We start from the raw sequence: 50,956 nt of genomic DNA, 5'->3' as shown, positions 1-50,956 counted from the left end.
GCACCTCAGTAGGAAGCGGCACACCCGGCTATGCCCCTTTGGAACAAGCCAATTATCACGAAGGCAAGGATTTTCCCGTCACCATGGATGTATATGCTTTGGGAGCTACGATGTTCAAAATGCTGACAGGCGTACGACCTCCGGAAGCATCAGTCATACTGAATGACGGTTTTCCTGCATACGAATTGCAGAAACATCATGTCGGAGATGCATTGACAGCTTGCGTGGGCAAAGCGATGGCGGCTCTGCGGAAGGACAGGCCACAAAGTGTGGAGGAGTTCTTAAAAGAATTACAAGGAAACGGTGCAAAAACCGATAATGAGGAAGGGACGGACTATGAAACGACTTCGGATAAGAAGAATGTAACAGAAAAAGATCAGAAGTCTCCTCATAAATCCGGAAAGAAATCTCAGAATATCTTAATTGGAGGACTCATAGGATGTTTGTGCTTTGTTGGCTTCATAGCAATTCACAACATTATCAACAATCACCCAGCTTCATCCGAAGTACAACAAGGTGACACGAATATAGTTCAATACACTTATCAAATAGACGAAGATACAATCCTATCAAACACAGGACCTGTCCAATCAGATGTATCTGACAAAAACAATCCGCCTAAAAAAGTAGGTGAACCTATAGAAGCCAATGAACAGGACATCAAATACGACAAGGTTTGGAAATTTGTAGAAGGAATGGCATTGGTAAAACGAAATGGGAAGTATGGATATATTAATAAAAAAAAGGAAGAAATTGTCCCATGCAAATATGATGACGGTTGGGCTTTTTCTAATGGAGTTGCTGATGTTAAACTTAATGGAAAGCCCGCACTTATAAACAAAAAAGGTATCGAAATTATACCTCCTGTATATGACTATATAAGATATATTTCAGGAGAATATATCATAGTATGTTTAAACAACAAATATGGCCTATTTAACATAAATGGGGAACAAGTTCTTCCCTTAAAATATGAAGATATGAGTGATATTTTCAATTATGCAAATGGTTTGTTTAATGATAGACCAGCCGAAGCCGTAACTGCAATAAAAGAAAATGGCAAATGGTACTATGTAGATAGACACGGGAGGAAAATAGGAAAACCTGCCAAAAATCCAGATGACAATCCTTGGAGCTAATGATTTTATAAATACAAATTAAAATAGGTTCTGTTTCACAACAAAAATCAACAAAATAATATAATTGACCATGAACCAACTTCAAAAAATAGACCTTGAGATAGCTTACTGGAAGCGGGAGCGGCTGAAGCTGACACACCCTTTACGGCAATTGTTTTGGGAGTGCACCTTGCGCTGCAACATGGCTTGCCGGCATTGCGGAAGCGATTGCAAGGCTGTGTCCGACTCGCCCGAAATGCCTTTTGAGGACTTTGCCCACGTACTGGACGAAGTAAAAGCGCATCAACCCTACGTGAAAACCATGGTGCATACGGTAGGCGGAGAACCGTTAGTGCGCCGGGATTTGTTGGAGTGCGGGCGGCAGATTACGGAAAAAGGATTCTATTGGAGTATGGTGAGCAACGGAATGCTGATTGACGGACCCATGATGCGTGAACTATCCCGTACGGGACTTCGCTCGCTGGCTGTTGACGTGGACGGTACGAAGGATGACCATAACTGGCTGCGCTGCAATGGGCAAAGTTACGACCGCGTGTTCAACGCCATCGGACATATCCGACAAACGCCCCATCTGGTATGGGATGTAATCACCTGCGTCAACCACCGTAATCTGCCCCATCTGCCGGAACTGAAGCGTTTGTTGATTGAAGCGGGAGTCACCCGGTGGCGGTGCTTCACCATCGTCCCCATGGGCCGTGCCAAAGGCCAGGAAGATTTACTGCTGAGCGATGAAGAGTTCCGGCAACTGATGGACTTCATCGTGGAGACCCGGCGGGAGAATAAAATCCGCTTGTCCTATGCCTGCGAAGGTTTCTTGGGAGACTACGAAGGCCGGGTGCGCGGACACATCTATACGTGCATTGCCGGACTGACAGTGGCTTCGGTACTGAGCGATGGAGGTATCTCAGGTTGTCTGAGCATCCGCAGTCCGTATCAGCAGGGCAACATCTATCGGGACAGCTTCTGGGACGTATGGCAACACCGCTTTCAGAAATACCGCAACCGGGAATGGATGCGTACGGAACTTTGCGCCGATTGTGCCTTGTTCCGCCATTGCGAAGGGAACGGCTTCCACCTGCGGGACGATGAAGGGAACCTGATGCTGTGCCATTACCACAAACTTTTCGGGAAACAAAATAGAGGAGGGAAATAAAATGGATAAAGAAACGAAGAAAGACATGTTGAAAACGGCAACGGCGGCAATGACCGGCAGCGCCATAGGAACAACGGCAGGACATGTCGCAGCAAACGCTTTAAACAAGGAAACGGCTGAGGTTCCGCAAGAAGAGGTACAACAGGAGGAAGTTACTGTCCTGCCTACTACAGAAGACATCACCGCCAATGACGTACACATCGAACCGGGAGATGAACCGATAGAGGTTGTATATGGGGGACCGCCCATCGAGAATGACATCATACTGATAGATGATACCGACCTCGACAACATCCTGATAGACGACACCTATTGCATGTATGGCGGACCGGCCATGTACGGTTATGAGGATAATATGGAAACCAGAAATATGGATATTGCGGAAGATGAAAACCTCACAGGCGTCTGATGGGGCAAGACACTGAAAAATCCGGTTGCAAAAGTATCATTGCTTACTTGCCCAAGTAATATTGGATAAATAGCAAAGTATCATTGCTTACTTGGGCAAGTAACCAATAATGCTTCGAAAAGCATGTTTTCTGCTGATGAAGTATTCCAGGCAATCATGCTTTCAGACAGCGCTTAAATACATCAGATATTTTTTTGACAAATGAATTAAACCTATTATTTTTGTTCAGAAATACCTATCAATAAAAACGATATGAACAACACGAACGATAACGCCCTGAAACCAGGCACTCTCCTGCGAGGCAAATCCTACACCTACACCATCCAGAAGGTGTTAGGACAAGGCACATTCGGCATCACCTACCTGGCCACCACCCAAATAAAGGTGACGGGTGCTTTAGGCGAAATTGACACAACTATTCAAGTCGCCATTAAGGAATTCTTCATGAAAGAAGTCAACGGGCGTAAAGAAAATACTGTGACTACAGGAAGCCAAGGAGGCATTTATGCCAACTATAAGAAGAAGTTTGCCCGTGAAGCGGAGAATCTAAGCAAATTACATCACCCAAACATTGTAAGAGTATTAGAATTCTTCGAAGCCAACAATACCGTCTACTATGCCATGGAATATGTAGATGGAGGAAGTTTGGACAAATATATCAAACCATATCAAGGTATACCCGAATCTGAAGCTCTTAAACAAGCCAAGCAGATAGGCGCAGCCCTCTCCTATATGCACACCCACAAGATGCTACACTTAGACTTAAAGCCGGGGAACATCATGCTCCGTAAGAATGGGGATATTGTACTCATTGACTTCGGCTTGTCTAAACAATACGACAAGAACGGAGAACCAGAATCAAGCACAAGTGTAGGAAACGGCACTCCCGGCTATGCCCCCATTGAACAAGCCAACTATCACGAAGGCAAGGATTTTCCTGTAACCATGGATGTATATGCCTTTGGAGCGACCTTGTTCAAGATGCTGACGGGTGTCCCTCCTCTCAAAGCCGATGAAATCTTGAATGAAGGTTTTCCAGCATACGAGTTGCAAAAGCATCAAGTCAGCAACTCATTGATAGCCTGCATAGCCAAAGCCATGTCATCCATGAAGAAAGACAGGCCGCAGAGCGTGGAAGCATTCTTACAAGAATTAACTGGCATGAAAAGTCAGAAAATTCCTCAAGAAGTTTCTCCGACAACCAAACCACAAATAGAAAGAAAAGAAAAGGAACCTTTACATCCTCATTCCACTCCTAATTTCTGGGGGAAATATAAGAAGCCTATTATAGGAGCAAGCACATGTGCGCTGATCATCTGCGTATTTCTGATTGTAAAATCAATCAACAAGCAGGATATCAAGCCAGATATAATGTTCCCTCAAGATTCGATTGCGGTTGCAGAAGTTATTGAAGAAACTCATGACTCGCCAGACTCTATAGCAACAACGGCACCAGAGACTGATACGGCTTCTTCGGATTCTATAGCCGTAGAAGTGGAAACGAAAGAAGAACGCTTTCAGAAAGCCATGAAACTTCAGGGGAAAAACAAAGAAAATGCTCTGCTCCAACTGGCAGATGAAGGCTATGCTTATGCTTATTTCCCTTTGGCGGAATATTATTTCTCAACCCAACAAAATAAGCAAGCGGATAAATGGCTGGCTAAGAGTCTGCTCACAGGGAAACGACATGAAGCAGAAAGACTCATAGAAAAAAAGATAAGTTCTGGAGATTTTGGCTTGGTAAATACAATGCGTATGATAGAAAATCAAGCAAACACCGGACATGAAGAATATTATTGCTTATTGGCTAAATGGTATTTAGGGCGAAACGAAGATACCCAAGCAGACAAATGGTTACGTAAGGCTATTGCAGCAGGTATAAACAAAAAGGAAACTCGTCAAATTGAGCAAACTTTACGGGAAAGAGGATTTTACGATTAATCAACCTATAAAATACGAATATGAAAAAGTTTTTATTTTTAGCACTGAGTTTATTGGTGTGGAGCAATGTCATGGCTCAAAGTGAATGGACACAACTGGAAATGGAGGTGAAAGCGGAAGCCGGAGATGTGGAAGCGCAAAGCAAATATGGTTTATGGTTCCTGCAACAAGGGAAAAGCGAAGAAGGAGTTTATTGGCTCAAAAAAGCGGCCGAGAAAGGTAACTCAGAAGCGCAATATAATTTGGGCGTACATTACTATAACAATAAACTTTATAATCAAGCACTCCCTTGGTGGAGAAAAGCTGCCACACAAAATAATACAGATGCCCAACGACAATTAGGCTTGCACTATTTGAATAATAATAATTATGAAGAAGCTTTTCCTTGGCTGGAAAAGGCGGCCAAAACTGGAGATGCTTCAGCCCAATGTGGATTGGGTAATTATTATTCTTTCTACAAAAAGGACAAAGAGCAAGCGGCATATTGGTATACTCAAAGTGCCGAGCAGAATAATGCGCAAGCTCAAAATTTCTTAGGCATTTTATGCATGGAATCCGGCAAGAATGAAGAAGGAGTAGAATGGTTCCAAAAAGCAGCCCAAGCGGGATATCCGAAAGCACAGTTCAACTTAGGTCTCCATTATGAAAAGAATAATAATTGGGAACAAGCTGTATTATGGTATAAAAAAGCAGCCGAAAAAGGAGATGCCAAAGCGCAATGTTCCTTAGGTACCTATTATTTAAACCACAAAAATTTTGAACTTGCCCTATTCTGGTCAGAGAAAGCTGCAGAACAAGGAAACGCAATTGCACAACGGAATTTAGGCATTTATTATGATTCCACAAGGAAAGATCTCGCCCAAGCAGAGTCTTGGTTTAAAAAAGCCGCAGAACAAGGAGACGCAGTTGCCCAAAACTTACTAGGCATTGTCTACATGAAAAAGCATCAAAATGAAGAAGGTGTCTATTGGTTTAAGAAATCGGCGGAACAAGGCTATGTGCATGGCGAGTTTAATTTAGGCCTCCACTATTACAACAACAAAAACTATACGGAAGCTGTCCCTTGGTTCAAAAAAGCCGCCGAACAAGGTAATGTCAGTGCCATGGAAAAGCTTTCTGCCTGCTATCGCTATGGCCGAGGAGTAGAAAAGGATATTAAGCAAGCGGAAGTTTGGGCAGATAAAGCCAAACAGACTTCCAACAATCCTTAAATTCTAACCGAACCAATCACGTTACGCAAGAGCATGCTAAAACATAGTATGCTCTCGCGCAGCATATTAAATGAACTAGATAAGAAAGTGAAATATTACAACCCGGAATCAATGGCATCAGGCATGACAGATGGTGATGGAGACTACTAAAAGGTATTTTCGTTGTCTATTGGAAAATATAAAGTCACTTGATCCACTATTATACTTTTAATTGACCCATCAAAAAAATATTAGAATTAAGTAGAGAAAAATGCATTTTAACCCGGGTCAGTTTCAATTATAATTTTTTATAGCAGATACTACTTCTTTTTAGCATTAATCTTTCTTACAGAATCACCCGTTAGCTCAATTTTGTGTGCAGTATGTACGATTCTGTCCAGGATTGCATCAGCTACCGTAGGATCTCCAATTGCATCATACCAGCTTTCGACTGGAAGTTGTGACGTTATTATGATTGATTTTAGTCCGTGTCTGTCTTCTATTATTTCCATAAGTATTGACCTTTCTCTGGCATCCAGTCCTATAAGAAACAGATCGTCAAGAATAAGCAGTGAACACTTTTCAATTTTTTTCATCTCAGATTCTATAGTTCCCTTGTTTTTGGCCATTTTAAGCTGTCCCATAAGCTTTGACGCATTGGAGTATAAAGTTCTGACTCCATTTTTGCATGCTTCATATCCTATTGCTGAAGCTATATAGCTTTTACCTGTTCCGGAGCTTCCTGTGATAAAAATATTCTGTCCGTCTCTTATAAAATCAAGAGAAGCAAGTCTCTCGAGCTGGTTCCGGTCAAGGTTCCGTTTTATTGTATAGTCTATTTTTTCCATATATGCCTTATATCTGAAGTTTGCAGATCTTATCAGTCGTTCAATGCTTACATTGCGTCTGTAATCATACTCGCTTTCAAGAAGCCATTTCAGGAACTCATCGTTTGTCATACCATCAGAGGATGTTGTCCTGCAGTCATTTCTGTATGTTTCAAGCATACCGTAAAAACGTAATTTGGAGAGTAACTCCATTATTCTGTCCATATTTTTTCCGACAGTTCTGTTTGTTTTATTATTACTTGTCATTTTTATCTATGTTTTTAGAGTTAAAATAATCCTTACCTCTGAGATTTCTGTGTTTAGGGGTAAGTTCAGGAGCAAGCCCTTCCATTTGTATATGATACTTTTCATCTTCCCTGTTTACCAGAAGGCTTTCAAGTTCGTTGAACCCGAACATGCAGGATTCCATTGCTATCTGGCATGCAAGAACCACTCTGTCGTGTCCGAAACGTTCCACAAGACATAATATACCATCAGCTGAACGTATAGCCTGAACAGGATATTTTTTGGCAACAGCCACCAACTTTATATACTCTTCCACTACCGTGTCTATTTCACGTGCCTTGCGGTATATATCATCCATTCTGATTCTGTATTCATGTAGTACTCCGGGAAGTTTATGGGAAGGTTTTTCTGAATAAGTGAAAGGTGTATCATCCCTGCGATGTGTCGTTATGTGTCTGAATTTATAATATATCTCCACTGTGTCCCCATCATACAGTAATTCTACAGCATCGCCTATATACTCTTTAGGAACACTGTAATAGTGATTGTTAAGCGATACATAACTGTTTTTCATGACAGTTGCCGTTTTCCGGTTTTTTGATATAAATCTTGTTGCCGGCAATATATGTAGCCTGTCTTTCTCGACCTCGAGGAAACGCTCCCTACGGCTGTAGCTGCGGTTGTACATCTTTCGGCTGTTCAATGCGTCAGTATGTTTCATTATTTCTATGTTCAAGGCTTCAATATCATTGAATTTCAATCCTGTCATCTTTGAATAGACCTCCCTGTAAAGCAGTCTTACAGCATTTTCAACCAAAGCCTTGTCTTTGGGTTTGCGCACTCTTGCCGGAAAGACAACACAGCCGTAATGGTCTGCAAATGCTGCAAAGTCATCATTTATTACAGGCTCTATTCCACCGGGCTTTGTTACGGCAGATTTGAGGTTGTCGGGAACTATGGCATTGGGTACACCTCCAAAATAATGGAAAGCATTTTCACATGCCTGGATAAGATATTCTTTCTTTTGCGATGGTACAGCCTCGTAATAAGTAATCTGACTGCATGGAAGTATCGCTGCAAAGACTTCTACGGGAACCTTATCACCCGTATTCCTGTCTGAAATATAAAGTTTGTCACCGGCAAAATCCACATACATCTGATCACCAGCTATATGATCTATGCGTCCAACCGGTATTTTTACCTCCCTTTCACGTCTGAGATACAGGCAGAATGAACAATAACTGTAACCTTGGGGACGGTTTCTCAGATACTCCTCATACAAGGACCTTCTTGTTGTTCCACGGGATTTAAGTCGTTTAATGTACTCAGGTATATGTTCTTGAAGATACTTATACTCTGCAGATCCTGTTGATTCGTTGTCAGTCTCCGTACCGAAAAGTTCATGCAGATGATGCTCGTCCATTTTCAACAGGCGTTCCAGCTCTATACCCATATCCTCGTATATTCGGATATACCGTTTTACTGTATTACGTGAAATCAGAAGAGAAGAACTGATACTACGGATACTCATTCCTGACTGGTAGCACCGCAGTATGTGCTTGATTCTTATTTTCATTCTTTAAAATTTTTATTCGGTTAATAATACCGGGTTAAAATGCTTTTTAAAGTACAAAAACAAGACTGAAATGTGGTAATTCTATAGGGTCAATTTTTATTATAATCTAAGTGGGTCAGTTTCGGTTATAAAGGTGGGTCAGGTGATTTTTATAATAGTGGGTCAAGTGACTTTATATTTTCCATCTGTTACAAAGATAAAAATATTATATGAAACTGCTTTCCATCAAAAAAACAAATAAATACATTATCTTTGCAATCTAAACGAACACTGAAAGATTGCAATATGGGTAGAATAAAAGTTTCAGCACCTGAAAATATAAATACAAACATACTTTTACCGTCGTCAAAGAGTATATGCAACAGGGCCCTTATTATAAAAGCACTGTCAAAACATGACGGGAAAATAGAGAACTTGTCCGAATGTGACGACACTTTCGTGATGGTGCGCGCACTTAGTGAAATGACCGACACTATAGACATCATGGCGGCAGGTACAGCCATGAGATTTCTAACCGCATATCTTTCGGTTACGGAAGGCGAACATATCATTACGGGAACTGAAAGGATGAGACAACGCCCTATAAAAATTCTGGTGGATGCCTTACGAAGCTTGGGAGCAGACATTAAATATACCGAAAAAGAGGGTTTCCCTCCACTGAAAATCAGAGGAAAAGAACTTAATGGGAATTCTATCTCACTGCCGGGAGACATCAGTTCGCAGTACATATCCGCTCTTATGATGATAGGTCCTACTCTTAAAAACGGACTTACTCTCAACCTGACCGGCAACATCGTTTCAAAGCCATATATCAATCTTACAATCCAGATAATGAAAGAGTTCGGAGCTGATGCCGTATGGGCAGACGAACACACTATATGCATAAGCAACGATACTTACAAACCTACTCCATATTATGTAGAAAGTGACTGGAGCGCTGCTTCTTACTGGTATGAGATGACAGCCCTGTCGGAGAACGCCCGTGTGGAACTTCCAGGACTTTTCGAAAAGAGTTTCCAAGGAGACTCAAAAGTAGCTGAACTGTTTGAGCAACTGGGTGTAACAACAGAATATGGAGACAAGAATGTAGTTCTGACAAAAAGCGGAAAGGTAACAGACAAAATGGAATACGATTTCGTAAACCAGCCAGACCTGGCACAGACATTCGTAGTGACCTGTTGCATGATGGGAATACCGTTCCGTTTCAGTGGTCTGCAAAGCCTCAAGATTAAAGAGACAGACCGTATGGCTGCACTCATAAACGAAATGAAGAAATTGGGATATGTAATATCGGAAAGCGACGGTTCGGTACTGTCATGGGACGGAGAAAGATGTGAAGGTGACGCAAACCCTACCATAGACACATACGAAGACCACAGAATGGCAATGGCATTTGCACCGGCAGCACTGAAGCTGAAGGACATCAGAATAAACAATCCGCAAGTGGTATCAAAATCTTATCCCGGATTCTGGAAAGATTTGACCAAGGCAGGTTTCAACATAATGGAGGAATAAAGACATGTGGATACTCGTTTTAGCACTCATCGGTGTTGCACTGTTCGGACTTATTGCCGGATACTTCTATAACCGCAACATCCAAAAGAAAATTGAAAAAGGAGAAATAACCGAAGAGCCGCAAGTGGTTGAAGTGGACAGCGAATGCTGCGGTCAGCATGAGACATGCGAGAAAGACAGTCTTCTGGCTGCCGTGAGCAAGAAAATAGAATACTACGACGACGAGGAGCTGGACCGTTTCAAAGGACGCACTTCGGACAGCTACACCGAGGAAGAGATAGAAGAATTCAGAGACATACTTTACTCAACCCAGGAAGTGGAGGTGGCAGGATGGTGCCGAAGCCTGCAACTGCGAGGCATTGAACTGCCAAACGAGCTAAAGGACGAGCTGTTCCTGATTGTGGGAGAAAGAAGAATACATTGATTGTTAGTTTGTCAGTTTATTAGTTTGTTTATGCAATCTAATAAGCCCAAAAACTCAAGAACTTAAAAACTTAAAAACTCAAAATGACCGATTTCATAGAACTGTTCCAATATACATTTTTCCAGAATGCACTGCTGGGAAGCCTTTTTGCAAGTATTGCCTGTGGAATAATAGGCACATACATCGTGACAAGACGCTTAGTTTTCATCAGCGGAGGTATAACCCATGCTTCATTCGGAGGAATAGGAATAGGGCTATATACAGGTATTTCGCCGCTGCTTACAGCTGCCATATTCTCTGTGTTGTCGGCATTCGGAGTGGAATGGCTAAGCAAGAGAAGCGACATGCGGGAAGACTCCGCCATTGCCGTATTCTGGACATTCGGCATGGCGGTGGGAATTATCTTCAGTTTTCTCGCTCCGGGATTTACGCCTGAACTTTCTTCATTCCTGTTCGGAAATATCCTGACCATTACCACCGGCGATATAATACTGCTTGGCATAATAAGTCTCGCACTGGCTGTATTCTTTGCCATATTCCTGAAACCTATAGTATCAATAGCATTCGACAGGGAATTTGCACGCTCGCAACGTCTGCCGGTGACACTGTTCGAATACACGCTGATGATGTTCATAGCACTGACCATAGTGGCCTGCCTGAGAATGATAGGTATAGTTCTTGTCATCTCATTGCTTACACTGCCACAGATGACGGCAAACCTTTTCACATATAACTTCAAGAAAATAATATGGCTGTCGATAATAATCGGCTACATTAGCTGTTTAGGCGGACTGATACTGTCATATCAGCTTCAGGTTCCTTCAGGAGCATCAATCATATTTACTTCTATAGTGATTTATGCGGTGGCGAAGATGATTAGAAGGAGAAGTTAATGGAGTTAAGAAGTTAATGGAGTTAAGAAGTTAATGGAGTTATGGAATAAGTATTAAAGAATTCAATAAACTAATATAATATGGAAATAAAGATTAATTCACTGGAACAGATCCATGAAGCAGCGAAACAATTCATCGCTGAAATGGGCGACAATACAGTCTTTGCTTTCTACGGCAAGATGGGTGCAGGAAAAACCACATTCATCAAGGCTGTGTGTGAAGAACTTGGAGTGACAGATGTTATAAACTCACCTACTTTTGCTATCGTAAACGAATACCGTTCTGAAACTGCAGGCGAACTGATTTATCACTTCGATTTCTACAGAATCAAGAAGCTGGAGGAGGTTTACGACATGGGATATGAGGATTATTTCTATAGCGGCGCACTCTGCTTCATAGAATGGCCTGAACTGATAGAGGATGTGCTTCCGGGTAACACCGTAAACGTATATATAGAAGAAGCAGAAGACGGAACACGTAGCGTACGTTTCGAAGCTGAATAACAATGATTGCACACTACATAATACAGTCGGTATTTGTACTGGTAGGGATTTTGTCTCTCATGGCATCAGTCTTTAACTGGGAATGGTTCTTCACTGCACAGAATTCCCAATTCATAGTGAGAACCCTCGGGAGAAACAAATCCAGAATATTCTATGCAATACTTGGTTTGGCTATGATTGCGGCAGGGATATATTTCTTTCTGTCCGTACGCGAAGCCTACAAATAGACTATCATTCTTTTACATAATCAAAAACAGCCGGTCCGGAATTTTCCATAACCGGCTGTTTTAGTTTTAGTTCTTTCTTGGTACACCATAAACAGTATATCCTGATTGGATGTACATGTTTTTATACTGTTATTTTATTGTCTGTACAGGCGACTTGCGGTCGAAGAAAGGATTCTTAGAAGAAGCACTTACGGGTATGGCATATACGCTTTTACATCCTTCCAGGTAATTCAGGCGCTGGGCAGCCAGTCCGGCAGAAAACATTACGCGAGTATCTACACGCATATCTGCCGCCGTAGCACAAGCTGAGCCGATGGCTATTCCTACATCTACTGAATTGATGGCACAAGGTACTCCTTCAGTTCTGGAATCGCAGGTAGAGAACCCGCAGTGACCGCAGTTCAGCCCTTGTGCATGTTCGTGAGTTCCGATAATGACCACACTTTCAGCCTGTAGAATGTTGTTTGCATCCCGTATGAAAAACTTCATACCGGTTTCTTCGGCTAATTGCAGCATTGTTTCTGAAAGTTGTTGTAACTCTTCGCCTGTTACCAGCGCTACTTCTATGACATCTACTCCTTTTCCCTTAGGGGCGGTACGTGCCGCAGTCATCATTTGTCTGGCTATGTTGATGACATGTTCATGGCGGCAGTTTCGTTCGTTTTCTATCATGACTGTTATATATTTTAAGGAATTACATTCGTTTACCGGCTTTCTGCAAGCAGGGAAAATCTCCGGCTGTCTGCATGATACAAATGTAGCTATTATAATTGACTTATCGTTGTATTTATGAAACAAACCAGCTATTATCAATAGTTTATTTTTCACCTTACGAGAAGGTGCTGATACATTTTAAAAAAACATGGCCGTGTTTAATCTTAAATACGGCGGCGTTTGAAATCAAACACGGCCGTGTTTTTTCAAGACCTTTTTGACTGGCATCAGAAGCAGCCGGATTGTCACTATTCCTTTATCACAAATTAAAAAATGATTATTACAATAACAGCCGGTCAGGATCTCTCCGAACCGGCTGTTCTGTTATCATAATGATTTCATATCTATTACTGATTATCTTTCTGACGGATTTCCACACGACGTATCTTACCGCTGATAGTCTTTGGAAGTTCATCTACAAACTCTATCACTCGAGGATATTTGTATGGAGCGGTAACACGCTTCACGTGGTCCTGAAGTTCCTTAATCAAAGCATCGCCAGCTTTATCCTTATAATCCTTGGCAAGGATAATTGTAGCCTTGACCACCTGTCCGCGGATTTCGTCAGGAACTCCTGTAATGGCACATTCCACAACGGCCGGGTGTGTCATCAATGCACTTTCCACTTCGAACGGGCCTATACGGTAGCCTGAACTCTTGATTACATCGTCCGCACGACCAACAAACCAGTAATATCCGTCTTCATCACGCCATGCTACGTCTCCTGTGTAATAAACGCCGTCATGCCAAGCCTCGTGTGTAAGCTCAGGGGCACGATAATACTCCTTGAACAATCCTAATGGCTTGCCATGATTTGTACGTACCACAATCTGTCCCTGCTCGCCATCTTCGGCACTGCGTCCGTCAGGCTTGATAAGGTCTATCTCATACTGTGGATTAGGCACACCCATACTTCCCGGTTTCGGTTCCATCCATGGGAATGTGGCAAGTGTCAGTGTTGTTTCTGTCTGTCCGAAACCTTCCATCAGACGTATTCCTGTAATCTTGAGGAATGTTTCATATACAGAGTAGTTCAAAGCCTCGCCTGCAGTAGTACAGTATTCCAATGATGAGAGATCGTACTTGGACAGGTCTTCACGTATGAGGAAACGGTATATTGTAGGAGGCGCACAAAGTGATGTGATATGATAGTCGTGTATCTTCTGAAGAATATCTGCAGGAGTAAACTTCTCGTGGTCATATACGAAGACTGTCGCTCCGGCAATCATCTGTCCGTAGAGTTTTCCCCAAACGGCCTTACCCCATCCTGTATCGGCAATAGTGAGATGAAGACTGTCCTTATGAAGATTATGCCAGAAACTTCCTGTAACGATGTGTCCCAACGGATAAGTGAAGTCATGTGCCACCATCTTAGGTTCGCCTGTGGTACCGGATGTGAAATACATCAATGATATATCGTCGTTGGTATTTACATGCTCAGGACGGACAAAAGGAGCCGCATTATCTATTCCCTTATGGAAATCAAGGAAGCCTTCAGGTATGTCAGGACCTATGCTAACGAGTTTCTCTACTGTAGGAGACTCAGGCATTGCATCTATCACATGTTTTGTAATCACTTCTTCGCCCGCCATTACAATCATCTTGATAGATGCAGCATTGCAGCGATAAACAATATCTTTTTTGGTAAGAAGGTGTGTAGCAGGAATTACAACAGCACCTAATTTGTGAAGAGCAATAATGGAATACCAGAACTCATAACGGCGTTTCAGGATAAGCATAACCTTGTCGCCATGACCGATACCGAGACTCTGAAAGTAAGATGCAGTCTGGTCAGTATATTTCTTGAGGTCGGCATACGAAAAATGAATGCACGCACCTTTATCGTTTGTCCATAATATCGCTTCTTTTTCCGGGTCTTCGGCAGCCCACGCATCTACTACATCGTAGCCGAAATTGAAATTTTCAGGAACTTCTATCTTGAAGTTCTTTATAAAATCCTCCTGTGAGGTAAAATGTGTCTGTTTTACAAATCTCTCTAACATATATCGTATCTGATTATTGCATTACTATAGCTAAGAATCTAACGTTGTTTCCGTCTAGTGCCTTCATTCCGTGAGGAAGAGAGGAATCGAAATACAGGCTGTCGCCCGGATTGAGGATAAGCTCCTTGCCATTGATATCAAGCAACAGACGTCCTTCAATCACCATATTGAATTCCTGTCCGGCATGAGTGTTATAATATATAGGTGTGGTTTCAGGCTTAGGTTCTACCGTTACGATAAACGGATCTGCAATTCTGTTCTTGAAACCTGAGGCCAATGATTCGTACTTGTAAGCCTTTGTTCTTTCCACTGAAATACCTGTTCCACGGCGTGTAAGGAAATATGAGCGCATATGAGGTTCTTCGCCGAACATAAGTTCATCAAGAGATACACCGAACTCTGTTGAAATCTTCTGAAGTGTACTTACCGAAAGGTCTTTCTCGCCACTTTCCATAGCGGCATACTGTTCAGGAGTTACTCCAATCTTTTCCGCTACCTGCTCCACTGTCAGGTCAAGAGCATCGCGCAATCCATGTAAGCGCATTGCTATTTGTTTTATCTGTTCATCCATAGTCTTTAAGTTATTTTCCACAAAAATAATAAAAAGTATGTCATTATGAAAGTTATTCTAAATATAAATAGTCATAATGTACGAGATAAGGCTTACCATGAATACCCATAACGGCTTTTGCGTCTGCTGATGACATACTTACACGGCCAACACCTATCTTCTCATCGTCAGGATTTACGATAGTTACAATATCATCCTTTTCAAAATCGCCAACTATATCTGTCACTCCTACAGGAAGAAGGCTTACCGCCTTGTCACCACGCAGCTTGTCAGCAGCCTTATGATTGACTATAATCTTACCTTTTGAGAATCCATCGCTGTGGGCAATCCATTTCTTGATACTTGACACACCGTTCTCCGAAGGAACAAACTTCGTGCATACGGTTTCTTCAGGATTGGAAATCAGATCAACGAGTATATTGTCCTTCTTTCCATTGGCAATAAATACTGTAATCCCCTCGTCTGCCACCTTGCGGGCAATGCTGCTTTTAGTCAGCATACCTCCCCTGCCGAATCCTGACTTCTCAGTACTGATATAGTCCGACAGGTCCTTGCCCTGTTCCACTTCTCTGATAACAGTCACTCCCGGCTGGGAAGGGGCACCATTATATATACCGTCGATATTGCTCAGAATAACCAATGCCTGAACATCCATCATGGCTGCAATCAGACCTGAGAGTTCGTCATTGTCGGTAAACATAAGTTCCGTAACAGAGATTGTGTCATTCTCATTCACAATGGGAATAACATCATTGTCCAGCATCACCTGCATACAGTTGCGCTGATTGAGATAATGTCGTCTTGTGGAGAAACTTTCCTTAGTTGTAAGCACCTGACCTACCGTAATTCCATGTTCGCGAAACAGTTCGTAATATCTGTTTATCAGCTTGGCCTGACCTACAGCCGAAAACAACTGGCGGCTGTCAACACTGTCAAGCTTGCGCAAAGGCTTTACCTCACTGCGTCCGGAAGCCACCGCTCCCGATGATACAAGTACTATTTCGACTCCTGCCCTGTGAAGTTCTGCCACCTGGTCAACCAACGCAGACATTCGCGTAACATCGAGCGTACCATCCTTGCGTGTAAGTACATTGCTGCCAATTTTTACCGCTATTCTTTTATATTTACATTCCATACATTTTTTGATTTCATATCTATTAATGACGCAAATATAAGAAATTACGGACATCAAATTACAAAATCATGCAGTCTTTTTATTTCAGATTACTTATTGACATGTATTTTCACAAGAATATTACCAACAGAAAGGCAGTCCAACATCGGACTGCCTCACCATATCATAAATCAATATACGTCTTTAATACTGCCACATATTCTTCGAAAGCCTTTCTTCCGGCTTCGGTCATACGGCACGAAGTTCTTGTCTTCTTTCCGATAAACTCTTTCGTTACCTCAATATATCCTGCACTGCTCAGTTTATCGAGCTGTACACTGATATTACCTGCCGTAGCATTGGTTTTCTCTTTCAGATAATTAAAATCAGCCTCATCTACAGACAGTAAAAGAGTCATTATCGCAAGCCTCAACTGAGAATGTATCAGAGGATTTAATTCTTTAAGCATTGTTGTCTGGAATTTCTGTTAATAATATGTCCCGGTATAATCATCATAAATAGAAAGGCTATTCCGAAATACAGGTGCCAATATACTGTAGAATCGCCATCAGAAACAAGTACTACAAGCATATACAAACCGATAAAAAATGCCAACAAGGGTGTATAAACAAGTACTTTCATATTGGTTATGACACCTGTAATTGATGTTCCAATTCCTGCATAGAGCAGACTCAACGGAAGCATCAGAGTAAAACTGCATACTCCTGTATGAAAACCGAAAAGAACTATAGCAATAATAGTCAACAAGAACATTGAGCCTATAACGGACCATGTATTTGCTATCGCCTTATCCATATATGTCACCACCTGTGGCTTCTCTTTTCTGTCCTTGATCTTCATCACTATACCAGGAACAAACATCAGAAACCATAAAGCTGCCCATAACGGATTGGCAGTGAAATAAACCATAGCGAATGCAACAATGGAAATAATAAAAGCCGAATAACCATAATACAGGAAAACATTACCGCTTCCAACTTCCATATTCTGCTTTGCCTGTTTTAACATCTGGGAAATCAGTTCCAAACTGTCTTTCTCCGAAAATAGATTTTCTTTCATACACAATAATTTTTTAATGTTCTACACTTCTATATGGACGTTTTTGTACAAAAAGCTCATTTCCCGTTTATCAGTTTATTCATATATAAATTAGTTTATAAAATAAACCATATACTTATTAAAAAAAGAAGACTTACCTTCTTTACAATGCAAATATAAAACAGTTTATTTTATAAACCAAATAAAAAAGCAATTATTTTTACATCTAATACCATTTTAAACAATTGAAATATCATATCGTGTATTATTAAGACAAAGCTCGCACAAAGCATCAGTCAATCAATAACCATCCTACATTTTTTCTGATATCAGTTTTTATTGATAACTTTGCCTGACTAAATTACAATTGGACTTTTATGATTAAAGCTATATTTTTCGACATCGACGGAACACTGGTTTCGTTCAAGACACACAGAGTACCGGAATCAACCAAACAGGCACTTAAAGAGTTAAGAGAAAAAGGTATAAAGGTATTTATCGCTACGGGACGCCCGAAATTGCTTATAAACAATCTTGAGGATCTTGAATTCGACGGATATATAACCCTGAACGGCGCTCACTGCTTTACAGCCGACCACAAGGATATTTACAAAGGACTGATACCTGCCGAAGATATAGAAAGAGTTGTGGAATACACTAAAAGCCACGACTATCCGTTCGTCTTTGTGCACGACAACCAATGGTTTATCACAAAAGTGGATAAAGCGGTTGAAGACATAGCCAAACTAATAGAGATTTCCATTCCTCCTGTTAAACCGGGAGAAGAAGCATTAGGAAAAGATATTCTCCAGATTATGGGATACTTCCCTACTGAAGCCGATGAAGAAATTTTCGGCAAGATACTTACTCATTGTGAAACAATGAGATGGCACCCGCTATTTGCCGACATCATAAATAAAGGTACAAGCAAGAGCCGCGGCATAGATGAAGTAATAAAGCATTACGGCATAAAGCTCGAAGAGACAATGGCTTTCGGCGATGGCGGAAACGATATCAACATGCTTGAACATGCCGGAATAGGGGTTGCCATGGACAATGCATCGGACAAAGTCAAGGCTGCAGCCGACTATATCACATCATCTGTGGATGATAACGGCATCATCAATGCTTTGAGACATTTCAATATATTATAGTTCTCAACGCAGCATTACCACACGACGCAAGATAAGCTGTTTATACTGCTTTTTCATATCATCAGGTAAAAAGGAATTGTCTATCAGCTCGAACCATTTAGGCAATGCACGGCTGAAACGACGGGAAAGATTCTCGATAACTTTCTCGTCAACTCCAGATGCTGTTATTGCCTTGTAAAAGTCAGCCTTACGTAAACGGCTCTTCTTCCCGTTGAGTGTAAGAGCAAGTTCTTCGGTATCTTCAGGCATAACAAGACTCGTAGAAAGCATATCGTAGGCAGGTGTAAGCGTATATCCGCCAATCTGGTTATAGAGGGAAAAGTTCTTAAGATGCATATCGGCATTACCTGTTATCCAACAGAACACAACTACCTCCCAGAAATTTATCACATCAAGTTGCGGAGCGGATGAATATCGCCTTACCAATTTGGCGATTTGCTCGTATGATCCTTTGTATTTATATTCCGTGAGCCGTTCGGATAACTGACACATATCCTCCATTGCGACCTTGCGTCCGTCTGGCAGGCGGTCTATACGACGGGTTATATAACATAGTTCTCCATCACTGAACCGTATCAGACTATGTGGAACCACATTTATCTTCACGGCCTCGGCAAGGTGCATGGTAATATCCTCCAGTTCCGGCAAAGCACGGTATGAATGAGTCTGTGGTTTCAGGATGAAACGTCCCCACAGGCCAACTATAGTGAAACGGTCCGGTTCGTTACGGCCCCCACGGTTAATGTCAAGCGAAAGTTTGGCCTGCACACCTGTCAGTGTAGTCTGACTACGCACCACCTGACGTGCCAAATCACCTAACTGGGCACGTACGTATGGCAGTTCAGGAGCTGTACGCGTTCCGAAAAACTTTTTGGCACATGCGGGATGGAAATCTTTCATTCCTTCACCCAATTCCTTATAACAATATAAACATCGGCTCATAATTTATCCTCCTCAGTTTCGTCGTCCGGTATTACACTGACTGCCCCAATACAGTCCTTACAGCAAGCCAAAAGTAGAGACATACGGTCCCTCTGATTAATTTTCCAGCTACGCTCCGCTATATCGAGCAACCATCCCTCAGGTATTAGTCCGTCAAAAAAAGGAAACAATACCATGTCATGATATGGTTTCTCTCCAATAGGAAGTGTCAGACTGACCGCAGTAGCATCCGGCAGCTTCAGATATTCCGCATCGTACGTAAAGGTGAATCCGTTTTCGTCTTCCACCAATCTGCCTGCCAACCGGTCATGCAGAAACACTTTTGCACGTTTCATTACTTATCCTCCTTTGACTTTACATTCAATTCAACCGGTCCAACCTGACGACCAAAAAGACTAAGGACCTGATTAACCTTATCCATACGCAGAGTCTGCTTGCCCTGCTCCAAATCGCGGACAAAGCGTAATCCAACACCAGACTTGTCTGCCAGGTCCACCTGTGTCAATCCGAACTGGCGACGCATCTCCTTTACGAAATCAGCTATTACCGTGTATTCCATATTTATACCCTTTCGGGTACAAATATAACAAAGCTTCCGATATATTATACCTTTTAGGGTATAATTATTATTACAATAATATTTTTTATACCCAAACGGGTATAGAAAAGAAATATTACACTATCATTGTAAGCTTTGCCAGATATTCATAATGCTCGCCATTATATACAAGTTCAGCCTTGAAGCCGAATTGAGATGCATAAAAATTCAATGTTTCATAATCAATGTACAACCACTTGAAAGGTTCACCCTTTATCTGTTTGTACTGCATACTGAATTCTATCTCTCCATAATAATCTGCCGCAATATCAATCAGCATACTGCCATCCTCATCTTCGAACAGATATTTCAAATCACTTGAATCCATCAGAATGCTTCCACCAGGGTTGAGCAGTTCTTTCATACGGGTAAAGAAACTCTCCATATTCTTAACAGAGCCTATAATACCGGAACCATTCATAAGCATCAATATAGTGTCATATCCTCCAATGAATGAGGGGTCGAACAAATTTGCAAGACGAGTTTTCAGACCGCTTTCTTCCATTACCTTGACAGACAATGGAGATATATCTATAGCCTCAACATCCTTGCCCATATCCTGAAGGACAAGCGAATGACAACCACTTCCAGCACCTACATCAAGAATTCTTCCTTGAGCCATCTCAAGAGCTTTTTTCTCAAGTTCGGGCATCTCGTCATATTCGCGAAACAGTGTCTCTACAGGTATTTCGTCCTCATCAAACTGAGGTGAAAAAACTCTTAATCTTCCGGCACGACCTTTAGTGAAGTAATCGTATATGGCAGTTCCCATAGGGTCCTTACCAGAATCCAATAATCCGTAATTCATATACATTATTATATTATAATACGATTACAAAGGTACGAAAAAGTAATACATATTCCATAACGATGATTATTTATACAATGTTTTCACATTTTTTACGAATAAAACTATAAATAACTTTGTTTTTATGCATGAATTACAATAATAAGACGTATATTTGCGCCCGATATAGAATAATTATACAATGAAAAGTAAGAATAACAGGCTTGATGCCATAAAGATGATTATCTCCGTAAAAGAAATCGGAAGCCAGGACGAATTGCTTCGCGAGCTTAATAAAGAGGGTTACAGCCTGACACAAGCCACGCTGTCACGAGATCTTAAGCAGTTGAAAGTTGCCAAGGCCGCGAGCATGAACGGTAATTACGTTTATGTTCTACCAAACAACACAATGTATAAGCGAATGACAAATCCTCCTGGAGCAACAGAGATGATGCGACACAACGGATTTATGGGAATAGAATTCTCAGGAAACATTGCAGTAATTAAAACTCGTCCGGGATATGCCAGCAGTTTGGCATACGACATAGACAACCATGGCTTCGAAGAAATTTTAGGAACAATAGCCGGAGATGATACAATAATGATGGTAATCAAAGAAGGTTTCTCACATCATACTATAATTAATACGCTGAGCCAGATTATTCCAAACATCAACGAATATAAATAAAAAACATAATATATAACCAACAAGCTTACTAAGAATGGCTGAGAGATAAGTCATTCACCTTTAAATAGACCACAAAGATGGAAACAGAAAAACAGATAGACGTAATGGTGGCAGATGCAAGCCACGAAGTGTATGTGGACAGCATATTGGACACTATTAGAGAAGCTGCAAAGGTAAGAGGTACCGGAATAGCTGAAAGAACACACGAATACGTTGCCACAAAGATGAAAGAAGGCAAGGCTATCATTGCATTATGCGGTGACGACCTGGCAGGATTCACTTACATCGAATCATGGGGTAACAAGCAGTACGTGGCAACATCAGGACTTATCGTTCATCCAAAATACAGAGGATTGGGTCTGGCAAAACGTATCAAGCACGCATCTTTCACTCTTGCGCGTCTCCGCTGGCCAAAAGCCAAAATTTTCAGTCTTACTTCGGGAGCTGCAGTAATGAAAATGAATACTGAATTGGGATATGTGCCTGTAACATTCAACGAGCTGACTGACGACGAAGCTTTCTGGAAAGGTTGCGAAGGTTGTATCAACCACGAAATTCTTATGGCTAAAAACAGAAAATTCTGTATCTGTACAGCCATGTTATATGATCCTGCTTTACACCAGGACGATAAAATAAATAATTTCTAATTGTAAGTTTTTGAGTTTGTCAGTTCTTAAGTTGGTATATGATAACAGAACTTAAAAACTAAAAACTAAAAACTAAAAAACTAAAAACTTAAAAACTAAAAACTCATACATATATGGAAAAGAAAAAAGTAGTAGTCGCATTCAGCGGCGGACTTGATACATCGTTCACAGTGATGTATTTGGCAAAAGAAAAAGGATATGAAGTATATGCGGCATGTGCCAACACAGGTGGTTTCAGCCCTGAACAGCTGAAACAGAACGAAGAAAATGCCTATAAACTTGGAGCTGTAAAATATGTTACTCTTGATGTGACTCAGGAATACTACGAAAAGAGCTTGAAATATATGGTATTCGGTAATGTTCTCCGTAACGGTACATACCCTATCTCAGTTAGCTCAGAACGTATTTTCCAGGCTTTGGCTATTGCCCGTTACGCAAACGAAATCGGCGCGCATGCCATTGCACACGGTTCTACAGGTGCCGGTAACGACCAGGTTCGTTTCGACATGACATTCCTTGTAATGGCTCCGGGTGTGGAAATCATCACTCTTACACGTGATATGGCCTTGAGTCGCGAATACGAAATAAACTATCTGAAAGAACATGGTTTCGAGGCTGATTTCACAAAACTGAAATACTCTTACAACGTAGGTATTTGGGGAACATCAATCTGTGGTGGTGAAATCTTAGACTCAGCTCAGGGATTGCCTGAAAGCGCTTACCTGAAACAGGTTAAGAAATCAGGTTCAGAGGAATTGAGACTTGAATTCAAGAAAGGTGAAATCTGCGCTGTAAACGGCGAGCAGTTCGACGATAAGATCAAAGCTATCCAGAAGATAGAAGAAATCGGTGCAGCATACGGTATCGGTCGCGATATGCACGTAGGTGATACAATCATCGGTATCAAGGGACGTGTAGGATTCGAGGCTGCAGCTCCTATGCTTATCATCGGCGCACACAAGTTCCTTGAAAAATATACTTTGAGCAAATGGCAGCAGTACTGGAAAGACCAGGTTGCCAACTGGTATGGTATGTTCCTTCACGAAAGCCAGTATCTGGAACCTGTTATGCGCGACATCGAAGCTATGCTTACAGAAAGCCAGCGTAACGTAAACGGTACAGTTATTCTGGAATTGCGTCCTTACTGCTTCTCAACTGTAGGCGTTGATTCTAAGGATGACCTCGTAAAGAACAAATTCGGTGAATACGGCGAAATGCAGAAAGGCTGGACTGCCGATGATGCAAAAGGATTCATCAAAGTTCTTTCTACTCCGCTCAGAGCTTACTATGCTAACCATAAAGACGAGGCGGACGTATGATAAAAGCAGGTATTATTGGTGGAGCGGGATATACGGCAGGCGAACTTATCCGCCTGCTTATCAATCATCCTGACGTAGAGATTGTATTTATAAACAGTTCAAGTAATGCCGGGAACAAGATTACAGACGTTCACGAAGGACTTTACGGCGAGACTGAACTTACATTTACAGACGAACTTCCTCTTGACACTATAGACGTCTTGTTCTTCTGTACTGCACATGGAGACACAAAGAAATTCATGGAAAGCCATAATGTTCCTGAAGACCTGAAGATTATCGACTTGTCAATGGACTACCGTATCAAGAGCGACGACCATGATTTCATATACGGACTGCCGGAACTGAACAGACGCACCATCTGCCATAGCAAGCATGTAGCCAATCCGGGATGCTTTGCCACTTGTATCCAGTTGGGACTTCTGCCTTTGGCAAAGAACCTGCTGCTCAATGGCGACGTAATGGTTAATGCCATAACAGGAAGTACCGGAGCCGGAGTAAAGCCTGGTGCCACAAGCCACTTCAGCTGGCGTAACAATAACATGAGCATCTACAAACCGTTCCAGCATCAGCATGTTCCAGAAATCAAGCAGTCACTGTGCCAGCTTCAGAACAGTTTCGATTCTGATATAGATTTTATTCCTTACCGTGGCGACTTCGCACGAGGTATCTTCGCTACAATTGTGGTAAAGACCAAAGTAGAGCTTGCAGAATTGGTGAAAATGTATGAAGATTATTATGCAGAAGATTCTTTCGTACATATCATCGACAAGAATATCGACCTGAAACAGGTGGTTAATACTAACAAATGTCTTATCCATCTTGAAAAGCACGGCGACAAACTGCTCATCGTATCCTGCATAGACAATCTGCTGAAAGGTGCAAGCGGACAGGCTGTTCACAACATGAACCTCATGTTCAATCTTGAGGAAACTGTAGGATTGAAACTGAAACCAAGCGCGTTTTAATGTTAGTTTTTAGTTATTGGCTATTAGTTCAAACGACCAACAGCTAAAACTAACAACTAAAAACTAAAGTCTAACAACTAAAAACTTAAAAAATGACCCTATTCGATGTATATCCGCTTTTCGATGTCAACATAGTAAAAGGTAAAGGTTGCCACGTATGGGACGAGAAAGGCAATGAATATCTTGACCTGTATGGAGGACATGCTGTAATCTCCATAGGACATGCCCATCCGCATTATGTAGAAGCCGTAAGCAGTCAGGTAGCAAAATTGGGCTTCTATTCAAACTCGGTAATCAATACACTGCAGAAAGACTTTGCCGAAAAGCTTGGAGCTATGTGTGGTTACGATGATTATCAGCTGTTCCTGATCAACTCAGGTGCCGAAGCCAACGAGAATGCATTGAAACTGGCTTCATTCTATAACGGACGCACCAGAGTTATTTCTTTTGCAAAAGCTTTCCACGGACGTACTTCACTGGCAGTGGAGGTGACAAACAATCCTAAAATCATAGCTCCGATAAACGACAACGGACATGTAACATATCTTCCTCTTAATGATACTGAGGCTGTAAAGGCAGAACTTTCAAAGGGTGATGTATGCGCAGTTATCATCGAAGGTATACAGGGTGTGGGCGGTATCCAGGTGCCAAACACAGAGTTCATGAAAGAACTTCGCCGTGCATGCGATGAGACAAACACTGTACTCATTCTTGACGAAATACAGTCAGGCTACGGAAGAAGCGGTAAGTTCTTCGCTCACCAGTATATGGATATCAAGCCGGATATGATTACAGTTGCAAAAGGTATTGCAAACGGCTTCCCTATGGCCGCAGTTCTAATCAGCCCTAAATTCACACCGGTTTACGGACAGCTTGGTACTACTTTCGGAGGTAACCATCTGGGATGTGCTGCTGCAATAGCTGTTCTCGATGTGATGAAGGAAGAAAACCTGATAGACAATGCGGCAAAGGTAGGCGCGCACCTTATGGAAGAACTAAAATCATTCCAGGGCGTTAAGGAAGTGCGCGGACTTGGTCTGATGATAGGTCTGGAATTCGAACAGCCTATCAAGGAAATCCGCAGCAAACTTCTTTTCGAACAGAAAGTATTTACTGGTGTGAGCGGAACAAATGTCATCCGTCTGTTGCCTCCTCTTTGCCTGAGTATGGCAGAAGCTGATGATTTCCTGGAAAGACTTCACAATGTAGTAAAATAAGGCAGAAAAGTATGAAAATAGCAATTATCGGTGCTGGAAACATGGGCGGCGCAATAGCACGCGGCCTGGCACACGGACAGTATATTGATGCAGGCAGCATCACAGTTTCAAACCCGAGCAACGCCAAGTTAGAGAAACTGAAGGAAGACTATCCTGAAATAAACGTTACTAACAGCAACAAGGAAGCTTCCGAAAATGCAGATATCGTAATTGTCGCAGTCAAGCCGTGGAAAATGGAAGAGGTGCTGAAACCGCTACGCTTACGCCAGCCGCAGATATTGGTATCTGTAGCCGCAGGACTTACATTCGAAGACCTTGCACATTTTGTGGATCCTGAAATGCCTATTTTCCGCGTCATTCCAAACACAGCCATAGCAATAAACGAAAGCCTGACATTGGTTGCCAAACGTAATGCTTCGGATGAACAGACTGAAACAATGATGAAACTGTTCAACGAAATGGGAGTGGCAATTCTAATAGAAGAAAAGCTTTTCCCTGCCGGCACAGCACTAACATCATGCGGAATAGCATACGTCCTGAAATATGTACAGGCAGCAATGCAAGCGGGAATTGAACTTGGGTTCAAATCTCAGGAAGCAAAAATGATGGTTGCACAAACAATGCTTGGAGCAGCAGAGATTCTCCTGAAAGACGAACAATCGCATCCGACTATCGAAATAGAAAAGGTTACTACTCCAGGAGGAATTACAATCAAAGGACTTAACCGTCTTGAGCATGAAGGCTTTACATCGGCTGTGATAAAAGCCATAAAAGATAGTTGCATATAGTGATAAATTGATATATATCAATACGTTGTATCGACATATTGCAGTAACTTTGCACCAGAAAAAATAAACTAAAGTGGACAAAGTTATTCAACAGACTAATATCAAAAAGGGACTAACCAAACTGGTAGTCCCTATTTTTATAGAAACGCTCCTTATAATGATGTTAGGAGCAATAGACACCATAATGCTGAGCCAGTATTCTGACGAGAGTGTGGCGGCAGTAGGAGTTGTAAACCAGATAATAATGTTTGCATTCCTCATCTTCGAGGTTCTAAACATCGGCACATCAGTGTTGTGTTCGCAATATCTCGGTGCAAAGATGCAGCAAAAAATGGTACAGGTGGTAGGCGTATCACTACTTCTAAATCTTGTAGTCGGGCTTATAGTCAGCGCTATTCTTCATTTCGGTGCAACTACACTACTCGGATGGATGGGGCTACGCCCCGAACTTCTACAATACGGTATTGGCTATATGGAGATTGCAGGCGCTTTCGCCTTCTTCCAGGCTTTGTCGCTCACAGTTTCGGCATCACTCCGAAGTGCCAACAAGGCTATATATCCAATGCTTGTCACCGTATTGGTCAACATCCTTAATATCATAGGAAACTATATCCTTATTTTCGGTAAATTCGGTTTCCCCGCAATGGGTGCAGAGGGTGCTGCCATATCTACATCTATAGCTCGAGGAGTAAGCATGGTAGTACTTTTCGTAATACTCTTCAGGAAACATATTTCAAGATTTCCTCTCGTACTATTCCGTCCGTTCCCGTGGATAGAACTGAAGAACCTGCTGAAAATAGGTATTCCTTCTGCAGGCGAGAACATGTCGTACAGTTTCTCGCAGGTTGTAATAACTTATCTCATAAACATTCTCGGTAACAATGCTCTTGCCACACGTACATACACCGTAAACATAGTAATGTTCGTATATCTGTTTGCCATCGCCATGGCACAGGGAGGAGCCATCAGTATCGGACACTTGGTTGGCCAAAACAAGATACGCGCGGCCTATCTGCTCGGAAAGTTCGTGATGCGACGCTCTATTCTCGTTTCACTTATTCTATCGTGTATCTGGGCTGTATTCGGCCATACCATATTCAGTATGCTTACGGACAACGAAGAGATTATAAAACTTGGAGTTACGATTCTGATAATCGACGTACTTGTTGAGATAGGACGTACAGTAAACATATATGCGACTAACGCCCTCCGTTCCGCAGGCGACGTAAACTTTCCGTTCTATCTCGGTGTGATTGTGCAATGGACTGTTTCAGTAGGAATCAGTTACATCCTCGGAATACATTGTGGATGGGGACTGATAGGTATGTGGATTTCTTTCCTGCTCGACGAAAACATACGTGCCATAGTGTTTGTGAAACGATGGAACAGCATGAAATGGGCAAAGAAAAGCTTTACAAGAAATCGGTCTTGAACTTACGGAGTTGCGCCCTGAGCTGATGCGAGTTACCTTCAGTCATGCTGTCAAGCAGTTTCCAAAATTCCGGACCGTGGTTCATCTCCTTAGTATGGGCAAGCTCGTGCAAAATCACGTAATCCATAAGATTTACCGGCAACAACATCAGATAGCATGACAGGCTGATAGTTCCCCTTGACGTACAGCTACCCCAACGTGACTTTGCCCCTGTAATTCTTACCTTACGGTATGTCAGTCCGAATTTCTCCGCCCAGAACTTCAGCAATGGTGGAAGAAACTCTCCGGCGCTTTTCTTCATGGCACGCACAATGGCTGCATTAAGCAACTTCTGTGTCTGTTGAAGACTAAAATCCACATCCTTAGGACAGAGTATTTTCATCACGCCTTCTTCCTCACGACGTACGGAAAAGCATTTCATTCCTCCCACCCCAACGGTGAGTTTAAAGCACGGAGCATCAATCGAAAATCCGTCTGTTATAATCTTCGGCGATGCCTTTGTGAAAGAAGCAAGCAGTTTCGGTCTGTAGTCGGCTATCACCTGCATTATGCGGTCTGTCTTAGTGAACGGAGGAACTGTAACATAAAGACCATCCTTCTTTACACGCATAGAAATATTTCTTGCATTTATGCGCGTACCTATAACAATCTTTCCGAAATCATCATCGGGTATTATCCTTCTTGTTGCCACTTATTAAATTAATAATTAAGATAAGTCGGTTTATCGTAAGAGTTTAGAAGATGCTCAGAAGCCGTTCAGATTATGTTTAGAAAACATTCAAAAAAGGGGCAGAAACTGCTTTCCACCCCATATAAAATTATTATCCAAATCTAATCAATCGCTGCTGTTCACAGGAACTTATTCATTTCTGATAACTGTTCCCGCAGAGGCATCACTTATATCCGATGCCTGCTTGATTATAACCTGCTTCACACCGTTATCAATCGCCGAGAAAGAGTTCTCCAGCTTAGGAATCATCCCGCCCTGAATAACGCCTTCGTCAGTATATTTACGGAAGAGTTCAGGAGTGATAACAGGAATTACACTGTCATCATCATTCTCATCACTAAGAACGCCCTTCTTTTCGAAGCAATAAACCAATGTCACATCGAAATATGACGCAAGTCCCTTAGCTGTTTCTCCTGCTATGGTATCGGCATTGGTATTAAGTATATTACCCTTTCCATCGTGTGTAAGCGGAGCCATTACAGGTACAATGCCCTGAGAAATAAGAGTTGAAAGCATCTTTCCGTTCACTTCCTTCACATCTCCCACAAAGCCATAGTCCACATCCTTGACAGGACGTTTCACAGAAAGAATGGCATTCATATCGGCACCTGTCAGACCGATGGCATTCACACCTCTTGCCTGAAGACCGGCAACGATATTCTTGTTCACCAATCCACCGTAAACCATAGTTACAACCTTCAATGTCTCGGCATCTGTCACACGGCGACCATTAACCATAGTGCTTTCAATACCCAACTGTGCAGCTACTTTAGTGGCAGAACGTCCACCGCCATGCACTAACAGTTTATATCCCGGTATTGAAGCGAAATCGTCAAGCAGGCGTGCAAGTGTATCCAGTTCTTCTACAATCTTTCCGCCCACCTTTATAATAGTAAGTTTTTCCATAAATGAATATGAGTTTGTAAGTTTATAAGTTTGTAAGTTTTTGAGTAAGAACATAAACAAACTAAAAAACTAAAGAACTTAAAAACTTATTCAAGATAAGTATATCCATAAAGTCCCGAACGATAGTTAGAAAGGAATTCCTTTCCTTCTTCGAGCGAGATACGTCCTTCTTTCACAGACTTGGTAACCCAAGTTTCCAGCGTACGCACAAGTTTCTTAGGATTGTACTGTACATAGTCGAGCACTTCAGCCACAGTCTCACCGTCTATCACCTGGTCGATGCTGTAACCCTTATCGTTTACAGTTACGTGTACTGCATTTGTGTCACCGAACAGATTGTGCATATCGCCAAGGATTTCCTGATAAGCTCCTACAAGGAAAACTCCGATATAATACGAATCCTTGCCTTTAAGAGTATGAACAGGCAAATCATGCGATACGCTTCTTGACGAAACGAAATTGGCAATCTTACCGTCAGAGTCGCAAGTGATATCCTGCAGTGTAGCTGTACGGTCAGGTTTCTCGTCAAGACGCTGAATAGGCATTATAGGGAAAATCTGGTCGATAGCCCAAGAGTCTGGCAACGACTGGAACAGCGAGAAGTTGCAGAAATACTTGTCGGCAAGCAGTTTGTCGATGTTTCTGAACTCCTCAGGAACATGCTTCAAGCCTGACGCAATCTGAGTAATCTCACGCGTTACAGACCAGTACAGTTTTTCTATCTGAGCCCTTGTCTTGAGGTCCACAATACCGTGGCTAAACAGGTCGAGAGTTTCCTCACGAATCTGCTGTGCGTCGTGCCATGCCTCCAGCATGCGGCTCTGGTTCAGATTATCCCATATCTGGTACAGTTCCTGCACAAGTTCATGGTCATCCGGCGAGACCTCGAAATCTTCGTCCATAGCAGGCAATGAAGCTGTTTCAAGAACTTCAAAAATAAGCACTGAGTGATGAGCCGTAAGCGAACGTCCGCTCTCTGTTATTATATTAGGATGAGGAATACCGTTCTTGTTGCTGGCATCAACCATGATGGAAATTGAATCGTTCACATATTCCTGAATAGAATAATTCACACTACTTTCGCTATTAGGCGAACGTGTTCCGTCGTAGTCCACCCCAAGTCCACCGCCTATATCGACAAACTCAACCGGAAATCCCAGCTGATGAAGCTGTACATAGAACTGCGAAGCCTCTCTGAGGGCAGTCTTGATACGGCGGATTTTAGTCACCTGGCTACCGATATGGAAATGGATAAGCTTAAGACAATCTTTCATTTCCTTCTTTTCGATGAAGTCAAGAGCCTCAAGAAGTTCGCTCGAAGTCAGTCCGAACTTGCTTGCGTCGCCACCGCTTTCTTCCCATTTACCGCTACCCGATGAAGCCAGCTTGATACGGATACCGATGTTAGGACGCACATTCAACTGTTTTGCCATTTTGGCAATCAGTCTCAGTTCGTTCATTTTCTCCACTACAAGGAAAATACGTTTACCCATCTTCTGAGCCAAAAGAGCCAGTTCGATGTAACTCTCATCCTTATATCCGTTACAGATGATAAGCGAATCGGAATCTGTGTTGATGGCAATCACGGCATGCAGTTCAGGTTTTGAACCTGCCTCAAGTCCGAGATTGAATTTCTTTCCGTGGCTGATAATCTCCTCAACCACAGGACGCATCTGATTCACCTTGATGGGATAGATGATGAAGTTCTGGGCATTATAGCCGTACTCCTTCGATGCCTGTCCGAAACAGTTGGAGATTTTCTCGATACGATTGTCCAGAATATCCGGGAATCGCACCAGCATGGGAGCCGTGACATCCCTAAGCTGAAGTTCGTCCACCAATTCCTTCAGATCCACAGCCACCCCGTCCTTTCGCGGAGTAACCACCACATGTCCCTTCTCGTTTATTCCAAAATAAGAAACACCCCATCCGGTGATGTTATAAAGCTCTTCCGAGTCTTCAATACGCCATTTTCGCATTTCTTGAATTAATAATTAACAATTAAAAATTAATAATATCCTATCAATTATCATTAACCGGGTTTACTTCCCCTTCGTCAGTCATTTTTTATTTATCAAATTTCTAAGTATCTCTACAGTTTCTTCTATCTGCACCCTGCTTTCCAGTCTGCTGCCATCCAGCTTTATCACAGCTTTAGAGTAGAAAGGCATTCGCCGTTCAAGTCCCTCTGCAATAGTCTGTCTCAGTTCATCATCCGATTTTCCTGCCACGAGCGGTCTGTTTGCAGCAGCCTGTTTCAACCGGCAGAACAAGACGTCCTGCGAAGCATCAAGGAACACAGTGATTCCGCGGCTGTTCATAATCTCCATATTGTCAAAAAAGCATGGAGTTCCACCACCGCATGCAACAACAACATTCTCAAACTCAGACACTTCAAGAAGCATATTTCTTTCAATCTGACGGAATCCGTCCTCTCCACGCATAGCAAAAATATCACGTATGGAAGAGTGCATACGTTCCTCAATATACCAGTCAAGGTCAATAAAGCTAAGTCCGCATGCCTTAGCGTATGCCTTGCCTAATGTCGTCTTGCCAGAGGCCATATATCCTGTAAGGAATATTCGCATTTTTTTAGTTGTTAGTTGTTTTTAAAAGGTGACAAGTTATCAAATTTTTTTTTCAGGTGACAAGTTGACGAGTTGACAAGTTGACAAGGTTACCATCCGTATGGAACCAACGGTCAGCGAAGCTAAAGCCTTGTCAACTAGTAACTGTAGCCTTGTAACTGAATAGAGCCTTGTCGACTAATTATTTTTTTCTCTTTCTTGTCTCAGCCTTAGTCTTCTGAAGTTCTATAACCTTAAAACAAGCCTCTACTGTAAGATCGGCAGGTTCCACACCGGAAGGAATCTTATAATTTTTGCCTTCGTATGCGATATAAGGACCATATCTTCCGTTCAACACCTGTAAATCTGAATGATCAGCAAAAATCTTTATAACTTTCCTTGCCTCGGCATCCTGTTTATCCTTTATCATCTGAACAGCCTCGTCAAGTGTAATAGTCAGTGGATCCTTGTCCTTAGGCACCGACACATAAATATTGTCGAATTTAACGTATGGTCCGAACTTTCCTGCGCCAACACTTACCTGCTTTCCTTCGTGTTCGCCAAGCGTACGTGGCAGACGGAACAGTTCCAATGCCTCATCAAGTGTAATTGTCTCCATAGACTGTTCACGACGTAACTGCGCAAAACGTGGTTTTTCCTCATCATCTGCACTTCCTATCTGCACAACAGGACCGAAACGTCCAATCTTTACAGATACAGGTCTTCCTGTGGATGGTTCTGTACCCAAAAGTCTTTCACCTACCTTATGCTCAGTCTTTGAAGCAGAAGTTTTCTCAACCAAAGGATGGAACGCAGTATAGAAACGGCTTATCATCTCTGTCCATGGTTTTTCGCCTGCAGCCACCTCATCAAATTCCTTTTCCACTCCGGAAGTGAAGTTATAATCCATTATCTCAGGGAAATAATCCATAAGGAAATCTGTAACTACGACGCCCACATCAGTAGGAATAAGTTTCTGTTTTTCACTACCTGTAGTTTCGGTTTTCTTCACACAAGAAATCTTACCGTTCTTATCAAGTGTCAGCAATCTGAACTCACGGCTAATTCCTTCACGACTTCCCTTCTCAACGTAACCACGCTGCTGCACGGTAGATATGGTTGGAGCGTATGTTGACGGACGTCCGATACCAAGTTCTTCAAGTTTCCTTACAAGACTTGCTTCTGTATATCTTGCCGGTGGTTGGCTGAATCGTTCTATAGCACTAATATCCTTTCGCACCAGTTTCTGTCCTGCCTGCATTGGTGGCAACAGACGACTTTCGTCCTCGCGGTCCGGTTCTTCATCAAGGCTTTCGCTATATACACGCATAAAACCATCGAATGTAACAGCCAGCCCTGCCGCATTAAACTTGCAGTCAGTTCCTTCGGCAGCAATTACCGCAGTAGTCTTCATCAGCTCTGCATCGGCCATTTGAGATGCAAGTGTACGTTTTCGAATAAGGTCGTAAAGTCTCTGTTCCTGTGATGTAGCATCAATCTTTTCCTTATCCATGTATGTCGGACGGATAGCCTCGTGTGCTTCTTGTGCCCCTTTAGTATGAGTATGATATTGACGTGTACGTAAGTATTTCTCTCCCGCCTTACCGGTAATGACTTTAGCACATGCGCCAAGAGCAAGTTCCGAGAGATTTACGGAGTCGGTACGCATATATGTGATATATCCGTTTTCGTAAAGTTTCTGTGCCAGCATCATAGTCTGTCCCACGCTGTATCCCAACTTTCTTGCAGCTTCCTGCTGAAGTGTAGAAGTGGTGAAAGGTGGTGCCGGACTACGTTTTAGCGGACGTGTGCTGATATCTTCTACCACGAAATTCGCATCGGCACATAGTTCAAGCACACGGCGCGCTTCCTCTTCAGTTTCCGGACGTACTGACAGTTCGGCCTTAATCTCCGCACCTTCAGCATCAGTCAGTACAGCAATAACCCTGAAAGCCGGTTTCGGATTAAATGCATTTATTTCGCGTTCACGTTCTACTATAAGTCTTACAGCCACACTCTGCACTCTTCCGGCCGAAAGCGATGGTTTTATCTTTTTCCACAATACAGGCGACAACTCGAAACCTACAATTCTGTCCAACACACGACGTGCCTGCTGAGCATCCACTAAGCTGAGGTCTATCCCTCGCGGTGTCTGTATCGCATTCTTTATTGCATTAGGTGTAATTTCATGAAATACTATTCGGCGTGTGTTTTCTTTTTTCAGTTTCAGAACTTCCTGTAGATGCCATGCTATAGCCTCTCCTTCGCGGTCCTCATCACTTGCCAGCCATACCATATCGGCACTGTCGGCTTCAACCTTAAGTTGTGCAACCAGCTTCTTCTTGTCAGCCGGTACTTCGTATATTGGCGCAAATCCATGGTCAACATCTATACTGAACGATTTTTTCTTCAAATCGCGTATATGTCCATAGCTGGACATCACCTTGTATCCGCTGCCCAAGAATTTTTCTATGGTACGGGCCTTTGCGGGAGACTCTACTATTACCAGATTGTTCTGCATATTTTCAGAATGAATTAATTATAGTGGCAAATGTAGAAAAAAAATTGAGGGTAGTTTATATAATAAGGTATGAAAAGATGATTTTTTCTTATTTTTTTCTTTCTACTCTTCAATAGTTACGATTTCTGATGAGAATAACTTAGCGCAATTGTCATATTATCGCCATTAACTTCAGCAAAAGTAAACATCCCTCTTATCCTATAGTCAGACATAAAAAAGGACTTTGCGTTACACGTTCGTGTAATGCTAATTGCATCCGGGAGCATAAGATTTCATTATTGGCGATTAGATATATTATTACTAATCTTTAAAGAAAGATGAAAATATTATCCTTAACTTTGCAAAAACAAACCTACGATTTCTATAAGTAAAAATATTTAACCCATAAAAACGAATGAGGCTAAACAAGAACATAACAGAATTTGGTACTAAGGCTGAACAACTACCAATACTATTGTATCTGCTTAAATGGACAATCATAGGAGCTATCGCAGGGGCTTTAATAGGCTCTGCTTCTGCGTTACTGCTGGCATCGCTGAACTGGGCAACCGACTATCGTGAAAATAACCTGTGGATTATATCTTTACTTCCTTTAGGAGGTCTTGGCATAGGACTGATGTATCATTACCTGGCAGGAACTGCGGCAAGAGGCAATAATTTTCTTATTGAAGAAATTCGCTCGTCAAGAAATATCATTCCTTTCAAGATGGCACCTTTAGTATATATAGGAACAGTGATTACCCATCTTTTTGGAGGTTCTGCCGGACGTGAAGGCACAGGGGTACAAATGGGTGGAGCTATAGCAGATTTCATGTCAAGACTGTTGAAAATGCATCCTTACGACAGAAAAATAATGATACAGATAGGTGTTGGAGCCGGATTTGCATCTATCTTCGGTACACCGCTTGCAGGTGCAGTATTCGCACTTGAAGTTATAATTGTAGGAAGACTTAGATATGATGCAATATTGCCTGTTTTCCTTTCTGCTTTTTTTGCGAATCTCACATGTCACGCATGGGGAATCGCCCATACTCATTACTGTATCAGTCAAACACCTGACATAAACATACAGACTTTATTGTTTGTTTTAGCTGCAAGTATTATTTTCGGTATTGCGGCAATGACATTTTCCCGCTTCATCGAAATATGGGGGAATTTGGCAAAAAAATTTATAAGCTACCCTCCACTACGCCCTTTCATTGGCGGTATATTCATTGCATTCAGTGTTTATCTATTGGGAACAACCAAATACATCGGTCTTGGAGTACCGACTATTGTAGCATCATTCAGCGAAGTACAAATGTGGTATGATTTCCTTCTTAAGATACTCCTAACCACATTTACTATAGGGGTTGGGTTCAAAGGTGGAGAAGTTACACCTCTCTTCTTTGTTGGAGCCACACTGGGTAGTGCCTTATCAGCAATACTTCCTCTTCACGTATCATTATTAGCCGGATTAGGATTTGTTGCCGTATTTGCAGGAGCCACAAACACTCCTATAGCCTGTACACTTATGGGAATTGAATTATTTGGTGCCGACTGTGCTGTATATATAGGCATAGCATGTGTTACAGCATATATGTTTTCCGGACATACGGGTATTTATACATCACAATTAATCGGAAGCCCGAAACATATCAAATTCTGGAAAAACAAAAAAGGCAAAATGCTGGATTGAATGATTTTTCGATAAGAATGCTTGATATTTATCAATAAACTCTTTAATTTTGAGGGAATAAGCAACATATTCATAGTTTATGTTGTTTATATATAAAAGAACAAAGACATTCTTATCTTATGAAAAAACATCTTTTTACAATGTGCCTTGCCTCTGCAATAGCAACCATAGGCACGAACACAGCAGATGCCTGTACAGGTATCACACTAACAGCCAAAGACAGTACAAAAATTCTTGCAAGAACAATTGAATGGGGAGGAAGCGACCTTAACAGCCAGTATGTAATAGTTCCTCGAGGATATACAGCACAATCATACATCCCTGGTGGTGTTGACGGAATGAAATTCACTTCGAAATACGGATATGTAGGATTAGCCGTAGAACAGAAGGAATTCATAGCCGAAGGTCTTAACGAAAAAGGACTGTCTGCCGGACTGTTCTATTTCCCAAAATACGGAAAATATGAGGACTACAATGCTTCATATAAAGCACAAAGCATTGCTGATTTACAACTTGTATCGTGGATTCTTGGAGAATGCCAATCTATAGAAGAAGTAAAAGAAGCCATAAACAAGGTTCACGTGATAGCTATAGACCCAAGAGCCTCAACCGTACACTGGAGATTCGCTGATACAACAGGCAAACAGATAGTTCTGGAAATAATAGACGGTAAACCTGTATTTTACAATAATGAATTAGGAGTATTGACCAATTCGCCAGATTTTAATTGGCAAATGACCAACCTGAACAACTATGTAAACCTATTCCCGGGTTCAGCCCCGTCGCAGAAACTCGGTAATACTGAGATTTCACAATTCGGAGCAGGCAGTGGTTTCCTTGGCATACCGGGTGACGTTACTCCTCCATCAAGATTTGTAAGGGCTGCATTCTATCAGACCACGGCACCTATGCAGGATACATCCGAAGAAACAGTTCTACAAGGATTCCAAATATTGAACAATTTCGATATACCTGTAGGAATTGAATTCTCAAAAGGACAAGTACCAGCAAATATTCCGAGTGCTACACAATGGACTTCGGCCACAGATATGAACAATCTGAAAATCTACTTCCGCACAATGTACAATAGTGCAATAAGAAGTGTCAATCTCAAGGAAATCGATTTTGAGAAAGTAAAATATCGCGCCGTACCAATGGATACACAGAAGCAACAACCTGTTTACAGCATAAAAGTGAAATAAAAACAAAAAAAGACGGATTGCCTCGTTTCGTGGCAATCCGTCTTTATATATAGTAAAATTGTTTATCAGAACAATTTAGAAGGATATTCACCGGCATCTACCAAAGCCTGGATCTTATCAACGACACTCTGACGGTCAGCAGCATAAGTAACGCCAAACCATTTAGAAGTTGTGTCAAGAACTTTTACAGAAGCTGTATTCTCATTGATAAGCTTATTTACCATCAAAGGAATAAAGTATTCAGCTTTTAAGTTTTCCTTATTAGCATCAAGGAATTCAATGAAATAATCCTCTGAGTATTTGAAATAGTCAGGAGTAAATCCCCACATATTCATAGAGACAGGGGTATTGTCTTCAATTCCTACCCATTCACCTTTTTCGTCCTTATAGCTTACAACACCATCTACACGCATGATTTCTGTACGTTCAACAACAGTTGTCAAGTGTCCCTGTTCATTAGAAGAACAGATACCACGTGCTACAGAACCACTTTCAGACAAAGTATTACCTACACGGAAACCTACCATACAATAATCATTTTTTGAGCCTTCTGGGAGTTCTGAAAGATATTTACCGATAACGGCAAAACTGTCTCTACCATAGAAGTCGTCAGCATTGATTACGGCAAATGGTTCTTTGATAACGTCTTTACCCATCAATACAGCGTGGTTTGTACCCCAAGGTTTTACACGACCTTCAGGACAAGTATAACCCTCAGGAAGTTTATCCAAAGACTGGAATACAACTTCTACCGGGATATGGTTTTCATATTTACAAAGAACTTTGTTACGGAAGTCTTCTTCGAAATCCTTACGGATTACAAATACTATCTTTCCAAATCCACCACGAATAGCATCAAAGATAGAATAATCCATAATTGTTTCCCCATTTGGTCCCAGTCCGTCAAGCTGTTTAAGGCCACCGTAACGACTTCCCATACCGGCAGCCAATACAAATAATGTTGGTTTCATAAGTTATATTTTTAGTTATTAACAATGCAAAGATAGACATTTATCGTTAATGAAACACTTCATGAACAAAATATATTCAAAGTAAGTTTTTTTTAGTATATTCGCAAACACAAACAGACACATGCAATGAAGAAATTTCTAAAATGGTGTGGAATTATTTTATGTATTCCATTTGCATTATTTATCATACTATCAATCCTGATATACATTCCGCCTATACAGAATTTTGCTGTCCGGAAAGCCGCATCCATAGCTTCCGAAACTACAGGTATGGACATAAGTGTAGGCAAACTGACCCTTTCATTTCCACTTAATCTGAATATACACAGTGTTTCAGCAATAGAAAATGGCGATACTCTGCTTAGCGCAGGGCAAATAACACTGAAAATACAAATGCGCCCCCTCCTGAAAAAACAGGTGGAAATAGATGCCTTCGGATTGAAAGACATCAATCTGAACACATTGGATATGATAGAAGGACTTACATTAAAAGGGAGAATGAGAGAACTTTATCTTGAATCCCACGGTATAGCCCTGAGTCCTGAAACAGCAATGATAAACGAACTAAGAATCAAGGATACTGACCTTGACGTATGCTTGGCTGACACATCAGCAGCTGACACAACTGCAAGCGAACCTTTATACTGGAAAATAATGTTAAAAAAAGCAAGCATGGATAATGTATCCGTACGACTTAGCATGCCGCTTGACAGTATGAATATGGAGCTTAATCTCAGTTCTGCCCTACTTGCAGGAGGTATGATAGACCTGCAAAAAGAAGAATACTCACTCGAGACATTCACAATAAAAAAATCTGCAGCCATATATAACGCAGGGAAAAAAAATCCTGAAGAAGGATTCGACCCTTCGTGGATTTCACTTTCCGGAATAAACATAGGTATGGATTCTATATACTATTGCGGGAACAGAATAAAAGCCGACATAAAAGAAATAAAGATGAAAGAAAGATGCGGACTGGAAATTCTGTCGGCAGGAGGAAAAATTGACATGAATGACACGGCAATGAAAATTTCTGGTCTTGAACTAAGAACTACAGATTCATACATGACACTACAGGCCGGTGCAGGAATGAATATATCACAAATCGGTAATAACGGAAGCATATCTGCCAGACTGATGGCAGACATTGGTAAAAACGACATTTTTCGCTTCGTATCTGGCTTACCGGAAGACTTCAAGAAGGATTTCCCAGCCGTACCTTTGCAAGTAAGAGCTGGAATAGACGGTTACTTAAACGAAATGAGAATAACTTCAATAAGTGCCGAAATACCGGATCATCTAAAATTTGCCGCCGAAGGATATGCCAACGACATTATGGACAGTACAAAAATGTGCGCTCACATCAATATGGAAGTTGCTTTCCCAAACATGCGTTTTGCAAAATCACTTTTGGGCACTACGATTATACCGTCAGACATGAAACTTCTCGGAACCGCTGATGTAAAGAATGACAGCATTACTACAGCCATGAACCTGACGCAAGGGGAAGGTCTTATAGACCTAAAAGCTGGATTTATCCCAAAAAACGACAGCTATTTTGCCGGAATCGACATAAAAGACATAAATCTACATCATTTCATGCCGGAAGATTCACTGTTCAGGGTAAGTGCGTTTTGTGATGCAAACGGTAAAGGATTAGATTTTTTGTCGAAGGAATGCAAAATGGAAATGAAAGCAAGCATTTCAAATATGGAATACGCAAGATATGTATTATCAGGTATAACCATGAGCGCGAAACTTGAGAATGGAGAAATGAATTCATTGCTCGACATCAATGATAACCTTATGGATATATCATCGACACTTAATGCAAATATTACCACAAATAATATAGTAGCCGGACTTAAAACTGATATAAAAAGTCTCAATCTCTATGCTATGGGGATTTCACCTAAACCGTTCAAGACTGCAGCAACGATAAACATAGATGCACGTACTGATTTAGCCAAAAGACACAGCGCAAAGGTAAAGGTTGGAGAAATCAGATTAATAACACCACAAAAGACTTTTAATACAAAAGACATCAACTTTGGAGTTAACATGACAGAAGACTCTCTGCGCAGTTATATAAATGCCGGAGATATGACAATGTTGCTAAGAACTACCGGAGGTATGGACCTCGTGATAGATAAAATAGAAAAGATTGCGACAATGGCTGAAAAACAATGGAAAGGAAGAAACATTGACACAGAGGCATTACGCAAACTTTTACCGGAAACATCATTCAGAATCTTTGCAGGTGATGATAATCCTCTTGCAAACACTCTCGAAATGAATGGTATAGGTTTCAACCGACTATACGCATCGTTCAATACATCTGCCACACATGGTTTAAACAGCAAAGCTTATCTATACGGCCTGCACACAGACAGTCTGAGCCTGGACTCTATCAGATTTAGCGCTGTCCAAGATTCTACTGGTATTGTATTGGCAGGAAGCGTCAAGGCAAACAAAACAAAAAAACAGGAAGCATTCAGCATATTCTTAGATGGAGGCTTATCCGGGAAAGATGCACAGATTATGGCAAGATATGACAATGAAACAGGTGAGACAGGAGCCTTAATAGGTCTTAAAGCTGTTCTGAGGAAAGAAGGTATCAGCCTGCATTTAATGCCTGAACGCCCAACGTTAGTATATAGACAGTTCAGACTCAACCCAGAGAATTATATCTTCCTTAACGATAAAGGAAGAATACACGCCGATATGCGATTATTCGATGATAACGGCACAGGGCTACAAATATATTCGGTTGCTGACTCAACTGTCGTGCAGGATATCACTTTGGCGATAAACCGCCTGAATATAGGAGAATTCAAACGGATAATCCCTTACATGCCACCAGTTGACGGTATAATAAATGCCGAAGCCCACTACATTCAGCAAGACGAGAGCTCATTCATGACAGCCATAGAAACTGGTATAGATACTTTAGCATACGGAGGGAAACCACTTGGCAATTGGGCTTTGAGTGCTGTTTATCTGCCTTCTGAAGACGGAGCTCACAATGTGGACGGATATATTAGTCGCAACGGTATTACACTTGCCGAAATTAACGGACGATACACTGCTGCGGCAAAAGAAGGAGAGCATGACCTTCTGAATGCTCATCTTGCCCTACAACGTTTTCCACTGGAGCTGGCAGGGGCTTTCGTTTCTGAAGATTTGGCTTCAATTACCGGATATGCCGGAGCAGATGTCTCAATTAGCGGCTCCACAGAAGCGCCTGTAATAAATGGTAAATTTATTACTGACAGCGTTAATGTATTCGTACCAATGACATCTATGAATCTGAAATTTGAAAATAAAGCGATCAATGTTACAGACAACAAACTGATATTTGATAAGTACAGTATATTCTCAAGAGGAAAAAATCCATATATTATAGATGGAAGTGTTGATTTCGCCGACATGGGAAACATGTACATGGACCTAAAGATGACAGCGAGAAACTTCGAGGTATTCAACGCCAAGAAAAACAAGACTTCAATGGTATATGGTAAAATGTATATCGACCTGAACACCTCCATCAAAGGTACTCCAGATAACATTTCTGTAAAAGGCAATGCAAATATACTGGGTAGCAGTAACTTTACATATATTCTAAGAGAATCACCACTTACTGTGGAAGACAGATTAGCCGAGACTGTTACTTTCGTAAACTTTGCCGACACAGCAGCCGCACGGAGAAAGCCATTGCAAGAAATGAGACCTGGTGGTATTGATATGCTTGTAAACTTGCACATCGACCAAGCCGTACAGTGTAAAGTGGACATAAATGAAAGTGGATCAAACTATATGCAGGTAGAAGGTGGCGGTGACCTCGCTTTCCAATATACCCCTGACGGTAATATGCTGCTAAACGGACGTTACCAACTTATGAGTGGTGAGATGAAATATGAAATGCCTGTTATCCCTTTAAAGACATTCCGCATACGTGAAGGCAGTTATATAGAATGGACAGGAAATATTATGGATCCGAAATTGAATATTCAAGCTTATGAAAGAACCAGAACATCCGTTACCCAGGAAGGGCAGTCTGCAAGAATGGTCAGTTTCGATGTTGGTGTAAGTATTACTAACAGGCTTAATGACCTTGGATTTGCCTTCACCATCGATGCGCCAGAAGATGGGGCTATGCAGAACGAACTTGCAGCAATGTCTGCTTCACAAAAGAATAAGGCAGCAGTGACGATGCTCGTAACAGGAATGTATATATCGGATAGCTCGACTGCAAAACTTGATGCGAACAGTGCACTGAACTCATACCTCCAAGGACAAATAAACAGCATAGCAGGAAATGCGCTCAAGACTATTGACCTGAGTGTCGGAATGGAGACAACAAATGCCACCGAAACCGGCGATACCAGAACGGATTATAATTTCCAGTTTGCAAAACGCTTCTGGAACAACCGTGTACGCGTAGTTATAGGCGGGAAAATCTCAACCGGTAATGCTGCAGTAAGGGACGAATCATTCATAGACAATATTTCTTTGGAATATAGACTTGACAATAGCGGTACAAGATATGTACGCCTGTTTCACGATAAAAAATACGCCAACGTACTCGAAGGTGAGGTAACTGAAACCGGAGCTGGTATAGTTCTGAAAAAGAAAGTGGCAAGAATAAAAGATTTGTTTATTTTCAGAAGGAAAAAGAAAGGAGAATAGCTGTTAGATTATTGTATCTAACAACCGAAAGCTAATAACTAACAACTAAAAGACATGTCAAAAATAAAAACAACATATCTGATAATAATACTCGTCATTCTTTCAGGATGTTCTACCACAAGAAATCTTCCTGAAGGTGAAACCCTATATACCGGTATCAAAAATATCGAGATAGAAAATCATGACATTTCAGAGCATGGACAGAAGACTATTGACGAGGTAACTGCAGCCATAAGCGTAGCCCCGAACAACTCAGTACTCGGAAGTGCGAAGTACCGTATTCCATTCCCTTTCGGACTATGGGTTTACAACAGTTTCCAAAAATACGAAAAAGGATTAGGCAAATGGATATTCCGCAAATTAGCCGCAGAGCCTGTTACTATTTCTACAGTAAATCCTGAGACCAGAATAAAAATTGCTTCAAACTTACTTAAGGACTACGGTTATTTCGACGGGAATGTTACTTATAGAGTGGACAGTACCAGTAATCCGCGGGCCGTAAAACTTAGTTACGAAATCAATATGGGACAACCATACAAAATCGATACTGTGACATACGAAGGATTTCCTGAACGTGCGGACACCATCATTATGAAACATTTTGACGAAAGACTAATACACAGTAATGATAATTTTGATGTAACCCAGCTTAACAATGAACGCGAAAGACTTGTAACACTTTTCAAGAATAACGGATATTACTTTTTCCGTGGAGAATATATCTCTTTCCTTGCAGACACACTGGCTCGCTCCGGATATGTAAAACTGAAAATTGTACCAGGCAGCAATATTCCCAAAGAAGCAAAGACACAGTATATTATAGGAAAGACCGACATAAAACTCATAGGGTATAATGGTGAACAACCTCATGATTCTATTTCCGCAAGAGATTTTACTGTTCATTACTTTGGCGAAAAACCAGAACTGAGATATAGCGTTCTGAGAAAAAGATTCCTTTACCGTAGCGGTGAAAAATATTCGCTTACAAGACAGAATTATACCCAGGAAGCCTTAGCGAGACTCGGAGTATTCAAATTCAACGAATTTCAATATACACCGCGTAACGGTACTGATACTTTGGATATAAGTGTAAACTCAATGTTCGACCTACCATACGACAGCGAACTGGAGTTCAACCTTACAACCAAAGACACCAAACAAACCGGTCCTGGAGCAAAATTCAACCTTTCAAGGAAAAACTTCATGCGTATGGGAGCATCACTTAACCTTGAACTGAAAGGCTCGTACGAATGGCAAACCAGCTCAACTGTAGATGGCCGTAGCTCCGTAATGAACTCATACGAATTTGGGGCAGCTCTAACATTAGACTTTCCACGCATTATTCTGCCATGGCTGAAAAACCGGATTGACCCATTCCGCTTTCCATCAAGTACTAACTTTAAAGTATATGCCGACCAAATAAACCGTGCTAAATATTTCAAAATGCTGTCTTTCGGTGGAACTGTATCATACAGTTTCCAACCCAAAAGAAGTATGAAACACTCTGTCACGCCATTGAACCTGGCATTCAACACACTGCAAAACAGAACGGAAGAATTCAATCAGATAGCAGCACAGAACCCTATGCTGTTCTATAGTCTGAATGATCAGTTTATCCCGTCACAATCATATACTCTGACATACGACAATTCTTTCCGGAAACGCAAAAATCGCGTATGGTGGGAAAACTCTCTGACAAGTGCAGGAAACATCACTTCACTTATCTATGCGGCATTTGGACAGAAATTCACAGAGAAAGATAAAAAACTGTTAGGTACTCCTTTCGCACAATTTTTGAAATATTCTTCAGAAATAAGAAATACAATATGGTTCAACGATATGCATCAGTTAGCTTTCAGGGCTATGGGAGGTATTATCTGGTCATACGGAAACAAAACCATAGCGCCATATACCGAACAGTTCTACGTTGGTGGAGCAAACAGTATCCGTGCATTCACAATACGTTCCATCGGTCCCGGACGTTATCAGCCTTCTGCCGATAATACTTATTCGTATGTTGACCAGACAGGAGATATAAAACTTGAGGCGAATATGGAGTATCGTTTCAGAATATTATCTAAATTTGCAGGCGGGAATTTGAACGGTGCAATATTTTTGGATGCAGGTAATGTATGGCTTCTCAGAGACGACCCTGCAAGACCTGATGCACAATTCACATTCAACCATTTTTTCGACAGTATAGCTCTTGGTACAGGAGCCGGAATACGTTATGACCTTGATTTCCTTGTCTTGCGTCTTGATTTGGGTATTGCCCTCCATGTTCCGTATGACACCGAGAAAAAAGGATATTACAATATACCACGCTTTAAAGACGGATTAGGACTACATTTTGCTATCGGATATCCGTTCTAAAAATTAGACATGCCTGTTTATACGGCATAACAAACGATTAATAAATAACAACTAAAAACAATAAGAAATGATAAAAGCCATCACACCAATAATAGTAGCCATTTGCATGATGGCTTGTACAGGAAACAGCAAATCAGAAAAAGGAATAAATATGGAAAAAGTTAATGAAACATTGGTACGCCTGGAAACTACTATGGGCAACATCACAGTAAAACTGTATGACGAGACTCCTAAACACAAAGAAAACTTCATAAAACTTGTGAAAGAAGGTACATACGACAGCACACTGTTCCATCGTGTAATCAAAAACTTTATGATACAGGCAGGCGACCCACTTAGCAAGACTGCTACAGATACTACAACATTAGGAAGCGGAGACGTAGGATATACCATTCCTGCTGAATTCAACAAGAACTTTTTCCACAAGAAAGGTGCTCTTGCGGCAGCACGTCAGGGTGATGAAGTTAATCCGGAAAGAGAATCATCAGGCTGTCAATTCTATATCGTGACAGGAAGAAAGTTCAGCGAGGCACAAATGATTAACATGGAAAACCACATGAACGAGGCACGTCTGGAAGAAGTTTTCAACAATCTTGCACGCAAACACATGAAAGAAATATACAAAATGCGTAAGGCAGGTGATACTGAGGGATTACTCGAATTACAGGACTCTCTCGAATCACAAGCTCGCGACATAGTAGATAAAGAACCTGCATTAAGATATACAAAGGAACAAAAACAGGCTTATACTACCATAGGCGGTGCTCCTCATCTGGACGGCGCATATACAGTTTTCGGCGAAGTGACAGACGGAATGGATGTTGTTGAGAAAATTGAAAATGTAGGAACTAACCGTGCCGACCGTCCCAAAATAGATATACGTATCTTGAAAGCTACCGTGATTAATGAGTAAAGCCCCAAAATGATAACCATAAACCGACATATTCTCGAAAACGGGCTACGCATTGTACATAATGAGGATACCACAACACAAATGGTTGCCCTTAACCTACTATACGATGTAGGAGCAAGAGACGAACACCCTGAACACACAGGTTTTGCACATCTCTTTGAACATCTCATGTTCGGCGGCTCAATCAACATTCCAGACTATGACACACCTGTACAAAATGCTGGAGGAGAAAATAATGCATGGACCAATAATGATATAACCAACTACTACATTACACTGCCAGGCAAAAATGCTGAAATAGGATTTTGGTTGGAGAGCGACAGAATGATGTCACTGGATTTCAACGAAAAAAGTTTAGAAGTACAGAAAAATGTGGTAGCAGAAGAATTTAAGCAAAGAAATCTGAACCAACCGTACGGTGACGTATCACATATAATAAGGGATATGGCATACAAGACTCATCCATATCGCTGGCCTACAATCGGAAAAGAAATAAGTCATATAACAAACGCAACAATGCAGGATGTAAAAGACTTTTTCTACAGATTTTATGCGCCAAACAATGCCATACTTGCCGTAAGCGGTAATATATCGTTCGAAGAGACAATTCGTTTAACTGAAAAATGGTTCGGAGATATACCTAAAAGGGATATAAAAGCAAGGGAATTACCTGTTGAAGAACCTCAGACCGAAGAACGCCGATTGACTGTGGAACGCGACGTACCTGTCAACACTCTATACATGGCTTTTCATATATGCGGACGTAAAGACAAAAGTTATCATACATTCGACCTTATATCGGACATCCTGAGTAACGGACGTTCTTCACGACTAATACAAAGATTAGTTATAGAAAAAAAAATATTCAGTTCGGTAGATGCATATATTTCAGGAAGTATTGACAGCGGACTTTTCCATATTACAGGTAAGCCATGTGATGGAATAAATTTGGAAACAGCCGAAAAAGCGATTTGGAATGAATTGAATAGTCTGAAAGAATATCCTGTAAATGAGAAGGAACTTGAAAAGGTCAAGAACAGATACGAAAGCGAACAAATTTTCAGTAATATGAATTATCTGTCCATTGCTACCAACATGGCTTTCTTTGAACTTATAGGTAAGGCTGAAGATATGAACGATGAAGTTAGAAAATATCGTTCTGTAACTCCCGAACAGATAATAAATACAGCCAAGAAATGTTTTGTAAGAGAGAACTGCAATATTTTATACTATAAAAGGAAAGAATCTGACACCATATAATGAAACAACATTACCGAACATTACTTGCCCTGGGATTACCTATTGTGATTGGACAGATTGGAGTTATTGTTCTCGGATTTGCCGATACAATGATGATAGGTCATCACAGTGCCACAGAATTAGCCGCGGCAAGTTTTGTGAATAACATGTTCAACCTGGCTATAATTTTCAGCACCGGTTTCTCATACGGGTTAACTCCAATTGTTGGCAGTCTTTACGGACGCGGCTTGCGCAGTGATGTTGGTCGTGCGCTGAAAAACAGTCTTGTAGCAAATACTTTGCTCGCAGTATTGGTATGTGCAGTAATGGGCGGTGTATATGCGGCAATTCCATACATGGGTCAACCAGAGGAACTTATACCGTTCATACGCCCATACTTTCTTATTCTACTTGCCTCTATTCCCTTTGTACTATGGTTTAACGGATTCAAACAGTTTGCCGACGGAATAACTGACACGAAAGTGCCTATGTGGATTCTGTTGGGAGGAAACATACTAAATATCATAGGTAATTACATCCTGATATACGGCAAATTAGGGTTTCCTGAAATGGGACTTTCAGGAGCAGGTATATCAACTCTTATATCCAGAATACTGATGGTAATAGCCTTCGTTATTCTATTTTTCATAACAGGCAGATACGCAGAATACAAACGAGGATTTCACGAAGGAAAGGTTAACAAGACTGAGTTTAACCACTTAAACAGATTAGGATGGCCTATAGCCGGACAAATGGGAATGGAAACAGCCTCATTCAGCCTCAGTGCAATCATGATAGGATGGCTTGGAAGTATGGAACTGGCTTCTTATCAGATAATGATGGCTGTATCACAGGTCTGTTTCATGATGTACTACGGTATGGGGGCTGCTGTATCTGTAAGAATAAGTAATTTTCATGGTCAAGGCGACATGGAGAATGTTCGACGTACAGCCAATCATGGATTTCACATCATTTTAGTAATGTTACTTATGACCGGAATACCAATCTTCCTACTTAGGAACCATATAGGCGGATGGTTTACGGACAGTGAGGAAGTAAGCCGTATGGTGGCAAGCGTTATCTATCCATTCTTGATATATCAGTTTGGCGATGCATTGCAGATTAATTTTGCCAACTCTCTGAGAGGTATTGCCGATGTAAAGCCGATGCTTCTTTATGCTTTCATAGCATACTTTGTAATATCACTTCCCGCAGGATATATTTTCGGATTTATCCTTGACGGCGGACTTACAGGTGTGTGGATGGCATTCCCATTCGGACTGACAAGCGCAGGAGTGATGTATTGGATGAGATTCAGAAAAAAGACAAGAGCCTGATAATTTTTTTACTTAATTACCACCATGTTCTCCACCAAAACAAAATTAGCATTCGGCTATATCATACTGATTATTCTCCTTCTTGGAGCCATAGGTTATGTGTATAAACAAATGAACCTTCTTACCCAACCTACCGGACTGGAAGAAAGTATATACAACCGACGACGGACTACTCACAACATCATAAGCCGACTATACGAGACAGAAGTTATAGGACAAGCACTACGTACGGGAAGTTCAAACGAACTCTGGCTATACAACAGAGCCATGAAGAAAGTTCATTTGTCTCTTGATACCTTGCGTACACTTATGACTGATACCATACAGCAGGCACGAATAGATACCGTAGAAATGTTGCTACGCGACAAAGAGCGCAATATGATAGCCGTTATGGAGGCTATGAGTAAAACTCCAACTGATATGATATACCGTAAGCAGTTGGACAGCTTGCTGCACAAACATGACTCATTAATAACAGAAAGCCACGTAAGACGCCGCGTGGTAACTCATCATAATACATATACTATTCATCACGAGCCGAAGAGTTTCTTCAGACGGGTTGCAGATGTATTTGCCCCCGGAAAGGCTGACTCAACAGAAGTCAGTAATGTAGTAGAGGAAGTTTTCACAGATACAATAGACCAGGTATTCAGCCCTGTTGACACTTTGGCCTCAATGCTTTCAGGCATACAAGACAAAGTATTCAGTACCCGAAGGGAAGAATTGCGTACATTAGATTATAGGATAAACCGTCTGAAGATAGCTGGAAGCCATCTCAGCCGACGAGTTAGCCAGCTTCTTGAAAGCATTGAACAGGACGAACAAATAGCATCAGCAACACGCATGTACCACGAACAATCCATCCGTAAGGATGCCGCCCTCGCCATGGCTGGTATTTCTGTAGCTGCTATAATATTGGTATTGATATTCTTCACCATAATATGGCGAGACCTCACACGCAGCAATCATTATCGCCGTGAATTGGAAAAGGCACGTGACTATGCAGAAGACCTCCTCCGCGCACGCGAGAAACTTATGCTTACTATTACCCATGACATTAAGGCTCCTGCCGGTTCTATCATAGGTTATACAGACCTGCTCGAAAGACTAATATCCGACAAACGTCAGATGTTCTATCTTGAAAATATGAAGAGTTCTGCCAAACATCTGTTGGCACTCGTTACATCCTTGCTTGACTACCATAGACTGGAAGCAGGAAAGATGGATCTTAACCCTGTAGCATTCCGTCCTTACAGACTCTTTGAAGAAATATATAACAGCTTCCTGCCATTGGCAGAACAAAAGGACATCATCTTATTGTACAAGCCAGAAATGGAACAAGACCTAACTCTCGAAGGAGATCCATTCCGCATACGTCAAATTGTGGAAAATCTACTTTCGAACGCTTTGAAGTTCACAACAGAAGGCAGTATCACTCTTTCTGTTTCATACTGTGGCGTCCGTTTACATTTTAGTGTGGAAGATACCGGGTGCGGTATGACTGAAACAGAGCAGAGTAAGATTTTCACAGAATTCACACGTCTTCCCGGAGCACAGGGAAAGGAAGGTTTCGGCCTTGGATTATCTATTACCCGCAAGTTAGTGGAATTACAGAACGGAACGATAAGTGTCAGCAGCCAACCTGATAATGGAAGTTTGTTTTGTGTAGAGATACCACTACCTTCATTCACTGAAAAAAAACCGGGGATATCAATAGACAATGAGAAAAAGTCAGAACGTAAAATCAGAATTCTGTTAATAGACGATGACAGAATACAGATGCAGCTGA

General features: G+C 41.5%; 44 protein-coding genes (1 of these 44 running past the window's edge). 26 read left to right on the top strand and 18 right to left on the bottom strand.

Annotated features, from left to right (window positions below; all coding sequences use genetic code 11):
* The 5 genes from H6A27_RS04235 to H6A27_RS04215 all read left to right on the top strand — a co-directional run.
* A partial coding sequence (locus H6A27_RS04235) for a WG repeat-containing protein (protein WP_204507804.1) occupies positions 1–1,139 on the top strand: 1,139 nt, incomplete at its 5' end.
* A gap of 70 nt (positions 1,140–1,209) precedes the next feature.
* Positions 1,210–2,292, top strand: coding sequence for a TIGR04133 family radical SAM/SPASM protein (locus H6A27_RS04230; protein WP_204507803.1), 1,083 nt, complete (start codon positions 1,210–1,212; stop codon positions 2,290–2,292).
* 1 nt (position 2,293) lies between these two features.
* Positions 2,294–2,701: a hypothetical protein gene (locus H6A27_RS04225; protein WP_204507802.1), complete on the top strand. Its 408-nt coding sequence runs from the start codon at positions 2,294–2,296 to the stop codon at positions 2,699–2,701.
* 252 nt (positions 2,702–2,953) lie between these two features.
* Positions 2,954–4,642, top strand: a complete 1,689-nt coding sequence (locus tag H6A27_RS04220; protein ID WP_204507801.1) for a serine/threonine protein kinase — start codon at positions 2,954–2,956, stop codon at positions 4,640–4,642.
* A gap of 20 nt (positions 4,643–4,662) precedes the next feature.
* On the top strand, positions 4,663–5,853 hold the full coding sequence (locus H6A27_RS04215) for a tetratricopeptide repeat protein (RefSeq protein WP_204507800.1): 1,191 nt from the start codon (positions 4,663–4,665) through the stop codon (positions 5,851–5,853).
* 299 nt (positions 5,854–6,152) lie between these two features.
* Here H6A27_RS04215 and istB read toward each other — a convergent pair whose 3' ends face one another.
* Complete coding sequence (istB, locus tag H6A27_RS04210; RefSeq protein ID WP_204448074.1) at positions 6,153–6,926, bottom strand: IS21-like element helper ATPase IstB; 774 nt, start codon at positions 6,924–6,926, stop codon at positions 6,153–6,155.
* The gene (istA, locus tag H6A27_RS04205) at positions 6,916–8,481 is read right to left on the bottom strand and encodes an IS21 family transposase (RefSeq protein ID WP_204507799.1); all 1,566 of its coding nucleotides are present in this window, start codon (positions 8,479–8,481) and stop codon (positions 6,916–6,918) included. Before istA ends, istB begins: the two co-directional genes overlap by 11 nt.
* Before the next feature lie 285 nt (positions 8,482–8,766).
* Here istA and H6A27_RS04200 point away from each other — a divergent pair, with 285 nt between their 5' ends.
* The 5 genes from H6A27_RS04200 to H6A27_RS04180 all read left to right on the top strand — a co-directional run bounded on the left by H6A27_RS04200 (position 8,767) and on the right by H6A27_RS04180 (position 12,043).
* The gene (locus tag H6A27_RS04200; RefSeq protein WP_204507798.1) at positions 8,767–9,996 is read left to right on the top strand and encodes a 3-phosphoshikimate 1-carboxyvinyltransferase; all 1,230 of its coding nucleotides are present in this window, start codon (positions 8,767–8,769) and stop codon (positions 9,994–9,996) included.
* Between the two features lie 4 nt (positions 9,997–10,000).
* Positions 10,001–10,420, top strand: coding sequence for a phospholipase (locus tag H6A27_RS04195; protein WP_204401859.1), 420 nt, complete (start codon positions 10,001–10,003; stop codon positions 10,418–10,420).
* A gap of 83 nt (positions 10,421–10,503) precedes the next feature.
* Positions 10,504–11,313, top strand: a complete 810-nt coding sequence (locus tag H6A27_RS04190; protein WP_204507797.1) for a metal ABC transporter permease — start codon at positions 10,504–10,506, stop codon at positions 11,311–11,313.
* Between the two features lie 80 nt (positions 11,314–11,393).
* Positions 11,394–11,816 carry a tRNA (adenosine(37)-N6)-threonylcarbamoyltransferase complex ATPase subunit type 1 TsaE gene (gene tsaE / locus H6A27_RS04185; protein ID WP_204507796.1) on the top strand — a complete coding sequence of 141 codons (423 nt, stop codon included), beginning with the start codon at positions 11,394–11,396 and terminating at the stop codon, positions 11,814–11,816.
* 2 nt (positions 11,817–11,818) lie between these two features.
* On the top strand, positions 11,819–12,043 hold the full coding sequence (locus H6A27_RS04180) for an immunity 17 family protein (protein WP_154044916.1): 225 nt from the start codon (positions 11,819–11,821) through the stop codon (positions 12,041–12,043).
* Between the two features lie 129 nt (positions 12,044–12,172).
* On the opposite strand, the gene H6A27_RS04175 is transcribed toward H6A27_RS04180, so the two are convergent.
* The 6 genes from H6A27_RS04175 to H6A27_RS04150 all read right to left on the bottom strand — a co-directional run bounded on the left by H6A27_RS04175 (position 12,173) and on the right by H6A27_RS04150 (position 17,525).
* Entirely contained in the window at positions 12,173–12,715 is a 543-nt protein-coding gene (locus H6A27_RS04175; protein ID WP_204507795.1) for a ferredoxin domain-containing protein, read from the bottom strand.
* Between the two features lie 389 nt (positions 12,716–13,104).
* Positions 13,105–14,760, bottom strand: a complete 1,656-nt coding sequence (locus H6A27_RS04170) for an AMP-binding protein (RefSeq protein ID WP_204507794.1) — start codon at positions 14,758–14,760, stop codon at positions 13,105–13,107.
* A gap of 13 nt (positions 14,761–14,773) precedes the next feature.
* Positions 14,774–15,331 (bottom strand): helix-turn-helix domain-containing protein, encoded by a 558-nt coding sequence (locus H6A27_RS04165; protein WP_204507793.1) that lies wholly within the window; start codon positions 15,329–15,331, stop codon positions 14,774–14,776.
* 52 nt (positions 15,332–15,383) lie between these two features.
* The gene (gene proB / locus H6A27_RS04160) at positions 15,384–16,466 is read right to left on the bottom strand and encodes a glutamate 5-kinase (protein WP_204507792.1); all 1,083 of its coding nucleotides are present in this window, start codon (positions 16,464–16,466) and stop codon (positions 15,384–15,386) included.
* A 163-nt stretch (positions 16,467–16,629) separates the two neighbouring features.
* A complete protein-coding gene (locus H6A27_RS04155; RefSeq protein WP_204391351.1) occupies positions 16,630–16,914 on the bottom strand; it encodes a winged helix-turn-helix domain-containing protein in 285 nt (94 codons plus the stop codon).
* Positions 16,899–17,525, bottom strand: a complete 627-nt coding sequence (locus H6A27_RS04150) for a hypothetical protein (protein WP_204507791.1) — start codon at positions 17,523–17,525, stop codon at positions 16,899–16,901. The genes H6A27_RS04155 and H6A27_RS04150 overlap by 16 nt, the downstream gene beginning before the upstream one ends.
* A 356-nt stretch (positions 17,526–17,881) precedes the next feature.
* Here H6A27_RS04150 and H6A27_RS04145 point away from each other — a divergent pair, with 356 nt between their 5' ends.
* Positions 17,882–18,658: a Cof-type HAD-IIB family hydrolase gene (locus H6A27_RS04145; protein ID WP_204507790.1), complete on the top strand. Its 777-nt coding sequence runs from the start codon at positions 17,882–17,884 to the stop codon at positions 18,656–18,658.
* A 3-nt stretch (positions 18,659–18,661) separates the two neighbouring features.
* Here H6A27_RS04145 and H6A27_RS04140 read toward each other — a convergent pair whose 3' ends face one another.
* The 4 genes from H6A27_RS04140 to H6A27_RS04125 all read right to left on the bottom strand — a co-directional run bounded on the left by H6A27_RS04140 (position 18,662) and on the right by H6A27_RS04125 (position 21,006).
* Positions 18,662–19,600, bottom strand: coding sequence for a HipA domain-containing protein (locus H6A27_RS04140; RefSeq protein WP_204507789.1), 939 nt, complete (start codon positions 19,598–19,600; stop codon positions 18,662–18,664).
* Positions 19,597–19,935: a HipA N-terminal domain-containing protein gene (locus H6A27_RS04135; protein WP_204401816.1), complete on the bottom strand. Its 339-nt coding sequence runs from the start codon at positions 19,933–19,935 to the stop codon at positions 19,597–19,599. The genes H6A27_RS04140 and H6A27_RS04135 overlap by 4 nt, the downstream gene beginning before the upstream one ends.
* A complete protein-coding gene (locus H6A27_RS04130; protein WP_204401814.1) occupies positions 19,935–20,159 on the bottom strand; it encodes a helix-turn-helix transcriptional regulator in 225 nt (74 codons plus the stop codon). The genes H6A27_RS04135 and H6A27_RS04130 overlap by 1 nt, the downstream gene beginning before the upstream one ends.
* A 115-nt stretch (positions 20,160–20,274) precedes the next feature.
* Positions 20,275–21,006 (bottom strand): class I SAM-dependent methyltransferase, encoded by a 732-nt coding sequence (locus H6A27_RS04125; RefSeq protein ID WP_204507788.1) that lies wholly within the window; start codon positions 21,004–21,006, stop codon positions 20,275–20,277.
* Positions 21,007–21,187: 181 nt separating this feature from the next.
* Here H6A27_RS04125 and H6A27_RS04120 point away from each other — a divergent pair, with 181 nt between their 5' ends.
* The 7 genes from H6A27_RS04120 to H6A27_RS04090 all read left to right on the top strand — a co-directional run bounded on the left by H6A27_RS04120 (position 21,188) and on the right by H6A27_RS04090 (position 28,041).
* Entirely contained in the window at positions 21,188–21,673 is a 486-nt protein-coding gene (locus tag H6A27_RS04120; protein WP_204401810.1) for an arginine repressor, read from the top strand.
* Positions 21,674–21,750: 77 nt separating this feature from the next.
* Positions 21,751–22,320, top strand: a complete 570-nt coding sequence (locus H6A27_RS04115) for a GNAT family N-acetyltransferase (RefSeq protein WP_204507787.1) — start codon at positions 21,751–21,753, stop codon at positions 22,318–22,320.
* 113 nt (positions 22,321–22,433) lie between these two features.
* Positions 22,434–23,639, top strand: a complete 1,206-nt coding sequence (locus tag H6A27_RS04110) for an argininosuccinate synthase (RefSeq protein ID WP_204401806.1) — start codon at positions 22,434–22,436, stop codon at positions 23,637–23,639.
* Positions 23,636–24,604 carry an N-acetyl-gamma-glutamyl-phosphate reductase gene (gene argC / locus H6A27_RS04105; RefSeq protein WP_204507786.1) on the top strand — a complete coding sequence of 323 codons (969 nt, stop codon included), beginning with the start codon at positions 23,636–23,638 and terminating at the stop codon, positions 24,602–24,604. Before H6A27_RS04110 ends, argC begins: the two co-directional genes overlap by 4 nt.
* A gap of 92 nt (positions 24,605–24,696) precedes the next feature.
* Positions 24,697–25,821, top strand: coding sequence for an aspartate aminotransferase family protein (locus H6A27_RS04100; RefSeq protein WP_204507785.1), 1,125 nt, complete (start codon positions 24,697–24,699; stop codon positions 25,819–25,821).
* Positions 25,822–25,832: 11 nt separating this feature from the next.
* The gene (gene proC / locus H6A27_RS04095; protein ID WP_204507784.1) at positions 25,833–26,609 is read left to right on the top strand and encodes a pyrroline-5-carboxylate reductase; all 777 of its coding nucleotides are present in this window, start codon (positions 25,833–25,835) and stop codon (positions 26,607–26,609) included.
* 73 nt (positions 26,610–26,682) lie between these two features.
* Positions 26,683–28,041 carry an MATE family efflux transporter gene (locus H6A27_RS04090; protein ID WP_204507783.1) on the top strand — a complete coding sequence of 453 codons (1,359 nt, stop codon included), beginning with the start codon at positions 26,683–26,685 and terminating at the stop codon, positions 28,039–28,041.
* Here the strand turns inward: H6A27_RS04090 and H6A27_RS04085 are convergent.
* The 5 genes from H6A27_RS04085 to topA form a co-directional block, all read right to left on the bottom strand.
* On the bottom strand, positions 28,022–28,732 hold the full coding sequence (locus H6A27_RS04085) for a YgjP-like metallopeptidase domain-containing protein (RefSeq protein WP_204507782.1): 711 nt from the start codon (positions 28,730–28,732) through the stop codon (positions 28,022–28,024). The genes H6A27_RS04090 and H6A27_RS04085 overlap by 20 nt on opposite strands.
* Positions 28,733–28,900: 168 nt before the next feature.
* Positions 28,901–29,677 (bottom strand): acetylglutamate kinase, encoded by a 777-nt coding sequence (argB, locus tag H6A27_RS04080; RefSeq protein ID WP_204507781.1) that lies wholly within the window; start codon positions 29,675–29,677, stop codon positions 28,901–28,903.
* A gap of 86 nt (positions 29,678–29,763) precedes the next feature.
* Positions 29,764–31,656 carry a biosynthetic arginine decarboxylase gene (gene speA / locus H6A27_RS04075; protein ID WP_204401792.1) on the bottom strand — a complete coding sequence of 631 codons (1,893 nt, stop codon included), beginning with the start codon at positions 31,654–31,656 and terminating at the stop codon, positions 29,764–29,766.
* An 81-nt stretch (positions 31,657–31,737) separates the two neighbouring features.
* Complete coding sequence (locus H6A27_RS04070; RefSeq protein ID WP_204401790.1) at positions 31,738–32,265, bottom strand: shikimate kinase; 528 nt, start codon at positions 32,263–32,265, stop codon at positions 31,738–31,740.
* Between the two features lie 181 nt (positions 32,266–32,446).
* Positions 32,447–34,765: a type I DNA topoisomerase gene (topA, locus tag H6A27_RS04065; protein WP_204507780.1), complete on the bottom strand. Its 2,319-nt coding sequence runs from the start codon at positions 34,763–34,765 to the stop codon at positions 32,447–32,449.
* A 394-nt stretch (positions 34,766–35,159) separates the two neighbouring features.
* Between topA and H6A27_RS04060 the strand changes: the two genes are divergently transcribed.
* Positions 35,160–36,443 (top strand): voltage-gated chloride channel family protein, encoded by a 1,284-nt coding sequence (locus H6A27_RS04060; protein WP_204401786.1) that lies wholly within the window; start codon positions 35,160–35,162, stop codon positions 36,441–36,443.
* Between the two features lie 140 nt (positions 36,444–36,583).
* A complete protein-coding gene (locus tag H6A27_RS04055; protein WP_239469563.1) occupies positions 36,584–37,645 on the top strand; it encodes a linear amide C-N hydrolase in 1,062 nt (353 codons plus the stop codon).
* 65 nt (positions 37,646–37,710) lie between these two features.
* Here H6A27_RS04055 and H6A27_RS04050 read toward each other — a convergent pair whose 3' ends face one another.
* Complete coding sequence (locus H6A27_RS04050; RefSeq protein ID WP_204401782.1) at positions 37,711–38,616, bottom strand: glycosyltransferase family protein; 906 nt, start codon at positions 38,614–38,616, stop codon at positions 37,711–37,713.
* 126 nt (positions 38,617–38,742) lie between these two features.
* On the opposite strand from H6A27_RS04050, the gene H6A27_RS04045 reads away from it, so the two are divergent.
* The 6 genes from H6A27_RS04045 to H6A27_RS04020 form a co-directional block, all read left to right on the top strand.
* Positions 38,743–43,305 (top strand): translocation/assembly module TamB domain-containing protein, encoded by a 4,563-nt coding sequence (locus H6A27_RS04045; protein ID WP_204507778.1) that lies wholly within the window; start codon positions 38,743–38,745, stop codon positions 43,303–43,305.
* Positions 43,306–43,359: 54 nt separating this feature from the next.
* On the top strand, positions 43,360–45,678 hold the full coding sequence (tamL, locus tag H6A27_RS04040) for a translocation and assembly module lipoprotein TamL (RefSeq protein ID WP_204507777.1): 2,319 nt from the start codon (positions 43,360–43,362) through the stop codon (positions 45,676–45,678).
* Between the two features lie 67 nt (positions 45,679–45,745).
* Positions 45,746–46,591, top strand: a complete 846-nt coding sequence (locus tag H6A27_RS04035) for a peptidylprolyl isomerase (protein WP_204401776.1) — start codon at positions 45,746–45,748, stop codon at positions 46,589–46,591.
* Between the two features lie 9 nt (positions 46,592–46,600).
* Positions 46,601–47,851 carry a M16 family metallopeptidase gene (locus tag H6A27_RS04030; RefSeq protein ID WP_204401774.1) on the top strand — a complete coding sequence of 417 codons (1,251 nt, stop codon included), beginning with the start codon at positions 46,601–46,603 and terminating at the stop codon, positions 47,849–47,851.
* Positions 47,851–49,167 (top strand): MATE family efflux transporter, encoded by a 1,317-nt coding sequence (locus tag H6A27_RS04025; RefSeq protein ID WP_204401772.1) that lies wholly within the window; start codon positions 47,851–47,853, stop codon positions 49,165–49,167. The genes H6A27_RS04030 and H6A27_RS04025 overlap by 1 nt, the downstream gene beginning before the upstream one ends.
* A gap of 24 nt (positions 49,168–49,191) precedes the next feature.
* Positions 49,192–50,956 carry the 5' portion of an ATP-binding protein gene (locus H6A27_RS04020; RefSeq protein WP_204507776.1) on the top strand. 746 nt of this gene lie beyond the right edge of the window, so the window shows 1,765 of its 2,511 coding nt (coding positions 1–1,765); the start codon lies at positions 49,192–49,194; its stop codon lies beyond the right edge, outside the window.

This window comes from Bacteroides caecigallinarum (assembly GCF_016902295.1).
Lineage (GTDB): Bacteria > Bacteroidota > Bacteroidia > Bacteroidales > Bacteroidaceae > Phocaeicola > Phocaeicola caecigallinarum_A.
The sequence above is the reverse complement of the archived record's forward strand: the minus strand, read 5'-3'. Positions and strand labels throughout refer to the sequence as shown.

Coding starts and splice junctions, on each gene's coding strand:
- H6A27_RS04025 (WP_204401772.1), top strand. CDS start 47,851: ATGAAACAACATTACCGAACATTACTTGCCCTGGGATTACCTATTGTG.
- H6A27_RS04230 (WP_204507803.1), top strand. CDS start 1,210: ATGAACCAACTTCAAAAAATAGACCTTGAGATAGCTTACTGGAAGCGG.
- H6A27_RS04220 (WP_204507801.1), top strand. CDS start 2,954: ATGAACAACACGAACGATAACGCCCTGAAACCAGGCACTCTCCTGCGA.
- H6A27_RS04135 (WP_204401816.1), bottom strand. CDS start 19,935: ATGAAACGTGCAAAAGTGTTTCTGCATGACCGGTTGGCAGGCAGATTG.
- H6A27_RS04050 (WP_204401782.1), bottom strand. CDS start 38,616: ATGAAACCAACATTATTTGTATTGGCTGCCGGTATGGGAAGTCGTTAC.
- H6A27_RS04180 (WP_154044916.1), top strand. CDS start 11,819: ATGATTGCACACTACATAATACAGTCGGTATTTGTACTGGTAGGGATT.
- tamL (WP_204507777.1), top strand. CDS start 43,360: ATGTCAAAAATAAAAACAACATATCTGATAATAATACTCGTCATTCTT.
- H6A27_RS04030 (WP_204401774.1), top strand. CDS start 46,601: ATGATAACCATAAACCGACATATTCTCGAAAACGGGCTACGCATTGTA.
- H6A27_RS04060 (WP_204401786.1), top strand. CDS start 35,160: ATGAGGCTAAACAAGAACATAACAGAATTTGGTACTAAGGCTGAACAA.
- H6A27_RS04200 (WP_204507798.1), top strand. CDS start 8,767: ATGGGTAGAATAAAAGTTTCAGCACCTGAAAATATAAATACAAACATA.
- argC (WP_204507786.1), top strand. CDS start 23,636: ATGATAAAAGCAGGTATTATTGGTGGAGCGGGATATACGGCAGGCGAA.
- H6A27_RS04100 (WP_204507785.1), top strand. CDS start 24,697: ATGACCCTATTCGATGTATATCCGCTTTTCGATGTCAACATAGTAAAA.
- H6A27_RS04070 (WP_204401790.1), bottom strand. CDS start 32,265: ATGCGAATATTCCTTACAGGATATATGGCCTCTGGCAAGACGACATTA.
- H6A27_RS04110 (WP_204401806.1), top strand. CDS start 22,434: ATGGAAAAGAAAAAAGTAGTAGTCGCATTCAGCGGCGGACTTGATACA.
- H6A27_RS04225 (WP_204507802.1), top strand. CDS start 2,294: ATGGATAAAGAAACGAAGAAAGACATGTTGAAAACGGCAACGGCGGCA.
- istA (WP_204507799.1), bottom strand. CDS start 8,481: ATGAAAATAAGAATCAAGCACATACTGCGGTGCTACCAGTCAGGAATG.
- H6A27_RS04215 (WP_204507800.1), top strand. CDS start 4,663: ATGAAAAAGTTTTTATTTTTAGCACTGAGTTTATTGGTGTGGAGCAAT.
- H6A27_RS04195 (WP_204401859.1), top strand. CDS start 10,001: ATGTGGATACTCGTTTTAGCACTCATCGGTGTTGCACTGTTCGGACTT.
- argB (WP_204507781.1), bottom strand. CDS start 29,677: ATGGAAAAACTTACTATTATAAAGGTGGGCGGAAAGATTGTAGAAGAA.
- proB (WP_204507792.1), bottom strand. CDS start 16,466: ATGGAATGTAAATATAAAAGAATAGCGGTAAAAATTGGCAGCAATGTA.
- H6A27_RS04045 (WP_204507778.1), top strand. CDS start 38,743: ATGAAGAAATTTCTAAAATGGTGTGGAATTATTTTATGTATTCCATTT.
- H6A27_RS04140 (WP_204507789.1), bottom strand. CDS start 19,600: ATGAGCCGATGTTTATATTGTTATAAGGAATTGGGTGAAGGAATGAAA.
- H6A27_RS04165 (WP_204507793.1), bottom strand. CDS start 15,331: ATGGATGAACAGATAAAACAAATAGCAATGCGCTTACATGGATTGCGC.
- H6A27_RS04190 (WP_204507797.1), top strand. CDS start 10,504: ATGACCGATTTCATAGAACTGTTCCAATATACATTTTTCCAGAATGCA.
- H6A27_RS04035 (WP_204401776.1), top strand. CDS start 45,746: ATGATAAAAGCCATCACACCAATAATAGTAGCCATTTGCATGATGGCT.
- H6A27_RS04120 (WP_204401810.1), top strand. CDS start 21,188: ATGAAAAGTAAGAATAACAGGCTTGATGCCATAAAGATGATTATCTCC.
- proC (WP_204507784.1), top strand. CDS start 25,833: ATGAAAATAGCAATTATCGGTGCTGGAAACATGGGCGGCGCAATAGCA.
- H6A27_RS04150 (WP_204507791.1), bottom strand. CDS start 17,525: ATGAAAGAAAATCTATTTTCGGAGAAAGACAGTTTGGAACTGATTTCC.
- istB (WP_204448074.1), bottom strand. CDS start 6,926: ATGACAAGTAATAATAAAACAAACAGAACTGTCGGAAAAAATATGGAC.
- H6A27_RS04125 (WP_204507788.1), bottom strand. CDS start 21,006: ATGAATTACGGATTATTGGATTCTGGTAAGGACCCTATGGGAACTGCC.
- topA (WP_204507780.1), bottom strand. CDS start 34,765: ATGCAGAACAATCTGGTAATAGTAGAGTCTCCCGCAAAGGCCCGTACC.
- H6A27_RS04130 (WP_204401814.1), bottom strand. CDS start 20,159: ATGGAATACACGGTAATAGCTGATTTCGTAAAGGAGATGCGTCGCCAG.
- H6A27_RS04115 (WP_204507787.1), top strand. CDS start 21,751: ATGGAAACAGAAAAACAGATAGACGTAATGGTGGCAGATGCAAGCCAC.
- H6A27_RS04145 (WP_204507790.1), top strand. CDS start 17,882: ATGATTAAAGCTATATTTTTCGACATCGACGGAACACTGGTTTCGTTC.
- H6A27_RS04175 (WP_204507795.1), bottom strand. CDS start 12,715: ATGATAGAAAACGAACGAAACTGCCGCCATGAACATGTCATCAACATA.
- H6A27_RS04170 (WP_204507794.1), bottom strand. CDS start 14,760: ATGTTAGAGAGATTTGTAAAACAGACACATTTTACCTCACAGGAGGAT.
- H6A27_RS04055 (WP_239469563.1), top strand. CDS start 36,584: ATGTGCCTTGCCTCTGCAATAGCAACCATAGGCACGAACACAGCAGAT.
- speA (WP_204401792.1), bottom strand. CDS start 31,656: ATGCGAAAATGGCGTATTGAAGACTCGGAAGAGCTTTATAACATCACC.
- H6A27_RS04155 (WP_204391351.1), bottom strand. CDS start 16,914: ATGCTTAAAGAATTAAATCCTCTGATACATTCTCAGTTGAGGCTTGCG.
- tsaE (WP_204507796.1), top strand. CDS start 11,394: ATGGAAATAAAGATTAATTCACTGGAACAGATCCATGAAGCAGCGAAA.